Consider the following 50,329-nt stretch of genomic DNA (forward strand, 5'->3'; position numbering starts at 1 on the left):
GAGGACGTGTTCTCGATCTCCGGCCGTGGTACAGTTGTGACCGGTCGTGTCGAGCGTGGCGTGATCAATGTCGGCGACGAGATCGAGATCGTGGGTATCCGCGACACCAAGAAGACGACCTGCACAGGCGTTGAAATGTTCCGCAAGCTGCTGGACAGCGGTGAAGCCGGCGACAACATCGGCGCCCTGCTGCGTGGTGTCGACCGTGAAGGTGTCGAGCGTGGCCAGGTGCTGTGCAAGCCCGGTTCGGTCAAGCCGCACACCAAGTTCGAGGCCGAAGCCTACATCCTGACCAAGGAAGAGGGCGGTCGTCACACGCCGTTCTTTGCCAACTACCGTCCGCAGTTCTATTTCCGGACCACAGACGTGACCGGCACGGTTGAGCTGCCCGCTGGCACCGAAATGGTGATGCCGGGCGACAACCTGAAGTTCAACGTTGAACTGATCGCGCCGATCGCCATGGAAGACGGCCTGCGCTTCGCCATCCGCGAAGGCGGCCGCACCGTCGGCGCCGGGGTCGTGTCGAAGATCGTCGAATAACCCGTAGGGTGGGTGCTTGCACCCTTCTCACAGAAACAAACAAAGGCCGCTCCAACAGGGGCGGCCTTTTTACGAATATAGGTAGGTTATGCGGAACATAACCTACGTTGAGTATCCTAGGCCATGTACATTATACTGTTTGAAAAGCTTCCTTTCCAAATGAGCAAAGCGCCAAAATGTCCTTTCGCAGGCTTCAGTCGATTATTGATCTACGCAGAACGGCAGTTCAACTCATGGAACAATCGTCGCAGGGCTTATCTAAACTAGAGTTTCAGATGCTAGATCAACTTAGGAGTTCAATGGCTGGGCGAGCACCAACGTGGACGTTAGACTTTGATGCCGAAATGTTACGAGAAATCCATCTAAAAGCCGCCTCACCCAGTGACCAAAACACACAATTCCTCGCTGCTACTTGTCTCCTACTACTTGTTCGATTTGAAAATCCAAACCGCGGTAGTGACTTCCAGTGGGAGTGGGATACGTTTGCACCTATTTACAGAAATGCAGACAATACGGTTCGCGCTGCGATAATGAACGGTTTTGAGCAAGCGAGAAGATACTCGCTCGTATCGGAAGATGTGCGCCCAAAACCCTCTGACCGCGTTACGAACCTAAGAGAAGACGTTCTGGCTCCTTTGGTCCATTTGGCAAAGTCGCTTACCAACGAAGAACGAGAGCGGATTGCCACCGCTGACTACGGTCATGATATCAAAAAACACTTTGATGCCCTCAATGCCTTGCTTGAAAGCGAAACATGCCTCTATCCATTTGGGGAGGTTTGGTACCCGGCCGAGGTGATCGAATTGGTTTCTCACAGCGAAGACAGTCCCGGCTTTGCAGGCTGCACCGCGATCATGCTCGTCAATGCAATCTATGATAACGACAGCAGGGGCAACGCAGACTATCGATGGACGGCACATAGGCTTTCTTATGATGTGTTGGAGGGGCGCCAAAGAAAGGTCATTCATGGTGGGTTTCGTTATGTTTACGAAGCAAACCAAGACTGGGACCCATACTGGGAAGAGTTTGCTCCAGAGCGTTTACCAACAAACAGTTTCCTGCCGCTCTAAAATGCTGAAGTTATTGGCTGCTGCAGGTCATGGCACTTAACCCGAGTGCCGATTGGGAAACGCGTTGTGAACGAAATACAAACCCCCTTTACACCACCCCCGACTCCCCCTATACGCCCGCTATCCAGCAAGGGTGCGGTCCGCCGTGCCCTTTATACGTTGGACAAAAGACGCGATGAGGGTGCCGGATGAGCCGGTATCGTCCAATCCGATCTTCACCCCAGTATAAGGGGATGAAATATGGCCGTTCAAAGCCAAAACATCCGTATCCGCCTCAAGGCGTTTGATTACCGGGTGCTTGATGCAAGCACACAGGAAATCGTCAGCACAGCCAAGCGCACAGGCGCTTCTGTCCGTGGCCCGATCCCACTTCCCAACAAGATCGAAAAATTCACCGTTCTGCGTGGCCCCCACGTGGACAAGAAATCCCGCGATCAGTTCGAGATCCGGACGCATAAGCGCCTTCTCGACATCGTGGACCCGACACCGCAGACCGTGGACGCGCTGATGAAGCTCGACCTGGCCGCCGGTGTCGACGTTCAGATTTCCGTATAAGGAGTTAACAGCATGCTCCGTACCGGACTTATTGCAAAGAAAGTCGGGATGACCCGGCTGTTCATGGAAGACGGCAAGCAGATTCCTGTGACCGTTCTTTCGCTCGAAAACCTGCAGGTCGTCGCACAGCGCACCGCTGACAAGGACGGCTATGTCGCCGTTCAGCTGGGTGCTGGCAATGCCAAGGCAAAGCGGACCTCCAAGGCGATGCGCGGTCATTTTGCCGCCGCCAAGGTGGAACCCAAGCGCAAGGTCGCTGAGTTCCGCGTGGCCCCTGAGAACCTGATCAATGTGGGCGAAGAAATACTCGCCAACCATTACTTCGAAGGTCAGTATGTGGACGTGTCCGGCACATCCATCGGTAAAGGTTTTGCCGGTGCGATGAAGCGGCACAACTTTGGTGGTCTGCGCGCGACACACGGTGTGTCGATCTCTCACCGTTCGCATGGCTCCACCGGCCAGTGTCAGGACCCCGGCAAGGTGTTCAAAGGCAAGAAGATGGCCGGTCATATGGGGGCGGCGAAAGTCACCACCCAGAACCTGCAAGTGGTCAAGACCGATGCCGACCGTGGCGTGATCATGGTCAAAGGTGCTGTTCCCGGATCAAAAGGTGGCTGGGTCACAATCAAGGATGCGGTGAAAAAGCCGACACCTGAAAACGTGATCTATCCTGCCGGTCTGAAATCCATGAAGGAAGAAGCCGAAAAGCTGGCCGCCGAAGCCGCAGCCGCAGCCGCCGCTGAAGAGGAGGCCGCCGCCAAGGCCGCAGCCGAGGCAGAACAGGCCGCACTGGAAGCCGCTGAAGCCGAGGCCGCAGCCGAAACAGATGCCCCAGAAGAAGGAGGCGACAAAAATGAAGGCTGATGCAATCAAACTGGACGGCAAGAAAGCCGGATCCGTTGATCTGAACGACGACATCTTTGGTCTGGAGCCCCGCAAGGACATCCTGCACCGCGTCGTCCGCTGGCAGCGTAACAAGGCAATGGCAGGCACACATGACACGCTTGGCCGGTCCGAAGTGTCCTATTCCACCAAGAAGATCTATCGCCAGAAGGGCACCGGCGGCGCACGTCACGGCTCGCGCGGCGCGCCGATCTTCCGCTCGGGCGGTGTCTACAAGGGGCCAACCCCCCGCAGCCACGCCCACGACCTGCCCAAGAAGTTCCGTAAGCTGGGTCTGAAGCACGCACTGTCCGCGAAAGTGGCCGCAGGCGAGCTGGTGATCGTCGACACGATCGAAGTGAAGGACGCCAAGACCGGCGCGCTGGCCAAAATGGTCGGCAACCTGGGCTGGAAACGCGCACTGGTCATCGACGGGGCCGAAGTGAACGAAAACTTCAAAAAGGCCGCGGCCAATATCTCAACCATTGACGTGCTGCCCAGCCAGGGTGCCAACGTCTATGACATCCTGCGGTCGGACACGCTTGTGCTGACCAAGGCAGGCGTCGAAGCACTGGAGGCTCGTTTGTCATGAGCGCGAAAGCAGAACATTACGACGTGATCCGCAAGCCGATCATCACCGAAAAGGCAACCATGGCGTCCGAACAGAACGCGGTTGTGTTTGAAGTGGCCATCGACGCCAACAAGCCGATGATCAAAGAGGCCGTCGAAAGCCTGTTCGGGGTCAAGGTGAAAGCGGTCAACACATCAATCACCAAAGGCAAGGTCAAGCGGTTCCGCGGCTCACTCGGCACCCGCAAGGATGTCAAGAAAGCCTACGTGACGCTCGAAGAGGGCAACACGATCGACGTCTCCACCGGTCTTTGATCCGGGTCTGATAAGAATGAAAAGCCCTCGGCGATTGCCGGGGGCTTTTTCGTTGTAGGGTGGGTACAACCCACCATCCCGACATTAGCGTAAGCCGAGCGCGCGCCTGCCCGTGGGATGGCGCAGCTGCCCTTGATGTCTGGCACTTTATGGCAGCCACACATACGCCAAGGTTGCGATGCGCGTGACGGCACCAAAGCGCCAGCCCGCTGGGACGGGCAGGCGCTCGCCCGGCGCCTTCGGCTTGTTCCGGGCTGTTCAGATACCTTAGTGATCTCTCAATAGCAACCAAACTGGCAGTTCAACCAACTGTTGTGTTTCAGATAGCGCCAAGCAAAGACTATATCTGCGATGTCCCTCAACTAGAATGAATCCTTCAGGAATCTCTTCAGCAGATGCCTCTGAGTATTCTCTGACGAGATGGCCGTCTCTATTGTCAACGACCACAATGGGAATAGGTGGTTTACGATGAGACACCATGTACTGAGCAGTGCTATAATTTGATTGGCTCAAAAGATATTTGCCGGCTTTGAGGCAGTCTCGTCCGCCGACTTCATATTCACTTAGACGGGAACGAATACTTCCTACATCGTCTACTGCCCACTGAACGCGCCTATATGAGTAGTTCTGGCTCTTTAGGAATCCAAAGGGCGAGTAGTTCCAGTGTTCATGGATCCAGTATTGCGCGACTTCTTCTGGTACTTTGTCAAAGTATTCGCTCGCTGACTTCCACCATGACTTGAAGGACGTTGCGACTCCTCCAGTGTCGTGAAATGCCGGTGCTAAATTCTCGGGATAGTTATTCACGTAGCTAAGTCGAACCTCATCGTTGGAAGGTTGGAATTGTTGGGTTGAAACTTTTGTGTGGATCTTAGGTGTCTGGTTAGTTTTGATGATACCACGGGTTGAAAGCGAGTCACCAACACCCCCTTGCCACCCCACCCATCCCCCGCTATACGCCCCTCATTCACTCCACCCCGGATTCGTCCGGGGTGCTGTGCTTTTGACCATCGGGCACCTACGGGGGCCTTAACCACATAGGCCCCACACGGGGCCGCCAAGCAAACGGAAGAAGCTAACATGGCACTCAAGTCGTACAAACCGACGACGCCGGGCCAGCGTGGGCTGGTGCTGATCGACCGTTCGGAGCTTTGGAAAGGACGTCCTGTCAAGGCCCTCACAGAGGGTCTGACCAAGTCAGGCGGCCGGAACAACACCGGACGGATCACCATGCGTCGCATTGGTGGGGGCGCAAAACGCCTTTACCGTATCGTCGATTTCAAGCGCAACAAACTGGACATGTCCGCCGTTGTCGCCCGCATCGAATATGACCCGAACCGGACCGCTTTCATCGCACTGATCCAGTACGAAGACGGCACCCAGAATTACATCCTTGCCCCGCAGCGTCTGGCTGTCGGTGACAAGGTGATTGCCTCGGCCAAGGCCGATATCAAACCCGGCAACGCAATGCCCTTCAGCGGCATGCCAATCGGGACGATCGTTCACAACATCGAACTGAAAGCAGGCAAAGGCGGCCAGATCGCCCGTGCTGCTGGCACCTATGCGCAGTTCGTCGGTCGTGACGGGGGCTATGCCCAGATCCGCCTGTCCTCTGGCGAATTGCGCCTGGTCCGCCAGGAATGCATGGCCACTGTTGGCGCGGTCTCGAACCCCGACAACTCCAACCAGAACTTCGGCAAGGCTGGCCGCAACCGCCACAAGGGCATCCGCCCAAGTGTCCGTGGTGTTGCCATGAACCCGATCGACCACCCCCATGGTGGTGGTGAAGGCCGGACATCTGGTGGTCGTACGCCTGTGACGCCTTGGGGCAAAGACACCAAGGGCAAGCGTACCCGTAACAAAAACAAAGCGTCGCAGCGGCTTATCGTCCGTTCGCGTCACGCCAAGAAGAAGGGTCGTTAATTATGGCTCGTTCCGTCTGGAAAGGTCCGTTCGTCGATGCCTACGTGCTGAAGAAAGCCGAAGCATCCCGCGAAAGTGGCCGCAACGAAGTGATCAAGATCTGGTCGCGTCGTTCTACCATCCTGCCTCAGTTCGTTGGCCTGACCTTCGGGGTCTACAACGGCAAGAAGCATATCCCCGTCAACGTCAGCGAAGACATGATTGGTCAGAAGTTTGGTGAATATTCACCGACCCGCACCTATTACGGTCACGCCGCCGACAAAAAAGCGAAGCGGAAATAAGTCATGGGCAAGGAAAAGAACCCCCGCCGCGTGGCCGACAACGAAGCCATGGCAAAACTGCGCATGCTTCGCACGTCCCCGCAGAAACTGAACCTTGTGGCTGGCCTGATCCGCGGCAAGAAAGTCGAACAGGCACTGACCGACCTGACTTTCTCCAAAAAGCGGATCGCTGGTGACGTGAAGAAATGTCTTCAGTCCGCCATCGCAAACGCAGAAAACAACCACAACCTGGACGTCGACGAACTTGTCGTCGCCGAGGCTTATGTGGGTAAAAACCTGATCATGAAGCGCGGTCGCCCCCGGGCCCGTGGCCGGTTTGGCAAGATCATCAAGCCGTTTTCGGAAATCACCATCAAGGTGCGTCAGGTTGAGGAGCAATCATAATGGGTAATAAAGTAAACCCGATCGGCATGCGCCTCCAGGTCAACCGCACCTGGGACAGTCGCTGGTACGCCGATACCAAAGACTACGGTGACCTTCTTCTCGAAGACCTCAAGATCAAGGACTTCATCAAGAAAGAATGCGCTCAGGCTGGCGTCAGCCGCGTGATCATCGAACGCCCGCACAAGAAGTGCCGGGTGACCATTCACGCCGCTCGTCCCGGTGTTATCATCGGTAAAAAGGGTGCGGATATCGAAGGTTTGCGCAAGAAGCTGGCAAATCTGACATCGTCCGAGTTGCACCTGAACATTGTCGAGGTCCGCAAGCCCGAGCTGGACGCAGCCTTGGTCGCCGAATCCATCGGTCAGCAGCTGGAACGCCGGGTGTCCTTCCGTCGCGCGATGAAGCGTGCCGTGCAGAACGCCATGCGTATGGGTGCCTTGGGTATCCGGGTGAACCTCGCCGGTCGTTTGGGTGGCGCTGAAATCGCACGTACCGAATGGTACCGCGAAGGTCGCGTGCCGCTGCACACCCTGCGCGCCGACATCGACTATGCACTGTACGAGGCGATGACGCCCTACGGGATCATCGGCATCAAGGTCTTCATCTACAAAGGTGAAATCATGGAGCATGATCCGTCAGCGCACGACCGCAAACATGCCGAGCTGCAAGAGGGTGCCATCCCTCGCGGCCCCGGCCGCCGCTAAGGAGTAGATGATATGCTGCAACCAAAGCGCACCAAACACCGCAAGCTGCACAAGGGCCGCATTCGTGGCGAAGCCAAGGGCGGGTCTGACCTGAACTTTGGCACTTACGGCCTGAAGGCCATCGAACCGGAGCGTATCACAGCGCGCCAGATCGAAGCCGCCCGTCGTGCCATGACGCGCCACATGAAGCGTCAGGGCCGCGTCTGGATCCGTATCTTCCCCGATACGCCCGTGACGTCCAAGCCCGTCGAAGTTCGTATGGGTAAGGGTAAAGGCTCCATCGATTTTTGGGCATGCAAGGTCAAACCCGGCCGCGTGATGTTCGAAATCGACGGCGTGAACGAAACAATCGCCCGCGAAGCTTTGCGTCTGGCTGCCATGAAGCTGCCAATCAAGACACGTACAGTGGTTCGGGAAGACTGGTAACTCGTCAAGTCCCACTGATATGACATCGAAGCTTACATCTTTGGAAAACAAGATGTTGCTCGAACGGTTTGAGAATATCCCCCGCTGAGAACTCAGCGGGGGATATTTTTTTAAGGTCGCCGGTCCGTGTCAGATTTTACACACTGATGACAAAGCTGGGATGGATGAGGTCTGCGCACGCAGCAACAGTAGTCCTGATTTCACATTAGCCAAATTACGAAGCTGAGAAGCATAAGGCCTATTCTTTCAGGCTTTTTAGTTAGCTCCGCCGGAACTAAAGGGCTATTGGTCTGTTATCGTTCTGAAGCAAAGCAGAGGTTTTTTTATGTCAGCACCTGAAACAAACGTCGAAACGCAAAAGAAACGTCACCGGGGGCCGTTGGTTGGCATTCTCGCTGCGGTCTTGTTGGTTGCGGCCGTTTTTGTCGCCTTTCTTGCATGGACCGCTGATGATGTTGACACCACGGTACAGGATGGCGGCGCTTCGGCTGTTTCGGGCAACTGACGCCGTGTTGATCGGCGGCATAAAGTACTTATATCAGAAATAAGAGTAATAATGACAGGTATCGTTCACGCGACGCCATGACTTGCGAGTAGTTGCCCAAAGCTGACTGATGCTCATAGAACTTGGGTTGTGACACGCTCGATTCGAGATAGCGAAGATGTCATGCCCACCCCTGTCATACGCTCTCGTCCACAACTCAGCCGCGCGGGTCAAAGCATCACCTGCCAAGTTGGTGACATAAAAAGCCGGGATGCTCTTTGGGCGCTAACGGCGAAATCCTTTCCCCAAAGTTAACAGACAAAAATGCTGGTATTGCCTGTAGTTGAGGTCGCCAAGCGGTAGAATTTTACAAGCTCTTCACAGGTATGAAAAAAAATTTGCAAAAAAAATGATTTAAGCCAATGGTTTAGTTTATGTGTGGCCCAGATGTCTCTATTACTCCTTTACAGGGCGTGGGGACGAACGGCTATCTTTATGAAAGGGTGTCCCTTCGCCATCAGTTTGAGGAGGCTGACATGGACACCATCGAACAACCCGATAACGAAATGGCCCAGAGCTCCGGTGACGCAAAGGATGCGGCGCGGACACCGCACGTGAATGCAGCACAGTATCAATCCATGTATCAGGCTTCGATTGCCGATCCTGATGCCTTTTGGGCAGAGCAGGGCAAGCGTCTGGATTGGATCAAGCCGTTCACGAAGGTCAGGAATGTCAATTTCGATCTCGGTAATGTTTCGATCAAATGGTTCGAAGATGGTGTGTTGAATGTGTCCGCCAACTGCATTGATCGCCACCTTGAAACGCGGGGCGATCAGACAGCGATTATCTGGGAACCTGACGATCCAAACGACAAGGCCCTGCACATCACCTACAAGGATTTGCACCGCAGCGTGTGCAAGATGGCCAATATCCTTGAAACGCTGGGCGTCAAGAAAAGCGACCGGGTCGTGATCTATCTGCCGATGATCCCCGAAGCCGCCTATGCCATGCTGGCCTGCGCCCGGATTGGCGCGATCCACTCCATTGTCTTCGCCGGCTTCTCGCCTGATGCGCTGGGTGCGCGGATTAATGGCTGCGATGCGAAGGTCGTGATCACGGCAGATGAGGCGCCGCGCGGCGGGCGCAAAACAGCGCTGAAGTCGAACACCGATGCGGCCCTTTTGCATTGTAGCGACAAGGTCAAATGTCTTGTCGTCAAGCGCACCGGTGGTCAGACCACATGGACCGACCGCGACTATGACTACAACGAAATGGCGCTTGAGGCGGATGATCACGCAGCCCCCGCCGAAATGAATGCCGAGGATCCGCTATTTATTCTGTACACTTCGGGTTCGACTGGGCAGCCGAAAGGCGTCGTCCATACATCGGGCGGATACCTGACCTACGCGGCGATGACCCATGAACTGGTCTTCGACTATCACGAGAGCGATGTCTTTTGGTGCACAGCTGATGTGGGTTGGGTCACGGGCCACAGCTATATTGTCTATGGTCCGCTGGCCAATGGCGCGACCACAATCATGTTCGAAGGCGTTCCGACCTATCCAGATGCGGGCCGGTTCTGGGCTGTGTGTGAAAAGTACAAGGTGAACCAGTTCTACACCGCGCCTACCGCGATCCGCGCCTTGATGGCGGCCGGTAACGATCCCGTGGAAGCTTACGATCTGTCTGACCTTCGTGTGCTCGGTACCGTCGGCGAGCCGATCAACCCCGAAGCTTGGAATTGGTACAACGATGTCGTGGGCAAAGGGAACTGCCCTATCGTCGATACCTGGTGGCAGACAGAGACTGGTGGTCATCTGCTGACACCGCTGCCTGGCGCGACAGAGTTGAAACCGGGTTCTGCGCAGCAACCGTTCTTTGGTATTGTGCCCAAGGTGCTGGACCCGCAATCAGGCGAAGAAATCACGACGACCGAAGCAGAGGGCGTGCTGGTGTTGGCCGATAGCTGGCCGGGTCAGATGCGCACCGTCTGGGGTGATCACGAGCGGTTCGAGAAGACCTATTTCAGCGACTACAAGGGCTACTACTTCACTGGTGACGGCTGCCGCCGCGATGCGGATGGCGATTACTGGATCACAGGCCGCGTCGACGATGTTATCAACGTCTCTGGTCACCGGATGGGCACGGCAGAGGTCGAAAGCGCGCTGGTCGCCCATGCCAAGGTGGCCGAGGCTGCAGTCGTCGGTTACCCCCATCCCGTCAAGGGGCAGGGCATCTATGCCTATGTCACCCTGATGAACGGGCAGGAACCGTCTGAGGAACTGCGCAAGGAACTTGAAACTTGGGTGCGGTCGGAAATCGGGCCGATTGCCAAGCCTGACCTGATCCAGTGGGCACCCGGTTTGCCAAAGACCCGTTCGGGCAAGATCATGCGGCGCATTCTGCGCAAGATTGCCGAAGATGATTTTGGATCGCTTGGTGACACATCTACGCTGGCTGAACCCGCCGTCGTGGATGACCTGATCGAAAATCGCATGAACCGGGAGGACGCGTAATGGACGGCTCCCGGCAACCACAAACGCCGCCTGTTCTTATCCTGTTGGGGCCTCCGGGTGCTGGAAAAGGCACCCAGGCGCGGATGCTGGAAGAACAGTTCGGGCTGGTGCAATTGTCCACCGGGGACTTGCTGCGCGCCGCAGTCGCTTCAGGCTCCGATGCGGGCAAGGCCGCCAAGGCCGTCATGGAAGCCGGTGATCTTGTCAGCGATGACATTGTCATATCCATCTTGCGTGACAGACTGTCGGCGCCTGACTGCACCAAAGGTGTGATCCTGGACGGGTTCCCGCGCACCACTGCACAAGCAGAAGCCTTGGACGAGATGCTGTCTGAGACTGATCAACTGATCGACGCGGCGATCCTGCTGGAAGTGGACGACGTGAAAATGGTTGTCCGCATCGCCGGGCGGTTCACCTGTGGGGCCTGTGGTGAGGGGTATCACGACACCTTCAAGACGCCCAAAGTTGCAGACACCTGCGACAGCTGTGGTGCACAGCAGATGACACGTCGGGCGGATGACAATGCAAAAACGGTGATGTCACGTCTTGATGCATATCATGAGCAGACAGCCCCACTGATCGCATACTATAAGGACAAGGGCGTGCTGCGTCGCGTGGATGCAATGGGGGAGATTGCCGCGATAAAGGATGCCATTGGCGCACTCACCAAGAGTGTCGTGGCCTGAGGAGACGGGCCGGACGGTCACCGTCCGTTCCCAAATTAGCCAATAAACAAGGAGGAGCGCCATATGGCGGATCAAACATCACAAACACGAGCGGCCCGGGACGGGGTAGGCTATTGGAAGGCCAATCTCAGGCTTATCATCATCAGTCTTGTCATATGGGCGCTGGTGTCCTTTGGGTTCGGCATTCTGCTGCGTCCGATGCTGGCGGGGATTGAGGTCGGCGGCACCGATCTTGGTTTCTGGTTTGCCCAGCAGGGGTCAATCCTCGTCTTTCTGGCTCTGATCTTTTTCTACGCCTGGCGGATGAACAAGCTCGACCGTGAATACGGTGTAGAGGAGTAACCAATGGACCAGTTTACAATAAACCTGTTGTTTGTAGGCGGTTCATTCGCGCTCTACATCGGCATTGCGATCTGGGCCCGTGCTGGGTCCACGTCAGAGTTTTATGCAGCCGGTCGCGGCGTGCATCCCGTCACCAACGGGATGGCTACGGCGGCTGACTGGATGTCGGCGGCCTCATTCATCTCGATGGCGGGTCTGATTGCCTTTACGGGATATGACAACTCGACCTTCCTGATGGGCTGGACTGGCGGCTATGTGCTGCTGGCGCTGCTTCTTGCGCCTTACCTGCGCAAGTTCGGCAAATTTACCGTGTCTGAATTCATCGGTGACCGGTTCTATTCCCAAACCGCGCGGCTTGTGGCGGTGATCTGTCTGATCGTGGCCTCGGTCACATATGTGATCGGGCAGATGACCGGTGTGGGCGTGGCCTTTGGGCGGTTCCTTGAGGTGTCGAACACCACAGGCCTGCTCATCGGTGCTTGCGTGGTCTTTGCCTATGCCGTTTTTGGCGGGATGAAGGGTGTGACCTATACCCAGGTGGCACAGTACTGCGTGTTGATTACGGCCTATACGATCCCGGCTGTGTTCATCTCGCTGCAGCTGACTGGTACGCCGATCCCGGCGCTGGGTCTGTTCAGCGAAACGGCCGCGACAGGTGGTGAGGGCAGCGTGTATCTGTTGACCAAGCTCGACCAGATCGTGACCGATCTTGGCTTCGCCAGCTACACCGAGGCGCATAAAGACAACCTGAACATGGTTTTGTTCACGTTGTCACTGATGATCGGTACGGCTGGTTTGCCTCATGTGATCATGCGCTTCTTCACCGTGCCAAAGGTGTCTGACGCGCGCTGGTCTGCAGGCTGGACGCTGATTTTCATCGCGCTTTTGTACCTCACAGCCCCGGCTGTTGGTGCAATGGCTCGCCTGAACATCACCGAACTGATGTGGCCGAATGGGACGAACGGCGATGCTGTGTCCGTTGAGACCATCGAAACTGATCCGACCTATGACTGGATGCTGACATGGCAGAAAACCGGTCTTCTTGATTGGGAAGACAAGAACGGTGACGGCCTGATCCAGTACTATAATGACGGTTCAGAAGCGATGGCTGAAAAGGCTGCGGCAAACGGCTGGGAAGGGAACGAGTTGACAAACTTCAACCGTGATATCCTGGTGCTGGCGAACCCGGAGATTGCCAACCTGCCAGGTTGGGTAATCGGTCTGGTTGCTGCCGGTGGTCTGGCCGCTGCCCTGTCCACTGCGGCGGGTCTGCTTCTGGCCATCTCGTCAGCAGTGTCGCATGACCTCGTCAAAGGGGCGATCAATCCCAACATCTCCGAAAAGGGCGAGCTTTTGTCAGCCCGGATTGCGATGGCGGTGGCGATTGTCGTGGCGACGTGGCTGGGTCTCAACCCGCCTGGATTTGCGGCGCAAACCGTAGCACTGGCCTTTGGTCTGGCTGCAGCGTCAATCTTCCCGGCTTTGATGATGGGCATCTTCTCAACGCGCGTGAATAATGTCGGCGCTGTGTGTGGGATGCTGGCAGGTCTGATCTTCACCCTGCTTTACATCTTCCTGCACAAGGGTTGGTTCTTTGTTGCTGGCACCAATTCCTTCCCGGATACGGTTGACGGATCCCTCTTCGGTATCCAGTCCACTGCAATCGGGGCGGTGGGTGCGCTGATCAACTTCGGTGTGGCCTATGCTGTGTCGATGTCGACCAAAGACACACCGCAAGAGATCAAGGACCTGGTCGAAAGCGTACGTGTGCCATCCGGCGCAGGTGCAGCAGTCGATCACTAAACAAAATCGGGGCCAGCGGCATATATGTCGCTGGCCCCGCCCTTTGGGTTGATGCAAGCTGGGGCCTTGCGAACCTTCTGACCGCGGGACATCTGAATGACCGACGACGCCCTTTCTTTACTGAAAAACCTGCATCCTTATGACGCGCTGCCCGAAGTGGCGCTTCTTGCGCTGATTGACGCCGCCAAGCTGGTCAAGCTGCACAAGGGTGAAGATGTCTATCGCTTTGGCGAGCCTCTTGAGGGGCTTTACATCATTGAAAGCGGGCGTGTGTCTGTGCGCGATGAAGGCGGCACGCAAATCTCTGTCCTGCAACGTGAAAACTCCTTTGGTGAGCGTGGTCTTCTGAAAGAGGGGCTGGCCGCGACGTCTGCGTCAGCCGAAGAAGACAGCCGCCTGATCTGCATTCCACCTGATATGTTCCATAAACTGCGCGCGGATCATGAACCGGTGCGTCAGTTTTTTGACCGCCATCCATCTGATGCGGTGAAACAGTCACTCAACCGTTTTGATCTGGCCAGCGTGCAAGTCGAAACGCTGATGGTACGCGATCCCCTGACATGCACCCCAGCTGAGACCATTCAGAAGGCTGCCCAACAGATGCAGGCCCATCGTATCTCGTGCCTGTGCGTGGTGGAACAGGACAAGCTGGTCGGCATCGTCACCCTGCGCGACCTGTCGGGAAAGGCGCTGGCGCAAGGGCTGGCTCATGACACCGCCGTCAGCGCGGTCATGACACCCAATCCCCGTGTGTTGCCGCCATCGGCCATCGGTTCAGATGTGCTGCATCTGATGATGGAACATAAGCTGGGCCATCTGCCTATTGTCTTGGCGGGCAAGCTGGTTGGCATCGTCACGCAAACCGATTTGACCCGGTTTCAGGCGTCAAATACGGCCGTTTTCGTGGGTGACGCGGCCAAGGCTGATACCGTGGCCGGGCTTGCGGCGGTGACACAACGTATCCCGAACCTGCTGGTCCAACTGGTGGCAGCGGGCAATCGCCATGATGTCGTGACCCGGATGATCACGGACATCGCCGATGTGGTGACACGTCGCCTGTTAGGTCTGGCCGAAGAGAAGTTTGGCCCGCCACCGGCGCGCTATGTCTGGCTGGCCTGTGGTTCTCAGGGACGGCAGGAACAAACCGGCGTATCGGATCAGGACAATTGCCTGATCCTCGAAGACGACCTGAGCGAGGCGGCACTGGCCTATTTCGAACCTTTCGCCCAGTTTGTCAGTGATGGGCTGAATGCCTGCGGCTATGTCTATTGCCCTGGGGATATGATGGCCACCAACCCCCGCTGGCGGCAGCCCCTATCAGTGTGGCGGGAATATTTCGACTGGTGGATCAAAAACCCAAGCAAAGAGGCGCAGATGCTGGCCTCTGTCATGTTTGACCTGCGGCCAATCGGTGGAGATTTTTCGCTGTTCGATGGATTGCAGGCCGAAACGTTGGCTGCGGCATCGGCCAATTCAATCTTTACCGCACATATGGCCACAAACGCGCTGACCCACGCAACACCGCTGGGGTTGCTGAAGGGATTGGCGACCATCCGGTCCGGTGAAAATCGCAATACCATTGACATGAAACTTAACGGGGTGGTGCCGGTCGTTGATCTGGGCCGGATGTACGCGCTTATGGGCAATCTTGATGCGGTGAATACACAGGCGCGGCTGCGGGCCGCGATTGATACCAGAATTATTAGCCAAAGCGGCGGGCGCGATCTGCTCGACGCTTATGATCTGGTGGCCCAGACCCGGTTGGAACATCAGGCCGGACTGATCAAGGATGGCAAATCACCGGATAACTTTCTGCCCCCTGCCAAACTGTCTGCCTTTGAACGCAGCCATCTGCGCGACGCCTTTGTGGTCATCAAGACAATGCAATCTGCCTTGATGCAAGGACGGGGTGTTTTGGGCTAGACTGAACGAAAGAAGAAGGAAGCCTGATGATATTTGAACTGATCGGCACAATCGTTGCCGGCGCGGCTGTGGCGCTACTTGTCTGGGCGCTGAACCGGACTTTGAAGGGCCGGTTGCCCAAATGGCTGATACCTGCCTCAGCCGGGGCCGCGATGCTGCTTGCCACGATCTCCAGCGAATATAGCTGGTTTGATCGCACCGCAGCGACGATGCCCGAGGGGATGGTTGTCGCACAGGCAATCGAGGAAAAGGCGTTCTATCGCCCCTGGACCTATGCCGCACCGTTTGTATCGCGCTTTGTCGCCGTCGATCAGGCCACCACACGCACGCACCCCAACCAGCCTGACCAGCGGCTCGTCGACCTGGTCTTTTACGGCCGCTGGGCGCGGACAGCCAAGGTACCGATGCTCTTTGATTGCGCAAATGCCAGACGCGCGGATGTGCTTGACGGGATAGACTTTGGCGCGGATGGCACCGTCTTGAATGCGGATTGGCGGAATGTGGATGCGACCGATCCGATCCTGATCAAGGCGTGCGAGGATTTGTGACATGAAAGACCTTAGCCTCAGACTCAGGGTATTCCTGTTCTTCTGTCTGATCGGCTTTGGCGGGCTGCTGGTCGTTGTCCTGGCGTTATGGCTGGGATTTCGACAACTGGATGATCCTGACGCTATGTCGGCATTCGTGACTATTGGTATCGTGTCAGCCTTTGGTCTGATCGCGCTTGCGGCCTTTGTCTGGCTGCTCTTCGATGAAAACGTCAGCAAACCGATCGAGGCGTTGGCGGCGCAGTTCCGTGTCCGCGCCGATGCCGATATCGACACTGCCATTGACGCGCAAACGGCAAAATATCTTGGCGATCTGGCCCCGGCGGCAACAGCGATCAATCGCAAGCTGGGCAAGATGTCCCAGACCATCACAGAAACTGTCGCGCAAAAAACGGCCCGGCTGGAACGGCAGCGGCAGCAACTTTTACGGATACTGTCCGACGTGCCCATCGCGGTAATCGTGGCGTCGCATGACCATCAGATCGTGCTTTATGATGGGCAAGCCGCCGATCTGATGGAGCGCGAGGCACCCGCCCGGCTCAACTGTTCGGTCTTTGATTATCTTGATGAAGCGACCGTGCGCGAACTGCTGTCAAAGATGAGCGAAAAGAAACAGGTGCGGCGCGAGGCCACGATCAAGGGCAAATCCGGGGCGGTCTATACAGGTCACATTCGCCTGTTTGACAAAGACGGCGGTTACACCTTGATGCTTGAACCACTCGCCCCTGATGCTTCACGTCCGCTGGTCTATGATTTCGACCTCCTAGACAAAGAACGCCCGGGCGACCCAAATGATGCCGCGTTGCGTGACCTGACTTTTGTTGTGTTCGACAGCGAAACTACCGGGCTAAACCCGGCAAAGGACGAGGTCGTGCAACTGGGCGCAGTCCGGATCGTAAACGGCAAGATCATCCATTCAGAGATTTTCGACGCATTGGTCAATCCCGGCATGCCGATTCCGCCAGGGTCAACCAAAGTTCACAGGATCACCGACAAGATGGTGGCGGATGCGCCACGGTTTCCACTTGTGCGGGCGGATTTTCATGCATTTGCAAAAGATGCAGTGATCGTGGCGCATAACGCCCCTTTCGACATGGCGTTTCTGCATCGTTATGCCAAACAAACAGGCCTGCATTTCGAAAACCCGATCCTCGACACCGTGCATCTGTCGGCCATCGTTTTCGGCGGGTCTGCCGAGCATACGCTGGACGCGCTTTGCGACCGGCTGGAGGTAGAGGTCCCTGTCGCATTGCGCCACACGGCGCTTGGCGATGCGATGGCCACGGCCGAGGCCTTTGTGGCCATGCTGCCCATACTCGAAGGGCGGGGCTTGCGGACCTTTGGCGAAATCAAGGCCGAGATGCACAAACACGCCCGCATCCTCGCTGTTCAGGACTGATCTTGCGGGAAAAAGCGCTTTGAAGACGCGAGGCTTCTTTAACAACAATAGTAAAGAATCCGACTGACAATCCGTTGGGGTCCGCCCCTTATCTCCGCAAAGCCGGGACCACCGATCACTCCCAGCTATAGTTGAAACTGACGGATATCCGTTCGTCATCTTCGGCCATATTCATGGGCACTTCGTGTCGCAGCCAGCTTTCCCACAGCAGCACGTCGCCGACTGCGGGGTCGATGTAGATGAACGGGCGCAACTCGTCCCGCGCCTCTTTTGTCCGTGTCGGGGCGGCCATCATCATGGGCAGGCGCGGGTCTTCGAGTTTCAGCGCGCTGGCCCCGTCGGGCATCGCCACATAAGTCGTGCCGCTGATCACTGAATGGGGGTGGATATGGCCGGTATGGATACCGCCGGGGGGGAGGATGTTGATCCAGATATCTTCCAGCTTCAGGGACTTATCGCCCAGATCGAACTGCAAATCCCTTGCAAATTCAGCCACATGGGCGTCCAGTGCCTTGATCAGATCGGCAAAGATCGGGAACCGCCAGGGCAGGTCCGTCAGGGACGCATAGGAGGTGTAGCCGGGATAGCCATTCGCCTCGCACCAGTCCTGCCCGGCCTCGTCATCATCGGCGATGACAAGGCAGGAGGTCTGCAGCTCGGTCGGGTCAACAGCACCGCCACGCTCGGACAGTTTGGCGTGGTAAAGACGGGTTGCGAAAAGGGATCTGATATCAGCCATGGCCCGTCTTAACCCAGGCCATAGCGATGCGCGAGAGGGTGTTTACCCCGCTGCCTGTTTGGTCAGGTAGGCATAGATCTGATCCTTGAGCATCACGCGTTCCTTGCGCAGGTCAATCAGATGATCGTCGGAGGTGGGTTCGACATTTGTCTCGGCCCGGTGCACCGCCCGATTGGTCACGTGATACGCGTCGAACATCTTGGCGAAATGAGCGTCGGACTGGCGCAGATCGTGTATGCGATCGACATGTTCTGGAAACTCTTCGGCCAGTTCGTGCGGGGTGTGGGACATTTGTCTCTCCTGTTTTGTGTTGGGCCCAGATTATCCGGCGCGCGGGTGGCGTCGTTGATGCAAATCAAGAAATGGATTCTGCCCAAATGGCGGCAAATTAACCGGTGTTCTGCCAAATTCCCGCCACATCCGCTGTCTACGCACAGGCATCAAACGGGCCTAGCCCGTCATAAAATGCAAAAAGGCGAAACGATATGCGTTTACTCAAATCTTTTCTTCTGACATCCGGCCTGTGCTTCGCGGCGGCGTCCGCTTCGGCGCAAAACATCGCGTGCGGGCAGGATTATGTTGTTGAATCAGGCGATTATCTGTCCAGCATTGCCAGGCGGGTCTATGGCGATACGGCCAATTATACCCTGATCTACAGCGCCAATGTGGATGTCATCGGTGGCGATCCCGGTGCGATCAATGTGGGTGACCGGCTGTTTATTCCCTGCCTTGACGGGGCGGTGCAGGCATCGACCGCTGATGCCTCTGCGATCCGTCAGCGCACGATCGAGGCGCTGCCCGGCCCATCGGGTGACCGCCCCATTCGCGTGTTGACCGCGACCGGCTGGGCGCCGTTCATGGATGAAGATCAGGCGCAGGGCGGATTGTTGACTGAGATCATCAACCTGGCGCTGGAGAATGCCGACAGCAAGCCGGAGTACCAGATTGATTTCATCAATGATGATGGCGCGCATCTGCAGCCGCTGATCACCGACCACGCCTATGATATCAGCATTGGCTGGAGCCAGCCGAACTGTGAATTGTTCGACAAGCTGGAAGATGAATCCAAGTTCCGTTGCAACAATCTGGCGTTCAGTGATCCGCTTTATGAGGAAGTGCTGGGCTACTACAGCCCGTCCGCCGATCCTGCATTTGCAGAGCATTCCGCGCTGCATGGCAAGCGCATCTGCCGGGCCGAGGCCTATACGCTCGCGCCGATGGAAGAGGTTGATCTGGTCGCCCCGGTGATCGAAGTTGTCCGGGCGCCGACCGCGGCCGACTGCGTGAATTTTATCCTTGAAAACAAGGCTGATGCGGCGCTGATCGCTGTCGATGTGGCCGAAGGCCGGATCGCTGAACTGGGTGCACAGGACCGCGTCCAGATGCATGAGGCGCTGACATTTGTGGACGTGCTGCATGCGGTGATCGCCAAGACCCATCCACAGGCGGATGAGATTCTGGCGGTGGTCAATAACGGGCTGGGCAACATCAAGGAAACTGGATTGTGGTTCCAGACTGTGCGCCGCCACATGACCGCCTTTCGTGAGTTGAGCCAAGGTTAAACGGCTTTCTTTGACGCTGTTGAAACACCCGCCCGGTTACCTCGGGCGGGTGTTTTGCGTGCGGGGGTCCGCAACGTTCGGTGGGGGGCAGACGGGCGCGCAACACCCCGACAGGGCCGTTTTTGCGAATCATCAGTTAATACTGGGGTTTTGGCGAAAATGAGCGGTCGGCATCGCGTCGGCAAAACGTCGGACTTGCGTCGGACCCTTTTGGGCGATTTTGCCGGTTTAACGCGGCGCACGGTGCAAGTGTGAATGCGGCGTTAAGACATACAGCTGATTGATCCGCTCGGGGAACAACCTGAAGGCCGCACAGCTTTTCATGCGGCCTTCGGCTATATGGGACGATGCCGGATGTCGGAACACCCGGCATGACGATATCACCGCAGGGTGAAAATCTGATAGGCCAGTTCCTGACCATCCTTATTGATCACGGCCAGCACTTCGCTTGGTGCGCCAAGGCCGACATCCATGCGCACGTTTTCATTCACGCCGGGCAATAGCGATTCTGTCGCCAGCAATTCGCCCTTGGTGCCGCAGTGGAAGGAATAAAGCTCCAGCGTGCCACCATCATCGGCCCGAACGGTGCCCAGATCAATCTGGTCGCCCGCTTCAATGGTGTGGTCGAGTTGGAAATAAGAAGTGTCTGCGAAAGCGAAACCGGCCGAGCCAATAGCCACGAGACATGCCAGCGTAGTTTTAATTCTAAACATCGTTTTCTCCTATATAGACGTGTCTGGCCCAGGCTATTGATATGACGCTTATCTGCATCATGGTTGCCGCCAATACGGGACAGTGAATAAGGCATGGCGGTGCCTGGGCCTTTCAAGCGTAATGCGGCGCGGGCCGGGCAGATTGATGTTTGTCAATTAGAAGGAAAGGGTGGGGTGGCGTTTCCCCGCGAGCTGTTTCCTATGCCCCGGACGGGCGTGGGGTTGGTAGGGGCAACGTTTGGTATGAGGTCCCGGATCAAGTCCGGGACTGCGTTGCGTAATAGTGCTGAGGGCAGCGCCCGACCTACCGTCCGGGCAAGACGGCTGGACCGGTCGCCTTTGCCAAACGGGCATTCACGATTTCAACCACAAACGGGTTCTCCTCATCAATCCTGACTTCGGCCAGGCGGCGACGGCCAAACCGGCTATCCGCAGTCGCGAGTCCTCTTAGGAGTGGATTGGGCTTCGATGCAAACTCGTCTATCGACCAACTGAGGGACTGGTGAAGATCATCGTATGCCCTGAATTCCGTCGTGATGCCGTGCGCATCAAAGTCTTCAGGCTGGCGGTAGTATTGTCCGGCGCTGTCTCTGTACGCTGCATATTCGGACGCTGAAAAGATCTTCTTGTTGTCCAGCAAGACAAAGAACTCGCCATTCTCGCTGCGCGTCGGCTTGGAATACTTCGTGAGTTCAACAGAAAGGCGACCCTGTAATGCATGCGCGAAGCGGACTTCTAACTGTTGTTTTAGCTTGGACCAGCGCAATTGCATCGCCTCCTGTGATCTGTTCTTCACGGATACCGCGTCGCGGTCGATTTTCAACAGTAATAACTCTTGCCAACCCAACCATCCCCCCCTATACGGCCCACTTCTACACCCACTCCACCGGGAATCGGGTCACGCTTGCGTAGCGGCCTGCCGGTGATGTTGAAAGGACAAGGCAATGAATGCCAAAGAACTGCGGGAGAAAACTCCCGATCAGCTCCGTGAAGAGTTGACCAATCTGAAGAAAGAAGCCTTTAACCTGCGCTTCCAGCAGGCCACCGGCCAGCTTGAAAACACTGCCGCGATGCGTGCCGCCCGCCGGAACGCCGCGAAAGTCAAAACCATTCTGAACGAAAAGGCCGCAGCGGCCGCATCGGAGGCTTGAGAGTATGCCTAAGCGTATCCTGCAAGGGGTTGTGACAAGCAACCAGAACGCCCAGACCGTCACTGTTCAGGTCGAGCGCCGTTTCAAGCACCCGCTGCTGCAAAAGACCGTCCGTAAGTCCAAGAAATACCGGGCCCACGACGAAAACAACGCTTTCAACGTTGGTGACACCGTCCGTATCCAGGAATGTGCGCCGAAATCGAAAACCAAACGCTGGGAGGTTATTGCTTCTTAAGCAGTAACAGCCTGGTTCAACGAAACCCTGGGGGTCCGGTCGGAAATCGGACATATCCCCAAAGGTCGGGAGAAACCAAATGATCCAGATGCAGACCAATCTGGATGTAGCTGATAACAGCGGCGCCCGCCGTGTTCAGTGCATCAAGGTTCTGGGTGGTTCCCACCGTCGTTACGCGAGTGTCGGTGACATTATCGTCGTATCGGTGAAGGAAGCCATTCCACGTGGTCGCGTAAAGAAAGGTGACGTCCGCAAGGCCGTCGTCGTACGCACCGCCAAAGAAGTTCGCCGCGAAGATGGCACCGCCATCCGCTTTGACAGCAACGCTGCTGTCATCCTCAACAACAATAATGAGCCGATCGGTACACGTATCTTTGGCCCGGTTGTTCGCGAGTTGCGCGCCAAGAACTTCATGAAAATTATCTCGCTTGCTCCGGAGGTGCTGTGATGGCTGCCAAACTCCGCAAAGGTGACAAGGTCATCGTGCTGGCCGGCAAGGACAAGGGCAAGACAGGCGAGATTTCGTCGGTTGACCCGAAATCCGGCAAGGCCATCGTGGACGGGATCAACATCTCGATCCGTCATGTGAAACAGTCTGCGCAATCTCAGGGTGGCCGCACGCCGAAGGCGATGCCGATCCAGCTGAGCAACCTCGCGATTGTTGATGCAAATGGCAAGGCGTCTCGCGTCGGCTTCCGTATGGATGGCGACAACAAGGTCCGTTTCGCCAAGACAACAGGGGATGCGATCTGATGCTTGACGCTGCAAACTATACCCCCCGCCTGAAGGCTCTTTATGCGTCGACCGTTCGTGCGTCGATGAAGGAAGAGTTCGGCTATAAGAATGACATGCAGATCCCACGTTTGGACAAGATCGTTCTGAACATTGGCTGCGGTGCCGAAGCTGTCCGTGACAGCAAGAAAGCCAAGTCAGCCCAGGAAGACCTGACCACCATCGCCGGTCAGAAAGCCATGACAACCAAGGCCAAGAAATCGATCGCCGGTTTCCGCGTCCGCGAGGACATGCCTCTGGGTGCCAAGGTCACATTGCGCGGCGACCGGATGTATGAATTCCTGGATCGTCTGATCACAGTGGCCATGCCCCGTATCCGCGACTTCCGCGGCGTGTCGGGCAAGTCTTTTGATGGCCGCGGCAACTATGCCACCGGCCTGAAAGAGCACATCGTGTTCCCCGAAATCAACTTTGATAAAGTTGATGAGATGTGGGGAATGGACATCGTCATCTGCACCACAGCGAACACTGACGCTGAAGCAAAAGCATTGTTGAAAGCCTTCAACATGCCATTCAACAGCTAAGCGCCAGGGAGAGATTAGATATGGCTAAGAAATCCATGATCGAGCGCGAGAAGAAGCGCGAAAAGCTGGTGGCCCAGTACGCTGAAAAGCGCGCCGCGCTGAAGGCGATCATCAACGACCGCGACAAGCCCGTCGAAGAGCGGTTCAAGGCATCCCTTGAATTGGCAAAACTGCCCCGCAACTCTTCGGCAACCCGTCTGCACAACCGTTGCCAGCTCACCGGGCGTCCACACGCCTATTACCGTAAACTGAAGATCAGCCGGATCGCGCTGCGGGACCTTGGGTCCAATGGCGAAATCCCCGGCATGGTCAAGTCAAGCTGGTAAGGAGCATATGATATGAACGATCCTATCGGTGATATGCTGACCCGTATCCGCAACGGCCAGATGCGCGGCAAAAGCACGGTGGAAACACCTGCCTCCAAGCTGCGCGCTTGGGTCCTGGATGTGCTGTCCGACGAAGGCTACATCCGCGGCTACGAAAAGAAGGACGGCAAAGACGGCCATCCTGCTTTCGAAATCAGCCTGAAGTATTACGAGGGCGCCCCTGTCATTCGCGAAGTCAAGCGGGTCTCAAAACCCGGTCGTCGCGTGTATCTGGGTGCCAATGACCTGCCTTCCGTCCGTCAGGGCCTGGGTGTGTCGATTGTCTCCACCTCCAAGGGTGTGATGTCGGATGCAAATGCACGGGCGGCCAATATTGGCGGCGAAGTGCTCTGCACTGTATTCTAAGGGGAAATCATGTCTCGTATTGGTAAAAAACCGATTGAGCTGCCCTCTGGCGTCACCGCCAGCGTGTCAGGTCAGACCGTTGAAGTGAAAGGCCCCAAGGGGACCCGCAGCTTCAAGGCCACTGACGATGTGACCATCAGCGTTGATGGCAATGTCGTCACTGTCGAACCTCGCGGCAAATCCAAGCGCGCGCGCCAGCAGTGGGGCATGAGCCGCACAATGGTCGCCAACCTGGCCACCGGCGTATCCGAAGGCTTCAAGAAAGAGCTGGAGCTGTCGGGCGTGGGTTACCGGGCGCAGATGCAGGGCAACACCCTGAAACTGTCGCTGGGCTATAGCCACGATGTCGATTTCGAAGTGCCTGCAGGCGTCACAGTGACCGCCCCCAAGCAGACCGAAATCACCGTGGAAGGTATCGACGAGCAGCTTGTGGGCCAGGTCGCGGCGAATATCCGTGAATGGCGCAAGCCCGAGCCCTACAAGGGCAAGGGTATCAAGTACAAAGGCGAATATATCTTCCGCAAAGAAGGTAAGAAGAAGTAAGGACCGCAAAAATGGCAAACAGCAAGAGACAACTGTTTCTGAAGCGCCGTATGCGCGTTCGGAACAAGCTGCGCGGTGTGACCGCCAATCAGGGCCGCGCCCGTCTGTCGGTACATCGCAGCAACAAGAACATCAGCGTCCAGCTGATCGACGATGTGAACGGGGTCACGTTGGCCTCGGCTTCATCGCTCGAAAAGGATCTGGGCGTGGTTGGCAAGAACAACGTCGAAGCCGCTTCGAAAGTGGGTGCCGCAATCGCGGAACGCGCCAAGAAAGCCGGTGTCGAGGTTGCGTATTTCGACCGCGGTGGGTTCCTCTTTCACGGCAAGATCAAGGCTTTGGCCGATGCAGCCCGTGAAGGTGGTTTGAAAATCTAAACGGTGCGGTGGGTTTCACCCACCCTACCAACATCCTGTAGGGTGGGTGAAACCCACCCTCGATGATCTGGGGCTTCGGCCACTTGGATCGGACAACCGGGCGGGAGCCCATCGAAACAAAGGACGCCATCAATGGCAGAACGTGACAACCGCGGCCGTGGCCGCAACCGTGAAGAACAGACCCCAGAGTTTGCCGACCGTCTGGTCGCCATCAACCGGGTGTCCAAGACCGTCAAAGGTGGTAAGCGCTTTGGCTTTGCCGCTCTCGTCGTTGTTGGCGATCAGAAAGGCCGCGTCGGTTTCGGCAAGGGCAAGGCGAAAGAAGTCCCCGAGGCGATCCGCAAGGCCACGGAGCAGGCCAAGCGCCAGATGATCCGCGTCGCCCTGCGCGACGGCCGGACCCTGCACCACGATATCGAAGGCCGTCATGGCGCCGGTAAAGTGGTTATGCGTCAGGCGCCGGTTGGTACCGGGATCATCGCCGGTGGTCCAATGCGTGCCGTGTTCGAAATGTTGGGTGTACAGGACGTTGTGTCCAAATCCATCGGGTCGCAGAACCCCTACAACATGATCCGTGCCACCATGAACGGCTTGAGCAAAGAGCAATCCCCACGCAACGTCGCCCAGCGTCGTGGCAAGAAGGTTGCCGACATTCTGCCCAAGCGGGACGTTGTCGACCAGCAAAGCGATGTGGCCCACAACACCACCGCCGCTGAAGCCACCGCAGACGCGTAAGGAGACACTGACATGGCAAAAACTATCGTCGTCAAGCAGATCGGCTCCCCGATCCGTCGCCCCGAAAAGCAGCGTGCCACGCTGATCGGTCTGGGCCTGAACAAGATGAACCGCACTCGCGAGCTGGAAGACACACCTTCCGTGCGCGGTATGGTCAACTCCATCTCTCACCTCGTCGAGATCATCGAAGAGCGCGGGTAACGGTAAGGTGCGCTGAGGCGCGCAATTCAGAATGATAAAACGTCCTTGGGAAACCAGGGGCGTTTTAATTTTGAGCATGGCGTGTTCATCTGCAGTCCAAAATCGCGCGGTATATCAAAATTGGTTGGACGATTTGTAGCATGAAAGCCAGAAACACAATCCCGAGTGAACAGTCGCTCCGTTACTCTGTTTGGTCTGACATCAAAAGGCTCAGATTGGGCCCAGCGTTGAACTATCTTTGGTATGGTAGAACGTACGGCAGCGGATCAATGGGTTCGAAGAGATCAGTTTTTGCTGACATTGTCCCACGTGACGTTCCAACACTGGAAATTGCGCCTTGGCATAATCCATTCTTGACCGGCCCAAATGTGAAAACATTCGACGTGTTGGACACCGAGGCGCTTCGAGCGCGAGCACGTAAGCTGGGCGTATCCGAGAAACGGATTGGTCATATCGACTACGTTTCGCCGATCGGCGACCTGTCAATTATTTCCGAGCGTTTCGACGTCGTTTATAGCAGCCATTGCGCTGAGCATACGCCAGATATCATCAGGCACTTTAACCAAGTGTTCGATATCCTTAACGATGGGGGACACTACTATCTGTTCCTGCCGGACAAACGCTTTTGTTTCGATCACTTTTTGCCCGAAACATCAATCGCAGACGTATTGCGGGCTTACGTCGAAAAACACACCTTTCATTCCAGTCGTAGTCTGCTGCACGCCAACTTGCTGTTGACCCATAATGAGCCTCGTCGACATTGGGCAGGCGATCATGGCAAGCCTCGCTATTATACAGAAGAATTACAACTGAAGGATATCCTGGAGCAGATCGATGACTCAAAAGGCACCTATGTCGATTGCCACGCTTGGCAATTCACGCCAGAAGGTTTCCGGATGATTTTCAATTACATGGCGGACAATGGATACTGCAAACTACGCCCGATGCGGGTCTTCGGAACGCGGGTCAACTCCCATGAATTTGCCGTGGTTCTCGAAAAGGTCGAACAGTAGAAATTGGTGGAGACGTCGAAAGATCGAGACATTCCCTCGGCATCTTCACTATGCCCTCTAGCAACTATACCTTGGTGCTTGCCTGACCCACTACAACGGTCTATACGCCGCAGGTCGGCTGGCCTCTGCCCCGACTCAGTCTGAAACGCCGTGTTTGCCCGCTCCCGTCGCTGGGGGGTAGTTCCGGCCAAAGGAGAAGCGACATGAAACTGAATGAACTGTCTGACAACCCGGGCGCCACACAGCGCAAGAAGCGTATTGGTCGCGGTCCCGGTTCCGGCATGGGTAAGACCGGTGGCCGTGGTATCAAAGGTCAGAAATCGCGCTCGGGCGTGGCGATCAAGGGTTATGAAGGCGGCCAGATGCCGCTCTACCAGCGCCTGCCAAAGCGCGGCTTCAACAACATCAACCGCAAGACATTTGCCGTCGTCAACCTGGGCCTGATCCAGAAATTCATCGACGAAGGCAAACTGGACGCCAAGGCCGACATCACCGAAGACGCGCTGATCGCGTCCGGTCTGGTGCGCCGCAAAAAGGACGGCATCCGCGTGCTGGCCAAGGGTGAGTTCAAGGCCAAGGCCAAGATCACGGTGACCGGTGCCTCCAAGGGCGCCATCGAAGCTGTCGAAAAGGCCGGCGGCTCACTCACCGTCACAACCCCGGCAGCGGCTGAGTAAAACCTTGTGGGTGACCGCCCGGTCGCCTACATAACCACTCAAGTTTTCCCAAACGCCGCCAATCGGGGGACCCGCTGGCGGCGTTTTTTATAAAAAGAGACCCATATGGCTTCTGCAGCAGAGCAAATGGCCGCCAACATCAGTTGGAGCGCCTTCGGCAAAGCAACTGAACTGCGGCAACGCATCTTGTTTACCATCGGGCTGCTGATGGTTTACCGCCTTGGTACCTATATCCCGATCCCTGGCATCGACGGTCTGGCTTTGCGCCAGTTTATGGAAGAGGCGGCGACCGGAATTGGTGGCATCCTGTCGATGTTCACCGGTGGCGCCTTGTCCCGTATGGGGATCTTTGCGCTTGGCATTATGCCGTATATTTCTGCGTCGATCGTAGTGCAGCTGCTGGGCTCCATGTGGGAGCCATTGAAGAACCTCAAGAAAGAGGGTGAGCAGGGACGGCGGAAGCTGAACCAGTATACCCGCTATGGCACCGTCGCGCTGGCCACAGCGCAGGCTTACGGTCTCGCCGTCAGTCTTGAGGCAGGCGGTTTGGCGTCTGATCCGGGCATGTTCTTTCGTGCGGCCTGTGTGATCACCATCGTCGGTGGCTGTATGTTCCTGATGTGGCTGGGTGAACAGATCACTGCGCGTGGCATCGGCAATGGTATTTCGCTGATCATCTTTGTGGGCATCATTGCCGAAATTCCAGCGGCCATGGCGCAGTTTCTGTCCCAGGGCCGGTCGGGTGCGATCAGCCCTGTGGTGATTGTCGGCATCATTGTGATGGTGCTGGTGGTGCTGACCTTTGTGGTCTTCATGGAGCGGTCCCTGCGCAAGATACACATCCAGTACCCGCGCCAGCAGCGTGGCCAGAAGATTTATGACGGATCGTCCAGCCACCTGCCGATCAAGGTGAACCCGGCGGGTGTGATCCCGGCGATCTTTGCATCGGCCCTGTTGCTGTTGCCGACCACGATCAGCACATTCAGCGGCGGATCGGCCAGCCCGATCATGTCGACCATTCTGGCCTATTTCGGCCCCGGCCAGCCGCTTTACCTGATCTTCTTTGGCGGCATGATCATCTTCTTCACGTATTTCTATACCCGCGAAGTGGCGTTCAAGACCGAGGATGTGGCCGAGAACCTGAAAAACCAGAACGGGTTCGTGCCTGGTATTCGCCCCGGCAAGAAGACCCAGGAATATCTTGACTACGTGGTCACCCGCATCCTTGTTCTTGGCTCCGGCTATCTGGCGCTGGTGGCATTGCTGCCCGAAATTATCCGCGCGCAATTGGCCATTCCGTTTTACTTTGGCGGCACATCGGTGCTGATTATCGTGTCTGTCGGGATGGATACCATCCAGCAGATCCAGTCCCATCTGGTGGCCCACCAGTACGAAGGTCTGATTGAGAAGTCGCAACTGCGTGGTAAGCGCGGTGCAGGGAAACGCAAAGGACCATCGCGTAAATGAATATCATACTGCTGGGGCCGCCGGGGGCGGGTAAGGGTACACAGGCGCGCAGGCTGGTGGACGAACGCAACATGGTGCAGCTGAGCACCGGTGACATGTTGCGGGCCGCCCGGACCAGCGGGACCGAAATGGGTAAGATGGTTGCCGATGTCATGGACCGGGGCGAACTGGTGACCGATGATATCGTGATCGGTCTGATCCGCGAGCAGTTGGAAAACGATCAGGGCGGCGGCGGCTATATCTTTGATGGCTTCCCGCGCACTTTGGCGCAGGCAGATGCGCTGGGCCGGTTGCTGGTCGATATGGGCGAAAACCTTGATGCCGTGATCGAGATGCAGGTTGACGATGATGCGCTTGTGGACCGGATCACGGCCCGGGCGACCTGCAAGGATTGCGGTGAAGTCTATAATGACAAAACCAAACCGATCCCGGATGACGGCAAATGTGTGAACTGCGGGTCGACCCGGATTGAGCGCCGTGCAGATGATAATGAAGAGAGCCTGCGCACCCGTTTGATGGCCTATTATAAGCAGACCAGCCCGTTGGTGGGCTATTATTACGCCAAGGGCGATCTGAAATCGGTGGATGGTCTGGCCAGCATGGATGAGGTTGCGGCGAGTATTGCGGCTGCATTGCGCTGAGGCGGCAAAATTTTCGCGAAAATTTTGTCTGACAGATGGATTTTCTCGAAAATCCATCGCCCCTGCAGGCACCTATTGACCATCAGGGCGATGCCCCCTAAACAGCGCCATCTCGCAAGAGAATCAATTTGCGGTCAAGGGTCGCGCCCACCACCGCAGACTACCTGGATATGACGCAGCCCGGCGCCCAAACGCTCCGGGCTTACGTTGTGAAAAAAGGGTCTGGAATGACGGACCCGCAACGAAAAGGAAATGCACACGTGGCACGTATTGCCGGCGTAAACATACCCACTGGAAAGCGGGTTCCAATCGCCCTCACTTACATCACCGGTATTGGCAACGCTAAGGCCGAAGAAATCTGCGAAGCGGTCAAGATCGACCGGTCCCGTCGCGTGAACGAATTGTCCGATGCCGAAGTGCTGGCCATTCGTGAATATATCGACGGCAACCTGACCGTCGAAGGTGACCTGCGTCGCGAGACACAGATGAACATCAAGCGTCTGATGGACCTTGGCTGCTACCGTGGCTTGCGCCACCGCCGCAACCTGCCGGTTCGCGGTCAGCGGACCCACACCAACGCACGCACCCGCAAAGGCCCCGCAAAGGCCATTGCCGGCAAGAAGAAATAAGGAGGCTGATCGATGGCACGCGATACAAAACGCACCAAAAAGAAGGTCTCCAAGAACATCGCCGCTGGCGTTGCTCATGTGAATTCTTCGTTTAACAACACCAAGATCCTGATCTCTGACGTGCAGGGCAACGCGATCGCATGGTCGTCCGCTGGCACGATGGGTTTCAAGGGATCGCGGAAATCCACACCTTATGCGGCCCAGATGGCTGCAGAAGATGCGGGCAAGAAAGCACAGGACCACGGCGTAAAAACGCTGGAAGTCGAAGTGCAGGGCCCCGGTTCCGGCCGTGAAAGCGCGTTGCGTGCGCTGGCTGCTGTTGGTTTCAACATCACATCGATCCGTGACGTGACCCCAATGGCCCATAACGGCTGCCGCCCGCCAAAGCGTCGCCGCGTCTAATTACCCAAACGCTTTGGGGTCGTGCCAATGCGCATGGCCCCAATCCGTCATTTTGAAACCTCGGGCGTTTGCCTTTTTGGACATGAAGGCAGACTGGTATGGAGGGACATATGATCCACAAGAACTGGGCTGAGTTGATCAAGCCAACTCAATTGGAAGTCAAACCGGGCAATGATCCGATGCGTCAGGCGACTGTTGTCGCTGAACCGCTGGAGCGTGGCTTTGGTCTGACGCTGGGCAATGCCCTGCGCCGTATCCTGATGTCGTCGCTGCAGGGCGCCGCGATCACCGCTGTGCAGATCGACAATGTGCTGCATGAGTTTTCATCTGTTTCGGGTGTGCGTGAAGACGTCACCGACATCGTGCTGAACCTCAAAGGTGTCGCGATCCGCATGGAAGTCGAAGGCCCCAAGCGTCTGAGCGTTCAGGCCAAGGGCCCTGGCGTTGTGACGGCGGCTGATATCTCCGAGACCGCCGGTATCGAGATCCTTAACAAGGACCACGTGATCTGCCACCTTGACGATGGCGCCGATCTTTACATGGAACTGACCGTCAACACCGGTAAGGGCTATGTCGCCGCTGACAAGAACAAGCCGGAAGATGCGCCCATCGGCATGATGTCGATCGATGCGATCTATTCGCCGGTCAAAAAGGTGTCTTATGACGTGCAGCCGACCCGCGAAGGTCAGGTGCTGGATTATGACAAGCTGACCATGAAGGTGGAAACCGACGGGTCGCTGACCCCTGACGATGCGGTGGCTTATGCCGCCCGCATCCTGCAGGATCAGTTGTCGATCTTCGTCAACTTCGATGAGCCTGAAAGCGCATCTGCCGGTGCCGATGATGACGGTCTGGAGTTCAACCCGCTTTTGCTGAAGAAAGTGGACGAGCTGGAACTGTCTGTGCGTTCGGCCAACTGCCTGAAGAACGACAATATCGTGTATATTGGCGATCTGATCCAGAAGACCGAAGCAGAAATGCTGCGCACCCCGAACTTCGGCCGCAAATCCCTGAACGAAATCAAGGAAGTGCTGTCGGGTATGGGTCTGCACCTTGGCATGGATGTCGAGGACTGGCCGCCGGACAATATCGAGGATCTGGCCAAGAAGTTCGAAGACCAGTTTTAACAATCTAAGGTGGGGTTCAACCCCACCCTACCCAAATGCCCACGCTGGTGGGGAACATCTGGGCAATCCTGCCCCAATAATACGGCTGGCACGCATCAGACCGTTGGACAAAGTATAAATCTAAAGGAGACATCAAATGCGTCACGCAAGAGGTTACCGCCGCCTGAACCGCACCCATGAACACCGCAAGGCGCTGTTCGCGAATATGGCAGGCTCGCTCATCGAACATGAGCAGATCAAGACAACACTGCCCAAGGCCAAGGAACTGCGCCGGGTTGTGGAAAAGCTGGTCACACTTGGCAAGCGCGGCGATCTGCACGCGCGCCGTCAGGCCAACGCCCAGCTGAAACAGGACATGCATGTCGCCAAACTCTTCGACGTGATCGGCCCACGCTATGCCGAGCGTCAGGGCGGCTACATCCGCATCATGAAGGCCGGTTTCCGCTATGGCGACATGGCACCGATGGCGATCATCGAATTCGTCGACCGCGACGTTGACGCCAAAGGCGCTGCCGACAAGGCCCGCGAAGCCGAGATGGAAGCCGCTGACGAATAAGTCGCCGCTGCCACACGGATGACCGACAAGCCCCGCCAATCGTGCGGGGCTTTTCTTTTGTCCCATTGACTTGCCTTTCGCGCCCCGGCTGGCGCAGTCTGCCCTTTGAAACCAAAAGGTTGGCAACCGCAGAAAGGCATGTGATGTCCAAACCGTTGGACGGCGTTCGTGTCCTAGACCTGACCAATGTGCTGGCTGGCCCGTTCTGCTGCCATCATCTGGCCCATCTGGGTGCCGAGGTGATCAAGGTCGAAGCGGTCGGGCGGGGTGATCTGGCTCGCCAGTTGGGGGCCGACCCTGACCTGAGTGCCGCCAATATGGGGGTGTCTTTTCTGGCGCAGAATGCGGGCAAGAAATCGGTCACGCTGAACCTGAAGAAGGATGAAGGCAAGGCCCTGTTTCTGAAGCTGGTCGAAACCGCCGATGTGCTGGTCGAGAATTTCCGGCCCGGCGTCATGACGCGGCTGGGGTTGGATTATGCTGCCTTGCAAGCCGTGCAGCCAAGATTGATCTATTGCGCCATTTCCGGGTTTGGACAGGACGGCCCGTGGATGCATCGCCCGGCCTATGACCAGATCATTCAGGGCGCATCGGGTGTCATGTCCATCACCGGTGATCAGGACAGCGCGCCATTACGCGTGGGTTATCCCGTCGCTGATACCGTCGGCGGGATGACGGCAGCCTTTGCCATTGCCGCCGCGCTGAATGCGACCCCGCGGGGCAGTTTCATTGATGTCTCAATGCTGGAATCCGTGCTGGTGTCGATGGGCTGGGTAGTTTCGAACTATCTGATTGCCGGGGTCGCACCGACGCCGAACGGCAATGAAAACGTCACATCCGCACCCTCGGGGACTTTCCGGACCGGTGACGGGCTGATCAACATTGCCGCGAACAAGGACGAACAATGGCAGTTGCTGACGCAAGCGTTGGGGGTGGATGAGTTGCAGACACGCCCGGAATACGCGACGCGCGAGGCGCGCAAGGCGCATCGTGCCGCCCTGAAACTTGAACTGGAACAGGCATTGGCGACCCGGTCTGCCCGCGACTGGGCAAAGGAACTGAACCAGATCGGTGTTCCAGCGGGTGCCGTGCTGACAGTGCCCGAGATCTTGGGCATGCCGCAGGTGACCGAACGTGGATTTTTGCAAGAATACGGGGATGTTCCCGGTGTGGGACGTGACATCGCCTTGGCCACGACAGGCATCAAACTGGATGGCGATGCGCCGACCGTGCCGACCCCGCCGCCGGTTCTGGGCCAGCACAACGCAGAAATTTGGGGCGCACTTGGCCTGTCTGATGATGAAATTGCCCGGCTGAAGAAGGATGGGGTGTTATGAGTGGCAAACGCAGTGATGTGTCAGATTGGTGGACAACCAGCATTATCGATATGGCGCCGGGTCAGATCAGAATGCGGGGAAGACCGATTGAAGAGCTGATCGGAACGGTGACATTTCCGCAGATGATCTGGCTGATGACCCGCGGTGACCTGCCGACGGCGCAGCAGGCGGACCTGCTGGAATGCGCGCTGGTGGCTGCGGTCGATCATGGCCCGCAGGCCCCGTCGATTGCGGCGGCCCGTATGGCAGTGACCTGTGGCGTGCCGTTGAACGGGGCCATGGCATCAGCTGTGAACATGCTGGACGACGTGCATGGCGGGGCGGGCGAACAGGCGGTGGAGCTTTACGGCTGGATTGACCATGCGATGCGGAATGGTCTTGAGATCAACGCAGCCACCGCACAGATGATTGACCGCTGGCAGGTCGAGCGTTCGAAATATCTGCCAGGTTTCGGGCACCGGTTTCACACGCCAGAGGACCCGCGCGCCCCGCGCTTGCTGGCGCTTGTGGCTCAAGCTGCCACTGACGGAACGGTCAGCGGACGTTTTGGCCAGATCGGGCAGGCGTTGCAGGATGTGTTGAACGAGCGCGCGGGCAAGCCTGTGCCGATGAATATAGACGGGGCGACGGCGGTGATTTATGCCGAACTTGGGTTTTCGGGTCCGCTGGCCCGGGGTCTCTTTTGCCTGTCCCGCTCTGTCGGCATTCTGGCCCATGCGTGGGAGCAGATGCAGCAAGGCGGGCGGAACAAGGGGCCGACCCCGCCTGACTATCGCTGGACCTATGACGGACCAAACCCGATCAGCGAGGTCTAATCGATCCCGCAATGGCGTATCCGCGCCCTTGCAATCGACCCGCTGGCCGAACATATCCTGACGGGCGATGATCATGAACCTGTTCACCTTGCGCGAGACGGAGGTCACCTGATGGCCGATCTGTTCGACAGCGCACCCGTGCCTGATAATGCGCCACGCCCGTTGGCGGACCGGTTGCGTCCGGCGAAACTAGCGGAGGTGATCGGGCAGGATCAGGTGCTGGGGCCTGATGCGCCCTTGGGTGCGATGCTGGCCTCCGGGTCGCTGTCGTCGCTGATTTTCTGGGGCCCGCCGGGTGTGGGCAAGACCACGATTGCCCGGTTGCTGGCGGATGAAACCGATCTGCATTTCGTCCAGATCAGCGCGATTTTCACTGGTGTCCCGGAACTGCGCAAAGTGTTCGAAGCAGCCAAGATGCGGCGTCAGAATGGCAAGGGCACATTGCTATTCGTGGATGAAATCCACCGCTTCAACAACGCGCAGCAGGATGGGTTTTTGCCGCATATGGAGGATGGCACGATCTTGCTGGTGGGCGCGACCACCGAGAATCCGAGCTTTGAGTTGAACGCCGCTGTACTGAGCCGGGCGCAGGTTTTTATCCTCAAACGGCTGGATCTAAAGGACCTCGAATTGCTTGCTCAGCGGGCGGAGAAGGAGTTGGGCAAGCCCTTGCCGCTGGACGGCCCGGCGCGCGAGGCGCTGTTGGAAATGGCCGACGGGGATGGGCGTGCCTTGCTCAATTTGATTGAACAGGTTGCGGCCTGGAAGACCGATGCCAAGCTGACAACCGATGATCTGACCAAACGGCTGATGAAGCGGGCGACGAAGTACGACAAGTCGGGCGACGAGCATTACAATCTGATCAGCGCATTGCATAAGTCGGTGCGCGGGTCGGACCCGGATGCGGCGCTTTACTGGTTTGCCCGGATGTTGGCGGGGGGCGAGGACCCACGGTTTCTGGCCCGCCGGATCACGCGCATGGCGGTTGAGGATATCGGGCTGGCTGATCCGCAGGCGCAGGCGGTTTGCCTGCAATCTTGGGAGACGTATGAACGGCTGGGGTCGCCGGAGGGCGAACTCGCCTTGGCGCAAGCACTGGTTTATCTGGCTCTCGCCCCCAAATCGAACGCCACTTATGTGGCTTACAAGGGCGCAGTGAAGGCGGCCAAGCAGACCGGGTCAGAGCCGCCGCCGGCCCATATCCTCAATGCCCCTACCAGCCTGATGAAGGAACAGGGGTTTGGCGCGGGCTATGCCTATGACCATGATGCAGAGGATGGGTTTTCCGGGCAGAACTATTTTCCGGAAGGCATGAAGCGCGGCGTTTATTATACGCCGGTTGACCGGGGCTTTGAGCGCGAGTTGAAAAAGCGCGTTGATTACTTTGCGGGCCTGCGTGCCAAGCGCGGCAAGAATTGACATTCGGCCCCGAACCGGCGAAGGCACCCGCATGATGGCTCCTGTAATCTCTGTCGCCCTTGGCGGCGCAATTGGATCGGTTCTGCGATATCTCGTGGGGCTGGTTGTGGCGTTTCCATTGGGCACGCTGGCGGTCAATGTGATCGGGTCATTTGCGATTGGTGTGATCTGGGTGCATCTGGCGGACCGAGGGTTGCAGCACTGGTTGCCGTTTCTAATGACAGGTGTTCTGGGCGGGTTCACGACCTTTTCGGCCTTCACATTGGATGCGCTGCGTCTGGTTGAGGAAGGCCGGGTGACGGCGGCGGGCGGCTATGTGCTGGGATCGGTGGTTGCTTCGATTTTGGCCTGCGGTCTGGGTTTGTGGATTGCGCGGGGGATGGCGACATGAGTGGCGTGCAGACCCGTGTGATCGGCGCTGATGATGGTGATCAGCGGGTTGATCGGTATCTGCGTCGGCTGTTTCCGCATCTGACGCAAGGCCGCATTGAAAAGATGTGCCGCAAGGGCGAATTGCGTGTCGATGGCGGCCGGGTCAAGACGAACACGCGGCTTGAGGTCGGGCAGACCGTGCGGATTCCGCCCCTGCCAACGGAAGCAGAGGCAGACGCCGTCCGCGCGCTGGCCAAGCAGGGTGTGACCAAGGCGGATGCCAAGCTGATTCAGTCATGCGTGATCTACCGCGACGACCATATCATCGCGATCAACAAACCAGCCGGGCTGGCCACGCAAGGCGGGTCAAAGACGACGCGCCATGTGGATGGCATGGCCGAGGCGCTGACCTTTGGTTACGATGAAAAGCCGCGTCTGGTGCATCGGTTGGACAAGGATACTTCCGGCGTGTTGCTGCTGGCCCGGACGCGGACCATGGCAAAGCAATTGACCGAGAACCTGAAGCATCGCGAGACGCGCAAGATTTACTGGGCAGCGATTGCCGGTGTCCCGCATCCGCGCGCGGGGACAATCAAATACGGACTGGTCAAGGCACCCGGCCATGGCCGTGGGGGCGAGAATGAAAAGATGCGCTGCGTGCATCCGCGTGATGTGGAGACAACTGAAGGTGCGAAACGAGCGACGACTGACTATGCGGTTATGGATACGCTGGCCAGCCGGGCGTCCTGGTGCGCGCTGGTGCCGATTACGGGTCGGACCCATCAGTTGCGTGCGCATATGGCCGAGATTGGGCATCCGATCATTGGTGATGGCAAATATGGCGGCTCCGGCCAGGAAAACCTTGGCGATGGCTGGGGTGCTGGCATGGGATCAGAGATTGGGCGCAAGATGCATTTGCATGCACGCAGTCTGACGATTGAGCATCCTGCGACGGGGGCGAGCCTGCATCTGACCGCGCCGCTGCCGGATCATATGCAGAAAACATGGGATTTCGTCGGTTGGGTCGTCGGCCACGCCCCGGTCGATCCGTTCAATATGCCTGATGAGTGATTTGCGACTGGTGATTTTCGATGTCGACGGCACACTGATCGACAGTCAGGCCGAAATCGTGGCGGCCATGACCCTTGCCTTTGCGGGTGAGGGGATCGCGATGCCGGACAGGAATGCCGTACTCTCCATCGTGGGCTTGTCACTGGATGAGGCATTCATGCGCCTTTGCCCGGATGCGGATGCAGCGGGCCGTGGCAGGCTGGTGGCGGGGTACAAGGATGCCTTTGCCGGGTTGCGGACGCAGGACAAGGAGCTTGGCCCGCTTTTCCCCGGTGCGCGCGCGGCATTGGAGGTTTTGCAGGCGCAGGATCATACGCTTTTGGCGGTTGCGACGGGCAAATCCCGGCGGGGTCTGGATAAGGCGCTGGAGCGCCACGGGCTGACGGGGGTGTTTCACAGCGAACAGGTGTCTGATCACCATCCATCCAAGCCGAACCCGTCGATGATCCTGACGGCGCTGAATGAGACCGGCGTATCGCCGCAAGCGGCGGTCATGCTGGGCGATACGACATTCGATATGGATATGGGCCGTGCCGCAGGCGTGCGCACGATTGGCGTCAGCTGGGGGTATCATCCAGCAGATGATCTGCGTCCCGATATCCTGATCCACGATTTTGCGGCGTTGCCGGATGCGGTTGATCAACTGACGGGGTCATCATCATGAGCGACTGGAAGGCCAAGCGTTTCTGGAACGAGGCTACAACCGCCCCTGTCACGGGCGGTTTTGCGGTGCATTTGGACAACCGCGTGGTCAAGACCCCGGCCAAGGCTGATCTGGTCCTGCCCACGCTGGCCATGGCCGAGGCCGTTGCCACCGAATGGGATGCGCAGGAAGGTCAGATTGATCCGCGCACCATGCCAGTGACGCGCGGGGCCAATGCGGCCATCGACAAGGTGCGCCCCCAGCGCGATGAAGTGATCGCGATGCTGGCGGAATATGGTGACAGTGATCTGCTATGTTACCGCGCCGCAGGACCGGCGCGGCTGATCGCGTTGCAGTCGGAAAGCTGGGACCCGCTGCTGGATTGGGCGGCAGAGACATTGAATGCCCGGCTTTGGGTCGGCGAAGGGGTCATGCATGTGGCACAGGATTCCGATGTGCTGCAGCGATTGACCGATGAAGTGGCCGCGTTTGACAATTTCGCGCTCGCCGCGGCGCATGATCTGATCAGCCTTTCGGGATCCCTGATTCTGGCGCTTGCCGTCACGCGTGGTCGGTTAACACCGCAGGAGGCCTGGACGCTGTCGCGTGTTGACGAAGACTGGCAGATCACCCAATGGGGCGAGGATGAAGAGGCCACAGCGCATGCGCTGATCAAGCAAACGGCGTTTTCCGACGCGGCCAGATTTTACCGGCTTTCGCTTGACTCATCCAAAACGGGTGCGTGATTGCGCGCCGCCCGAATTCTCGCCGAATTATTAGGCGTTTTGTCCCGGATTCCCGTTGCTCACCCTTGACCTCATCAGCAGTTTCCGCACACTCTACGGACGCTGAGACGGGTGACCGTTCTCATTCATCATGACTGTCTAAATGGGACGGGACAAAAATTGGCTGCCTCCGAATGGGGGCAGAAACTCAGGAAGAGGTAAAAATGAAAAGAACCGTATTTTTCGGCGCGCTGACTGTTGCTGGTCTGGCTGCCAGCATGGCTTCGGCGGCAACGCTTGATGATGTCAAGGCCCGCGGCTCGCTGAACTGCGGCGTCACAACTGGTCTGGTTGGCTTTGCCGCCCCCGACGCGAACGGCGTCTGGACTGGTTTCGACGTGGGTATGTGCCGTGCCGTTGCTGCTGCGATCTTTGGTGATCCAAGCGCGGTTGAGTTTGTGCCGACCACCGGTCAGACACGTTTCACAGCGCTTGCGTCTGGTGAAATCGATATGCTGGCGCGTAACACAACATGGACCTTCAGCCGTGACGTTGACCTGAAGTTCGAATTCAATGGCGTGAACTACTATGACGGTCAGGGCTTCATGGTTCCCAAGGAACTGGGCGTGAACTCGGCCAAGGATCTGGATGGCGCGACTGTCTGCATCCAGACCGGCACCACGACCGAGCTGAACCTGGCGGATTTCTTCCGCACCAACAACATCAGCTACGAGCCTGTGCCGATTGAAACCAACGCAGAAGCACAGCAGCAGTATCTGGCTGGCGCTTGCGACGTCTATACCACTGACGCATCCGGTCTGGCTGCGACACGTGCCACATTCGAAAACCCTGCAGATCACGTGCTTCTGCCGGAAATCATTTCCAAAGAGCCACTTGGCCCGCTTGTCCGCCACGGCGACAGCGAATGGGGTGATGTGGTCCGTTGGACGCTGAACGCGCTGATCACAGCCGAAGAACTGGGCGTGACATCGACCAATGTCAACGATCTGGCCGCTGCACCCACCGACAACCCCGAAGTGAACCGTCTGCTGGGCACCGAAGGTGAGCTGGGCGCGATGCTGGGTCTGGACGCCAACTGGGCACAGAACGCCATCGCTGCTGGTGGTAACTATGGCGAACTGTTCGAAAAGAACATCGGTGAGAACACACCAATCGGTCTGGCGCGTGGTCTGAACGCACAGTGGACCGAAGGTGGTCTGATCTATTCGCCACCTTTCCGCTAAGTTCTGATAATGGTGAAGGGCCCGGCAATGCCGGGCCCTTTTCCCAATAGCTAGTGTGCTGATAAAAGCGCATCCCGCGTGCAGTGACATTCGGATCAACTGAAGCCTGCACGACAATATCGGGAGCCACCGGGAGATATATATGTCGACGTTGACCGACCCGCCGAAAGCTGCCTTTCGGCCAAGCCAACTCATCTATGATACACGCTATCGTTCGATCACTATTCAGGTGGTTGCCCTGATCCTGCTGTGCATCGCGTTTTATTGGCTGATCAACAACACTGTTCAGAACCTTGCCAATCTTGGCAAGGAATTCAATTTCAGCTTTCTGGGGTCGCGGGCCGGTTACGATATCAATCAACGGCCGATCGCTTACGACAACTCCATGACACATGCCCGTGCCGCGCTGGTCGGCATGACCAACACCATATTGGTGTCGGCGCTGGGCTGCATTATGGCGACAATCATTGGCGTGATCATCGGCGTTCTGCGGTTGTCCAATAACTGGGTCGTGTCGCGCCTGGCGGCTGTTTATGTCGAGGGCTTCCGGAATGTCCCGCTTTTGCTGTGGATTATCGCCATTTTCGCCTTGTTCACGGAAGGCATGGATCCCCCGAATACTTTCCGCCCCAACGCGGATGGCATCGCCCAGAATGAGATGTTTCTGGGTTCAGTCGCCGTCACAAATCAGGGAACGTTCATGCCGGGCCTCGCCTGGTCAAGCCTGGCCTGGATCCTGTCGCTGGTCCTGATTGCCTGCATTGCCGGCATCGTGTTCCTGCGCCGCCGCGCCCGGGCCATTCAGGCCGAAACTGGACGTATCGTGCCGGTGTTCCTGCCCGCGCTGGGCGTGCTGATCGTGCCGATGGTGCTGGGCTATTTCGCGCTGAGCGCTGTGTCGCAGCGCAATGATCAGGTCTTTGTGGCCTTGGGTGCACAAAGCGGTATGGACCTGGCCAGCTATGCCGAAGCAAGTGGCCGGATCAATTTCTGCAGCATCCCGAGCGAGGCTTCAACGATCAACGCCGAACGCTATATGCAAAGCACCGACGTGAACTTTCGCCGCGGTGACTTTTTCGGCGACGATGACGCCCGCAAGGCGCTGGCTGCGGGCAATTGCAGCTTAATCATCGTCGATGCATCCGAAGCGGATGCCCTGATCGCCGAGATTGAGGCGACACCACTGTTCAATGAACCCATCGCCGTGCTGAGTGACCAACTGGTCGAAGGCCGCGTGGTTGAGGTGCATTACCCCGTTATGACGGAACGCGGCATCCCGCGTTTCGAGGGCGGTTTTCAGGTCCGTAATCCGCTGATTGCCCTATGGCTTGCGCTGTCACTCTATACCGGCGCCTTCATTGCCGAGATTGTACGCGCCGGTATTCTGGCCGTCAGCCGGGGACAGTCCGAAGCTGCATTTGCCCTGGGTCTGCGCCCGAACCGGACGATGCGGCTGGTGATCCTGCCGCAGGCGCTCAGAGTGATTGTGCCGCCGCTGATTTCGCAGTTCCTGAACCTGACGAAGAACTCATCGCTTGCCATTGCGGTCGGCTATATGGATGTGCGCGCCACGCTGGGCGGCATCACCATCAACCAGACCGGGCGAGAGCTGGAAGGTATCTTGCTGATGGGGATGTTCTATCTCGCCCTTAGTATCGCGATTTCGGCCGTGATGAACTTCTACAACAACCGCAACACTCTGAAGGAGCGCTAGGATGTCTGATACACACGCACAATCCAGCACCTTTGTTCGCACACAGATGTTGTCGGAAGCTGAACCGCCGCTTCGCGAAAAGGGTGCTGTGAAATGGTTGCGGGAAAACCTGTTTTCAAGCTGGTTGAACGCTATCCTGACTATTCTTTCGCTGTTGATCGTTTACTGGGCCTTGTCGGGGTTGATCCCGTGGCTGGCCAATAGCGTCTGGACAGCAGGGTCCTTGACCGAATGTCGGCAGGTGTTGTCGGTTGACGGTTTGGGGAGCCATGACGGGGCATGTTTTGCGGTGATCACTGACCGATGGGTGCAGCTGATCTTTGGCTTCTATCCATCTGATCTGTACTGGCGTCCGGTGCTGGCCTTTGCCCTGTTCTTCGTGGCACTTGCACCGGTCCTGTTTTCGGCACAATTGCCGAGACAGATGATGTGGTTCTCGCTCGTCTATCCGTTTCTGGCTGTCTGGCTGATCTGGGGTGGTTCGATCTGGAGCCCATTGCTGGTCCTGTTGGGCTTTGTTGTGGGGTACCTGGCGCTGCGCGAATTGTCGAAGATTGGCGGTGCGATTGTCGGGGTGATCAGTGCTATTGTGGTGGCGGTCATATGGTGGGGCCTGATTACCCCATGGGCGACCAATACGCTGCACCGCGTCGTCGGCGAAGCACGGATCGAAAGCGAAACCGCCGCACTGAGTGCGATGGTCGATGAAATGACCCCCCGTCTTGAAGCGCTTGAGGCGGAGCGCGATGGGCTGATTGCCCGCGTCAATGAAGAAGTGGCGACAAAGGATGCCTTGCTGGAAGAGGCATTGGCGCAGCGCTTGAACAACCCCGGAACACCCGCGTTTGAGACAGCGCGCAGTGCATTGCTCGCCCAGATGGATGTTTTGATGGCAGCGCGCCGCGAGGCATCCGAACTGGCGGTAGAAACCTTCTTGCTGGATGAGGATCTGTCGGAGGCGCGCGGCCTGCTGACCAGAACCCGGCTGTTGGAAGCCCAGAACGCGCAGTTGCCTGGACTGACCGAAAAGGCAGCCGAGTTGCGTGCCAACCTGCCGGATGCGGTGGCCAAACTGCTGTCGCTTGACGGCGCGGGTGAAGCAACCCCAGAGGAGCGTCAGGCGCTGGAAGAGACACTGGCCGCAGAGGAACAGGCTGCCACCCTGCGGGATGCGCTTGAAAGCACCTATGCCACGCTTGGCCGTGTCGGGCTTGAACCGGTGCAAAGCCGCGAAATCGGTGGCTTTACGCTGGGGATGATCATTGGTGTGTCCGGTATCGTGCTGTCGCTGCCGCTGGGCATTCTGTTGGCGTTGGGTCGCCAGTCGCCGTTGCTGATCATCAACAAGTCCAGTGTCGCCTTTATCGAGGTGATCCGCGGTGTTCCGTTGATCGTCTGGCTGATCACGGCATCACTGCTGCTGAACTACTTTCTGCCGCCCGGGACAAATTTTGACCTGATGCTGCGGGTGATCATCATGGTGACCCTGTTTTCGGCGGCCTATATTGCCGAGGTGATCCGGGGTGGTCTGGCCGCATTGCCAAAGGGCCAGTACGAAGGTGCAGACAGTCTGGGACTTGATTACTGGCAATCGATGCGGCTGATCATCCTGCCGCAGGCCTTGAAAATCTCGATCCCGGGGATCGTCAATACCTTCATCGGTCTGTTCAAGGATACGGTTCTGGTGGTGTTTATCGGCCTGCTGGACCCGATTGGCCTGACCAACGCGATCCGTGCCTCGACCGACTGGAACGGCATCTATTGGGAGCTGTTCATCTTCATCGGTCTGCTGTTCTTTATCTTCTGCTACAGCATGGGCCGCTATTCACTTTACCTGGAGAAAAAACTCCAGCGTGAAAACCGCTAAGGAGACCTGACAATGGTTGAAATGACAAAAGAACGCGAGATTGATCGCAGCCAAATGCAGGTCTCTGACGAGGTGGCGATCGAGATCACGAATATGAACAAGTGGTACGGGACGTTCCATGTGCTGCGCGACATCAACTTGACCGTGCAGCGCGGCGAGCGGATCGTGATCTGCGGCCCGTCGGGGTCCGGCAAATCGACCCTAATCCGCTGCATCAACCGGCTTGAGGAACATCAGGCCGGTCAGATCATCGTGGACGGCACCGAGCTTTCGTCGGATCTGAAAAATATCGACAAGATCCGATCAGAGGTCGGCATGTGCTTTCAGCACTTCAACCTGTTCCCGCATCTGACGATCCTAGAAAACTGCACCCTTGCCCCGATCTGGGTTCGCAAGACCCCCAAGAAAGAGGCCGAGGAAATCGCGATGCATTTCCTCGAAAAGGTCAAGATCCCCGAACAGGCCGACAAATATCCCGGCCAGTTGTCCGGTGGTCAGCAGCAACGTGTGGCCATCGCCCGGTCGCTCTGCATGAAGCCGCGCATCATGCTGTTTGATGAGCCCACATCGGCCCTTGACCCAGAGATGATCAAGGAAGTGCTGGATACGATGATCGAACTGGCCGAGGAAGGCATGACCATGCTCTGCGTGACCCACGAGATGGGCTTTGCCCGTCAGGTCGCCAACCGCGTCATCTTCATGGACCAGGGCCAGATCGTGGAACAGAACGAGCCGGAGGAATTCTTCCTCAACCCGCAATCAGAACGGACACAGCTGTTCCTGAGCCAGATCCTCGGCCACTAAGCACAACGTCGCCCCGGCCTTGCGCCGGGGCCTCGTGGCGCTAGTCGATGTCGGTGCGGCTGGTCCCGATCAGATCGCGTGGCACAGTGAAATCGACGCATGTGCCACCCCGCTGGCCAGCGTCAGCCCAACCATCAATCTCGAAATCGATAACGGCTGTGGCACAGGTTGGATAGTCGCTGTACCGAGTGTGATCGGGCGCTGACTTGACCAGCAGGTTGGCCAGCATCCCGATCCCCGGATTGTGCCCGATCAGGGCAACATTGTCCGCCGTCTGGCGTTGGATCAGTTCCAGCAATGTCAGCGGGGCTGCGTGGTAGATCTGGGGCGACAGATGCAGTTCGGGCTTGGGGTCCAGTTTCTGCAGGATCAGATCCGCGGTTTCGCGTGTTCGGGCCGCGTCTGAACACAAAATGATGTCGGGCATATACCCATGCTCGGCCATCCACGACCCAATTGCCGGGGCAGAGGCCCGCCCGCGATCGTTCAGCACCCTTGCGTGATCATCGGCAAACGGATCGCTCCAACTGGATTTGGCGTGGCGGATCAGGATCAGGCGTTTGGTCATAGGAAGGCTTTCATATGGAATGCGGCTTGATCGGGCAGGCGGTTCGCTTGACCCACAGGGCAGGCGCGGCGGGCGGCACAGCCGCGTGTCATGCAACTGGCCCCGTTTGGGCTGCGCAGATAGGTCTTGCACCTGCCCACGTCGTAACCATCGGCAAACGCATCGACAGGGCAGGCGGCTTTGCAGGGTTGGTCTTCGCAGGACTCGCAAGGACACGGCCAGGTGCCGATCACCGCGCGTCCCGGCTGCCGGATGGCGCCCCTGAACGACACGAAAAGCCCCGCATCTTCATGCACAAGAAACCCAATGGGCGAGGTCCAGCAGCGCCCGCTTTTCAGCGCCCAGTTTTGAAACGGGGCATATGGCGGCCCGCCGAAGGGAAAGATGGCCGTGCCGTTGTGTTCGGCCGCGATGGTGCTGACCACCCGGGCCGACCAGCGATCCAGCGGGTTGGGAGCGCCATCGCCATACTCCGGGCTGGCACGAAAAATGGGCCAGAAATGTGGTTCGTCCGGCCCGATCAGCGTGATGACATCGGCGCCGTCCTGGCATTCGCCCAATGGGCGCAGGCCAACCCGGCGCAGCCTGTCATTCAGCCTCATTCAGCGCACGCGGGTCCATGACGGGGGTATTGATCCGGGGGCGTCTGGTACGAAGGTCAGCACATCGTCGCTACACCTGAAATTGCCGCGCGACTGGCCCCAGCCGCCGCCATCGGCTGTGGTGATCGGGATGTCCATGCGTGTGCCCATGACGTCGGCTGAACCGACAAGCGCATAGTCCGTCACATCCGCAATATAGTCGTTATCATCTGCACTCAGCGTTCCTTGCGATGCGCCGCTGATGGTGATCGCCATGGGTGGCACATCGGGCATCTGTGCGGTGATGACCAGATCATCGATGGTCATCGACATGTCGCCCGCATCCGAGATCTGCAGATTGGCCGACCCGCCATCATGGCGCGCACTGCCGCCCATCTGGGCGCCCATGGCATCGGCCAGGCTCTGACCGTCGACCTCCCATTGTCCGACCAGGCAGGGGTCGATGGCCAAGGCGGATGTGGTGGAAAGTGTCAGGGCAAAAGCAGCGCAGGAAAGCAGTTTCATCGTCATCTCCCTTAAAGAACGGATGTCACATAGCACAGTTTCGACCGTGGCGCAGGTCCTTCAATCGCGCGGTTCGCGAATGATCGACCCGGCCCCGTGTTCGGTAAACAACTCCAGCAGGCAGGCATTGGGCAATCGCCCGTCCAGAATGACGACGGCGCGCACGCCCTGTTCCAGTGCGGCAAGCGCGGTTTCGGTCTTGGGGATCATCCCGCCTGCAATCGTGCCATCAGCAATCATCGCGCCGACCTGATCGGTGGTCAGCTGCGTCACAACCTCGCCACTTGCGTCCTTGACGCCGGGGACGTCGGTCAGCAACAGCAGCCGGTCCGCCTTGAGCGCGCCAGCAATGGCACCGGCGGCAGTGTCACCGTTGACGTTGAAGGTTTCCAGCATGTCCATGCCGGTCGCCACGGGGGCCACCACCGGAATGATCCCGGCACTGTAAAGATCGCGCAGCACCTGCACGTTCATTTCCACCGGTTTGCCGACAAAGCCCAGTTCGGGGTCATCCGCCTCGGCCACCATCAGGTCGTCATCCTTGCCCGACAGACCGACGGCGCGCCCGCCTTCGTCCATGATCGCCTGCACGATGCGTTTGTTGACCAGCCCGGTCAGCACCATTTCGACGACTTCGACAGTGTCCTTATCGGTCACTCTCTTGCCGCGCACGAATTCCGATTTGATCCCCAGCTTGTCCAGCATCTCGTTGATCATCGGGCCACCGCCATGCACCACGACGGGGTTCATGCCGACCTGACGCATCAGCACGATATCGCGGGCGAATTCGGCCATCGCGTCGGCGTCGCCCATGGCGTTGCCACCGAATTTCACAACGACGATTGCCCCCGAATAGCGCTGCAGATAGGGCAGGGCCTCGGACAGTGTGCGTGCGGTCGCGATCCAGTCACGGTTCATGTCTTCGGTCCTTTTCTTCATTCCACGCCCGCGATGACGGCGCGCAGCGTCGCGATCCCGTCGCCTTTTTCGGAAGAGGTCAGGATGATCTCGGGAAAGGCAGCAGGGTGTTTGACCAGTGCGGCGCGTGTTTTAGCCAACGCTTCGTCCAGTGCCTTGCCCTTGATTTTGTCCGTCTTGGTCATGACCACCTGAAACGTCACCGCGGCGCTGTCGAGAAGGGACATGATTTCCTCATCCACCGCCTTGGCCCCGTGCCGTGCGTCGATCAGGACAAAGACGCGGCGCAGCGTCTGGCGGCCCTGCAGATACTGTTTCAGAAGCCGCTGCCATTTCTCCACCACCGCGACCGGCGCGTTGGCAAAGCCGTAGCCGGGCAGGTCGACCACATAGATGTCGCCAGCGGTGAAAAAGTTGATTTCCTGCGTGCGCCCCGGTGTATTGGATGCCCGCGCCAGCCCCTTGCGCCCGGTCAGCGCATTGATCAGAGAGGATTTGCCCACGTTGGACCGCCCGGCAAAGCAAACCTCGACCCGGTCCGCAGGGGGCAGCCCGTCCATGGCGACCACGCCTTTGAGGAATTCGGTTTCGCCTGCAAACAACCGCCGCCCTTTTTCAAGCGCGGCGTCGTCGGGGGTTTCGACCTCGGGAAAGCGTAATTCCATCTTAGCCCACCTTGACCGTGTCATTCAGACCAACCTTACCGCCCTTGATCACGGTGGCATAGACGCCGAAATTCTGGTGGTCCCAGCCATCGCGCAAAACCGCCAGCGTGTCGGTGTCGCGTTGCCCGGTGCGGGGGTTCGCCTTTGTGTGGGCGCAGCGTTCGATGGGTTCATGGATCTGCAGAACCGCATCGCCCACTTGGATTTCGCGGTCGATCCATTCGAACTCTTCCCACGGGGCGGTACCGTCCAGCCAGATATTCCCGCGCCAACGCTCCATCTCGAGCCTGCGGCCCAGACGGCCCTGCACCGCCTTGTGGCTGGCATAGGTCATGATCGATACAGTGGGGTAATTACTGTCGGTCATGCCCCGGTCGGGGGCGGCAACCAGCCCGGTGGGCTGAAACCGGTCAGGCGGGCATAAGGGCGCGACCCAGGCCAGAAACCGGGCCTGATCCGCTGGATCGTCGGGGGCAAATTGCAACTCGCCCAGATCCTGATGGGTCAGGGTCAGGCTGCGTGCATCCTCGTCCAGCTTGGCCCAGATGCCAGCCAGACCGGGGGTGGTCACACCGATCATGAAGTTCCGGCAAGACACCCATTCGGGGTTTGCGGCATCAAACTTGGTCCGGTCATGGGTGACGGCCCACTGCCTGTCCCACGGCATGGTCTGGCCGGTGACCAGCGTGACCTCATCCAATGCCTCGCGCCCGTGGCTTTTGATCGGATGCCGCCACAGCGCGGCGACAGTGATCATCTACTTGCCCTCTTTCTTGTCGAGGTCGACGGTTTTCTTCCGCTTGATGCTGGACTTGATATTGCCGAACACATCCGGCTTGGCGCCGTGGCTGCGCATGATGGCGTATTGCTGGATGAAGGTGATGATGTTGTTGGCGATCCAGTAGATCACCAGACCGGAGGCGAACGACCCCAGCATGAACATGAAGACCCATGGCATCCAGGCAAAGATCATCTGTTGGGTTGGGTCTGTCGGGGCCGGGTTCAGCTTTTGCTGCAGCCACATCGACACACCCAGCAGGATCGGCAGGATCCCGATAAAGAGCAAGGCGAGGATCGAACCGGGCTCTGGCCCGGCAAATGGCAACAGGCCGAACAGGTTCAGGATAGAGGATGGATCAGGCGCGCTGAGGTCATCGATCCAGCCGAACCACGGGGCATGGCGCAATTCGATGGTGACAAAGATCACCTTGTAGAGTGAGAAGAAGATCGGAATTTGCAGCAGGATCGGCAGACAGCCCGCGGCCGGGTTGACCTTGTTATCCTTGTAAAGCTTCATCATGCCTTGCTGCATGGCCTGCCGGTCGTCGCCGGCTTTTTCCTTCAGCTTCTCCATCTCCGGCTGCAATTCTTTCATGCGCGCCATGGAGACGTAGGATTTATAGGCCAGCGGCAGCACCAGCGCCTTGAGGAACACTGTCAGCGCAATAATGGCCCAGCCCATATTGCCGATCACGGCGTTCAGATAGTGCAGCACGGCAAAGATCGGCTTGGTCAGGAAGAAAAACCAGCCCCAGTCAATGCTGTCCAGAAAGCCGCCAACGCCACCCTCGTTTTCGTAATGGCGGATTGCTTCCCATTCCTTGGCCCCGGCAAAGAACCGGGTGGTGACGGTAGTGGATGCACCGGCCGCAACGCTTTCCGCAGGCATGATCGCTTCGGCCTGATAGATGTCGCGATTGTCGAAATGGCGGACAGTGGCGCGGAAGGGTGCGCCCTGTTCGGGTATCAGGGTTGTCATCCAGTAGTGATCGGTCCAGCCGATCCAGCCGTTCTGCTGCACCTCGACCCGCGCGTCTTCGTCGCTGGGCACCAGATCGACCACTTCGTCATAGTCAATCTCTGACAATTCACCATCGGCCATCCGCACAAGGCCTTCGTGCAGGATAAAGAAGTTCTTGAGGTCATCCGGTTCCGAATAGCGCCGGATCAGACCGTAAGGGCGGGAGTTGAAGACGCCACCGCCATTGTTGATCAGCGTCTGTTCAAAGCTGAACATAAACTCATCATCAATCGAGATCTTGGTCTGGAACACCTGCCCCTGCCCATTGTCCCATTGCAGGGTGATGGGTGTTGTAGGCGTCAGTGTTTCCCCTTCGATCAGGGTCCAGACAGTATCATCATTCGGGGCAACATCGCGGTCGCCGGTCCAGCCGAAAAGGGCAAGGTAGGCATCAGCTTCGCCCGCGGGGCGCATCAGACGAACGGTTTCAGCATCTTCATCCAGCGTTTCGCGGTAATTGGTCAGGGCCAGATCGTCGATCCGCCCGCCACGCAAGGAAAGTGAACCGGAGACAGAGCTGTTTTCAATGGCGATGCGCGGGGCTTCCGCCTCGGCGGTCGGTTCCTGATCGGGGGTTGTGACGGCCCCGGTGGTTGTCGGGGCCTCGGCGGCGGGCACGGCACCGCCATCGGTACTGACGCTTTGCTCGACGGTCGGCTCGACAGGAATCTCCTCGGGCGGGAACAACAACGTCCATGTCATGATGACGGCAAAGCTCAGCACCGTCGCCAGGATCAGGTTCCTATTCTGCTCGTCCATCTGAAAGTCGCCCATTTCCACATAAAATTCTGAAGGCCGTTCAACCTGCCGGGGGCCGAAAGGTCAAGCGGTTTTGCCTTATTTGCGACCAAACAGGGCAGTTGTGATCATCGTCAGGCCTATTCGTGCGGCGCAGTGTCCGCCGCAAGCGTCAGCCCCGCGAAATCGAACAGTTTCGGGTCGAGCAGATGGGATGGCCGCGCGTTCATGAGGGCGCGGAACATGACCTGCCTGCGTCCGGGGCTGTTCTTTTCCCAGCCATCCAGGATCTGTTTGACCTGCTGGCGCTGCAACCCATCCTGCGACCCGCACAGATCACAGGGAATGATCGGATA

Annotated in this window: 59 protein-coding genes and 2 pseudogenes; 49 read left to right on the forward strand and 12 right to left on the reverse strand. The window is 57.8% G+C overall.

Features of this window, described 5'->3' with window-relative positions:
• From ACFWW4_RS19650 to ACFWW4_RS19735, 18 genes are all read left to right on the forward strand, one after another.
• Window positions 1–540, forward strand: a 540-nt coding sequence (locus tag ACFWW4_RS19650; RefSeq protein WP_411892416.1) for an EF-Tu/IF-2/RF-3 family GTPase, incomplete at its 5' end; no start/stop codon positions are given.
• A gap of 344 nt (window positions 541–884) precedes the next feature.
• Window positions 885–1,610, forward strand: coding sequence for a hypothetical protein (locus tag ACFWW4_RS19655; protein WP_411892417.1), 726 nt, complete (start codon window positions 885–887; stop codon window positions 1,608–1,610).
• 240 nt (window positions 1,611–1,850) lie between these two features.
• Entirely contained in the window at window positions 1,851–2,165 is a 315-nt protein-coding gene (gene rpsJ, locus ACFWW4_RS19660) for a 30S ribosomal protein S10 (RefSeq protein WP_339954202.1), read from the forward strand.
• Window positions 2,166–2,177: 12 nt separating this feature from the next.
• Window positions 2,178–3,029, forward strand: a complete 852-nt coding sequence (gene rplC / locus ACFWW4_RS19665) for a 50S ribosomal protein L3 (RefSeq protein ID WP_393927431.1) — start codon at window positions 2,178–2,180, stop codon at window positions 3,027–3,029.
• Window positions 3,019–3,639: a 50S ribosomal protein L4 gene (rplD, locus tag ACFWW4_RS19670; RefSeq protein WP_393927429.1), complete on the forward strand. Its 621-nt coding sequence runs from the start codon at window positions 3,019–3,021 to the stop codon at window positions 3,637–3,639. The genes rplC and rplD overlap by 11 nt, the downstream gene beginning before the upstream one ends.
• A complete protein-coding gene (locus ACFWW4_RS19675; RefSeq protein ID WP_393927426.1) occupies window positions 3,636–3,932 on the forward strand; it encodes a 50S ribosomal protein L23 in 297 nt (98 codons plus the stop codon). Before rplD ends, ACFWW4_RS19675 begins: the two co-directional genes overlap by 4 nt.
• Before the next feature lie 1,080 nt (window positions 3,933–5,012).
• Window positions 5,013–5,855 carry a 50S ribosomal protein L2 gene (gene rplB / locus ACFWW4_RS19680; RefSeq protein WP_393927421.1) on the forward strand — a complete coding sequence of 281 codons (843 nt, stop codon included), beginning with the start codon at window positions 5,013–5,015 and terminating at the stop codon, window positions 5,853–5,855.
• A gap of 2 nt (window positions 5,856–5,857) precedes the next feature.
• On the forward strand, window positions 5,858–6,136 hold the full coding sequence (gene rpsS / locus ACFWW4_RS19685; RefSeq protein WP_008236480.1) for a 30S ribosomal protein S19: 279 nt from the start codon (window positions 5,858–5,860) through the stop codon (window positions 6,134–6,136).
• A 3-nt stretch (window positions 6,137–6,139) separates the two neighbouring features.
• Window positions 6,140–6,520 carry a 50S ribosomal protein L22 gene (gene rplV / locus ACFWW4_RS19690; protein ID WP_411892418.1) on the forward strand — a complete coding sequence of 127 codons (381 nt, stop codon included), beginning with the start codon at window positions 6,140–6,142 and terminating at the stop codon, window positions 6,518–6,520.
• Entirely contained in the window at window positions 6,520–7,224 is a 705-nt protein-coding gene (gene rpsC / locus ACFWW4_RS19695; RefSeq protein WP_393927418.1) for a 30S ribosomal protein S3, read from the forward strand. Before rplV ends, rpsC begins: the two co-directional genes overlap by 1 nt.
• 12 nt (window positions 7,225–7,236) lie before the next feature.
• The gene (rplP, locus tag ACFWW4_RS19700; protein WP_100367924.1) at window positions 7,237–7,650 is read left to right on the forward strand and encodes a 50S ribosomal protein L16; all 414 of its coding nucleotides are present in this window, start codon (window positions 7,237–7,239) and stop codon (window positions 7,648–7,650) included.
• A 1,050-nt stretch (window positions 7,651–8,700) separates the two neighbouring features.
• Complete coding sequence (gene acs / locus ACFWW4_RS19705; protein WP_411892446.1) at window positions 8,701–10,650, forward strand: acetate--CoA ligase; 1,950 nt, start codon at window positions 8,701–8,703, stop codon at window positions 10,648–10,650.
• On the forward strand, window positions 10,650–11,336 hold the full coding sequence (locus tag ACFWW4_RS19710) for an adenylate kinase (protein ID WP_411892419.1): 687 nt from the start codon (window positions 10,650–10,652) through the stop codon (window positions 11,334–11,336). Before acs ends, ACFWW4_RS19710 begins: the two co-directional genes overlap by 1 nt.
• Window positions 11,337–11,399: 63 nt before the next feature.
• A complete protein-coding gene (locus ACFWW4_RS19715) occupies window positions 11,400–11,678 on the forward strand; it encodes a DUF4212 domain-containing protein (protein ID WP_393927601.1) in 279 nt (92 codons plus the stop codon).
• Window positions 11,679–11,681: 3 nt separating this feature from the next.
• A complete protein-coding gene (locus ACFWW4_RS19720; protein ID WP_393927602.1) occupies window positions 11,682–13,481 on the forward strand; it encodes a sodium:solute symporter family protein in 1,800 nt (599 codons plus the stop codon).
• A 96-nt stretch (window positions 13,482–13,577) separates the two neighbouring features.
• Window positions 13,578–15,404 carry a DUF294 nucleotidyltransferase-like domain-containing protein gene (locus tag ACFWW4_RS19725; RefSeq protein ID WP_411892420.1) on the forward strand — a complete coding sequence of 609 codons (1,827 nt, stop codon included), beginning with the start codon at window positions 13,578–13,580 and terminating at the stop codon, window positions 15,402–15,404.
• 26 nt (window positions 15,405–15,430) lie between these two features.
• A complete protein-coding gene (locus ACFWW4_RS19730; RefSeq protein ID WP_411892421.1) occupies window positions 15,431–15,952 on the forward strand; it encodes a hypothetical protein in 522 nt (173 codons plus the stop codon).
• A 1-nt stretch (window position 15,953) separates the two neighbouring features.
• Window positions 15,954–17,351, forward strand: a complete 1,398-nt coding sequence (locus ACFWW4_RS19735) for an exonuclease domain-containing protein (RefSeq protein ID WP_411892422.1) — start codon at window positions 15,954–15,956, stop codon at window positions 17,349–17,351.
• A 115-nt stretch (window positions 17,352–17,466) separates the two neighbouring features.
• On the opposite strand, the gene ACFWW4_RS19740 is transcribed toward ACFWW4_RS19735, so the two are convergent.
• Entirely contained in the window at window positions 17,467–18,090 is a 624-nt protein-coding gene (locus ACFWW4_RS19740; RefSeq protein ID WP_411892423.1) for a TIGR02466 family protein, read from the reverse strand.
• A 42-nt stretch (window positions 18,091–18,132) separates the two neighbouring features.
• Window positions 18,133–18,381, reverse strand: a complete 249-nt coding sequence (locus ACFWW4_RS19745; RefSeq protein ID WP_393927411.1) for a YdcH family protein — start codon at window positions 18,379–18,381, stop codon at window positions 18,133–18,135.
• A gap of 194 nt (window positions 18,382–18,575) precedes the next feature.
• Between ACFWW4_RS19745 and ACFWW4_RS19750 the strand changes: the two genes are divergently transcribed.
• The gene (locus ACFWW4_RS19750) at window positions 18,576–19,652 is read left to right on the forward strand and encodes a LysM peptidoglycan-binding domain-containing protein (RefSeq protein WP_411892424.1); all 1,077 of its coding nucleotides are present in this window, start codon (window positions 18,576–18,578) and stop codon (window positions 19,650–19,652) included.
• Between the two features lie 380 nt (window positions 19,653–20,032).
• On the opposite strand, the gene ACFWW4_RS19755 is transcribed toward ACFWW4_RS19750, so the two are convergent.
• Both ACFWW4_RS19755 and ACFWW4_RS19760 read right to left on the reverse strand, forming a co-directional pair.
• Complete coding sequence (locus ACFWW4_RS19755) at window positions 20,033–20,365, reverse strand: hypothetical protein (RefSeq protein WP_393927407.1); 333 nt, start codon at window positions 20,363–20,365, stop codon at window positions 20,033–20,035.
• Window positions 20,366–20,669: 304 nt separating this feature from the next.
• Window positions 20,670–21,212: a hypothetical protein gene (locus tag ACFWW4_RS19760; protein WP_411892425.1), complete on the reverse strand. Its 543-nt coding sequence runs from the start codon at window positions 21,210–21,212 to the stop codon at window positions 20,670–20,672.
• Window positions 21,213–21,309: 97 nt separating this feature from the next.
• On the opposite strand from ACFWW4_RS19760, the gene rpmC reads away from it, so the two are divergent.
• The 30 genes and pseudogenes from rpmC (at window position 21,310) to ACFWW4_RS19910 (ending at window position 44,177) form a co-directional block, all read left to right on the forward strand.
• On the forward strand, window positions 21,310–21,516 hold the full coding sequence (gene rpmC / locus ACFWW4_RS19765) for a 50S ribosomal protein L29 (protein WP_393927403.1): 207 nt from the start codon (window positions 21,310–21,312) through the stop codon (window positions 21,514–21,516).
• A gap of 4 nt (window positions 21,517–21,520) precedes the next feature.
• The gene (gene rpsQ, locus ACFWW4_RS19770) at window positions 21,521–21,751 is read left to right on the forward strand and encodes a 30S ribosomal protein S17 (protein ID WP_019953317.1); all 231 of its coding nucleotides are present in this window, start codon (window positions 21,521–21,523) and stop codon (window positions 21,749–21,751) included.
• Window positions 21,752–21,830: 79 nt separating this feature from the next.
• Complete coding sequence (gene rplN, locus ACFWW4_RS19775; RefSeq protein WP_108813549.1) at window positions 21,831–22,199, forward strand: 50S ribosomal protein L14; 369 nt, start codon at window positions 21,831–21,833, stop codon at window positions 22,197–22,199.
• Window positions 22,199–22,504, forward strand: a complete 306-nt coding sequence (gene rplX, locus ACFWW4_RS19780; protein ID WP_411892426.1) for a 50S ribosomal protein L24 — start codon at window positions 22,199–22,201, stop codon at window positions 22,502–22,504. The genes rplN and rplX overlap by 1 nt, the downstream gene beginning before the upstream one ends.
• Window positions 22,504–23,067, forward strand: a complete 564-nt coding sequence (rplE, locus tag ACFWW4_RS19785) for a 50S ribosomal protein L5 (protein ID WP_393927398.1) — start codon at window positions 22,504–22,506, stop codon at window positions 23,065–23,067. Before rplX ends, rplE begins: the two co-directional genes overlap by 1 nt.
• Window positions 23,068–23,087: 20 nt before the next feature.
• Complete coding sequence (rpsN, locus tag ACFWW4_RS19790; protein WP_339955412.1) at window positions 23,088–23,393, forward strand: 30S ribosomal protein S14; 306 nt, start codon at window positions 23,088–23,090, stop codon at window positions 23,391–23,393.
• A gap of 12 nt (window positions 23,394–23,405) precedes the next feature.
• The gene (gene rpsH / locus ACFWW4_RS19795; protein ID WP_393927394.1) at window positions 23,406–23,798 is read left to right on the forward strand and encodes a 30S ribosomal protein S8; all 393 of its coding nucleotides are present in this window, start codon (window positions 23,406–23,408) and stop codon (window positions 23,796–23,798) included.
• A gap of 9 nt (window positions 23,799–23,807) precedes the next feature.
• Window positions 23,808–24,341, forward strand: a complete 534-nt coding sequence (gene rplF / locus ACFWW4_RS19800) for a 50S ribosomal protein L6 (protein ID WP_393927392.1) — start codon at window positions 23,808–23,810, stop codon at window positions 24,339–24,341.
• 11 nt (window positions 24,342–24,352) lie between these two features.
• On the forward strand, window positions 24,353–24,718 hold the full coding sequence (rplR, locus tag ACFWW4_RS19805) for a 50S ribosomal protein L18 (RefSeq protein ID WP_411892427.1): 366 nt from the start codon (window positions 24,353–24,355) through the stop codon (window positions 24,716–24,718).
• A 132-nt stretch (window positions 24,719–24,850) separates the two neighbouring features.
• Entirely contained in the window at window positions 24,851–25,453 is a 603-nt protein-coding gene (gene rpsE, locus ACFWW4_RS19810; RefSeq protein WP_393927388.1) for a 30S ribosomal protein S5, read from the forward strand.
• 12 nt (window positions 25,454–25,465) lie between these two features.
• The gene (gene rpmD, locus ACFWW4_RS19815; RefSeq protein WP_393927386.1) at window positions 25,466–25,654 is read left to right on the forward strand and encodes a 50S ribosomal protein L30; all 189 of its coding nucleotides are present in this window, start codon (window positions 25,466–25,468) and stop codon (window positions 25,652–25,654) included.
• Between the two features lie 227 nt (window positions 25,655–25,881).
• Window positions 25,882–26,667, forward strand: coding sequence for a class I SAM-dependent methyltransferase (locus ACFWW4_RS19820; RefSeq protein ID WP_411892428.1), 786 nt, complete (start codon window positions 25,882–25,884; stop codon window positions 26,665–26,667).
• 203 nt (window positions 26,668–26,870) lie between these two features.
• Window positions 26,871–27,344, forward strand: a complete 474-nt coding sequence (rplO, locus tag ACFWW4_RS19825; protein WP_411892429.1) for a 50S ribosomal protein L15 — start codon at window positions 26,871–26,873, stop codon at window positions 27,342–27,344.
• Between the two features lie 105 nt (window positions 27,345–27,449).
• The gene (gene secY, locus ACFWW4_RS19830; RefSeq protein ID WP_411892430.1) at window positions 27,450–28,811 is read left to right on the forward strand and encodes a preprotein translocase subunit SecY; all 1,362 of its coding nucleotides are present in this window, start codon (window positions 27,450–27,452) and stop codon (window positions 28,809–28,811) included.
• Complete coding sequence (locus ACFWW4_RS19835; RefSeq protein WP_393927376.1) at window positions 28,808–29,452, forward strand: adenylate kinase; 645 nt, start codon at window positions 28,808–28,810, stop codon at window positions 29,450–29,452. The genes secY and ACFWW4_RS19835 overlap by 4 nt, the downstream gene beginning before the upstream one ends.
• A 260-nt stretch (window positions 29,453–29,712) precedes the next feature.
• Window positions 29,713–30,081: a 30S ribosomal protein S13 gene (gene rpsM, locus ACFWW4_RS19840; protein WP_393927374.1), complete on the forward strand. Its 369-nt coding sequence runs from the start codon at window positions 29,713–29,715 to the stop codon at window positions 30,079–30,081.
• Between the two features lie 12 nt (window positions 30,082–30,093).
• Window positions 30,094–30,483, forward strand: a complete 390-nt coding sequence (gene rpsK, locus ACFWW4_RS19845; protein WP_019953332.1) for a 30S ribosomal protein S11 — start codon at window positions 30,094–30,096, stop codon at window positions 30,481–30,483.
• Between the two features lie 110 nt (window positions 30,484–30,593).
• A complete protein-coding gene (locus ACFWW4_RS19850; protein ID WP_393927371.1) occupies window positions 30,594–31,610 on the forward strand; it encodes a DNA-directed RNA polymerase subunit alpha in 1,017 nt (338 codons plus the stop codon).
• A 136-nt stretch (window positions 31,611–31,746) separates the two neighbouring features.
• Window positions 31,747–32,166: a 50S ribosomal protein L17 gene (rplQ, locus tag ACFWW4_RS19855; protein WP_393927369.1), complete on the forward strand. Its 420-nt coding sequence runs from the start codon at window positions 31,747–31,749 to the stop codon at window positions 32,164–32,166.
• A 143-nt stretch (window positions 32,167–32,309) separates the two neighbouring features.
• Window positions 32,310–33,503 carry a CaiB/BaiF CoA transferase family protein gene (locus tag ACFWW4_RS19860; RefSeq protein ID WP_411892431.1) on the forward strand — a complete coding sequence of 398 codons (1,194 nt, stop codon included), beginning with the start codon at window positions 32,310–32,312 and terminating at the stop codon, window positions 33,501–33,503.
• Complete coding sequence (locus ACFWW4_RS19865; RefSeq protein ID WP_411892432.1) at window positions 33,500–34,318, forward strand: citryl-CoA lyase; 819 nt, start codon at window positions 33,500–33,502, stop codon at window positions 34,316–34,318. Before ACFWW4_RS19860 ends, ACFWW4_RS19865 begins: the two co-directional genes overlap by 4 nt.
• 111 nt (window positions 34,319–34,429) lie before the next feature.
• Complete coding sequence (locus ACFWW4_RS19870; RefSeq protein WP_411892433.1) at window positions 34,430–35,737, forward strand: replication-associated recombination protein A; 1,308 nt, start codon at window positions 34,430–34,432, stop codon at window positions 35,735–35,737.
• A 31-nt stretch (window positions 35,738–35,768) separates the two neighbouring features.
• Entirely contained in the window at window positions 35,769–36,128 is a 360-nt protein-coding gene (gene crcB / locus ACFWW4_RS19875; RefSeq protein ID WP_411892434.1) for a fluoride efflux transporter CrcB, read from the forward strand.
• On the forward strand, window positions 36,125–37,180 hold the full coding sequence (locus ACFWW4_RS19880) for an RluA family pseudouridine synthase (protein ID WP_411892435.1): 1,056 nt from the start codon (window positions 36,125–36,127) through the stop codon (window positions 37,178–37,180). The genes crcB and ACFWW4_RS19880 overlap by 4 nt, the downstream gene beginning before the upstream one ends.
• A complete protein-coding gene (locus ACFWW4_RS19885) occupies window positions 37,173–37,844 on the forward strand; it encodes an HAD-IA family hydrolase (RefSeq protein WP_411892436.1) in 672 nt (223 codons plus the stop codon). The genes ACFWW4_RS19880 and ACFWW4_RS19885 overlap by 8 nt, the downstream gene beginning before the upstream one ends.
• Window positions 37,841–38,569 (forward strand): ATP12 family chaperone protein, encoded by a 729-nt coding sequence (locus ACFWW4_RS19890; protein ID WP_411892437.1) that lies wholly within the window; start codon window positions 37,841–37,843, stop codon window positions 38,567–38,569. Before ACFWW4_RS19885 ends, ACFWW4_RS19890 begins: the two co-directional genes overlap by 4 nt.
• A 203-nt stretch (window positions 38,570–38,772) precedes the next feature.
• Window positions 38,773–39,792: an amino acid ABC transporter substrate-binding protein gene (locus ACFWW4_RS19895; RefSeq protein WP_393927281.1), complete on the forward strand. Its 1,020-nt coding sequence runs from the start codon at window positions 38,773–38,775 to the stop codon at window positions 39,790–39,792.
• A 142-nt stretch (window positions 39,793–39,934) separates the two neighbouring features.
• Window positions 39,935–41,506: an amino acid ABC transporter permease gene (locus tag ACFWW4_RS19900; protein WP_411892438.1), complete on the forward strand. Its 1,572-nt coding sequence runs from the start codon at window positions 39,935–39,937 to the stop codon at window positions 41,504–41,506.
• 1,210 nt (window positions 41,507–42,716) lie between these two features.
• Window positions 42,717–43,373 (forward strand): annotated as a pseudogene (locus ACFWW4_RS19905) (amino acid ABC transporter permease); the annotation flags it as partial.
• A 12-nt stretch (window positions 43,374–43,385) separates the two neighbouring features.
• Window positions 43,386–44,177, forward strand: coding sequence for an amino acid ABC transporter ATP-binding protein (locus tag ACFWW4_RS19910; protein ID WP_393927277.1), 792 nt, complete (start codon window positions 43,386–43,388; stop codon window positions 44,175–44,177).
• 40 nt (window positions 44,178–44,217) lie between these two features.
• Here the strand turns inward: ACFWW4_RS19910 and ACFWW4_RS19915 are convergent, their stop codons facing one another.
• From ACFWW4_RS19915 to ACFWW4_RS19950, 8 genes and pseudogenes are all read right to left on the reverse strand, one after another.
• Window positions 44,218–44,745: a SixA phosphatase family protein gene (locus ACFWW4_RS19915; RefSeq protein ID WP_411892439.1), complete on the reverse strand. Its 528-nt coding sequence runs from the start codon at window positions 44,743–44,745 to the stop codon at window positions 44,218–44,220.
• Entirely contained in the window at window positions 44,742–45,347 is a 606-nt protein-coding gene (locus tag ACFWW4_RS19920; RefSeq protein ID WP_411892440.1) for a ferredoxin, read from the reverse strand. The genes ACFWW4_RS19915 and ACFWW4_RS19920 overlap by 4 nt, the downstream gene beginning before the upstream one ends.
• Window positions 45,348–45,851, reverse strand: coding sequence for a hypothetical protein (locus ACFWW4_RS19925; protein WP_411892441.1), 504 nt, complete (start codon window positions 45,849–45,851; stop codon window positions 45,348–45,350).
• Between the two features lie 60 nt (window positions 45,852–45,911).
• Window positions 45,912–46,769: an acetylglutamate kinase gene (gene argB, locus ACFWW4_RS19930; RefSeq protein ID WP_411892442.1), complete on the reverse strand. Its 858-nt coding sequence runs from the start codon at window positions 46,767–46,769 to the stop codon at window positions 45,912–45,914.
• Between the two features lie 17 nt (window positions 46,770–46,786).
• Window positions 46,787–47,434 carry a ribosome biogenesis GTP-binding protein YihA/YsxC gene (gene yihA, locus ACFWW4_RS19935; RefSeq protein WP_411892443.1) on the reverse strand — a complete coding sequence of 216 codons (648 nt, stop codon included), beginning with the start codon at window positions 47,432–47,434 and terminating at the stop codon, window positions 46,787–46,789.
• Window position 47,435: 1 nt separating this feature from the next.
• Window positions 47,436–48,191, reverse strand: coding sequence for an MOSC domain-containing protein (locus ACFWW4_RS19940; RefSeq protein ID WP_411892444.1), 756 nt, complete (start codon window positions 48,189–48,191; stop codon window positions 47,436–47,438).
• The gene (gene yidC, locus ACFWW4_RS19945) at window positions 48,192–49,994 is read right to left on the reverse strand and encodes a membrane protein insertase YidC (protein ID WP_411892445.1); all 1,803 of its coding nucleotides are present in this window, start codon (window positions 49,992–49,994) and stop codon (window positions 48,192–48,194) included.
• Between the two features lie 119 nt (window positions 49,995–50,113).
• Window positions 50,114–50,329, reverse strand: a pseudogene (locus ACFWW4_RS19950) (tRNA 2-thiocytidine(32) synthetase TtcA); the annotation flags it as partial.

Source organism: Yoonia sp. SDW83-1, from assembly GCF_046762885.1.
Classification (GTDB): Bacteria; Pseudomonadota; Alphaproteobacteria; order Rhodobacterales; family Rhodobacteraceae; genus Yoonia.

Excerpts from the sequence above, each read along its gene's own strand:
- ACFWW4_RS19655 (WP_411892417.1), top strand. The coding sequence starts at position 885 with ATGTTACGAGAAATCCATCTAAAAGCCGCCTCACCCAGTGACCAAAAC.
- rpsJ (WP_339954202.1), top strand. The coding sequence starts at position 1,851 with ATGGCCGTTCAAAGCCAAAACATCCGTATCCGCCTCAAGGCGTTTGAT.
- rplC (WP_393927431.1), top strand. The coding sequence starts at position 2,178 with ATGCTCCGTACCGGACTTATTGCAAAGAAAGTCGGGATGACCCGGCTG.
- rplD (WP_393927429.1), top strand. The coding sequence starts at position 3,019 with ATGAAGGCTGATGCAATCAAACTGGACGGCAAGAAAGCCGGATCCGTT.
- ACFWW4_RS19675 (WP_393927426.1), top strand. The coding sequence starts at position 3,636 with ATGAGCGCGAAAGCAGAACATTACGACGTGATCCGCAAGCCGATCATC.
- rplB (WP_393927421.1), top strand. The coding sequence starts at position 5,013 with ATGGCACTCAAGTCGTACAAACCGACGACGCCGGGCCAGCGTGGGCTG.
- rpsS (WP_008236480.1), top strand. The coding sequence starts at position 5,858 with ATGGCTCGTTCCGTCTGGAAAGGTCCGTTCGTCGATGCCTACGTGCTG.
- rplV (WP_411892418.1), top strand. The coding sequence starts at position 6,140 with ATGGGCAAGGAAAAGAACCCCCGCCGCGTGGCCGACAACGAAGCCATG.
- rpsC (WP_393927418.1), top strand. The coding sequence starts at position 6,520 with ATGGGTAATAAAGTAAACCCGATCGGCATGCGCCTCCAGGTCAACCGC.
- rplP (WP_100367924.1), top strand. The coding sequence starts at position 7,237 with ATGCTGCAACCAAAGCGCACCAAACACCGCAAGCTGCACAAGGGCCGC.
- acs (WP_411892446.1), top strand. The coding sequence starts at position 8,701 with ATGGCCCAGAGCTCCGGTGACGCAAAGGATGCGGCGCGGACACCGCAC.
- ACFWW4_RS19710 (WP_411892419.1), top strand. The coding sequence starts at position 10,650 with ATGGACGGCTCCCGGCAACCACAAACGCCGCCTGTTCTTATCCTGTTG.
- ACFWW4_RS19715 (WP_393927601.1), top strand. The coding sequence starts at position 11,400 with ATGGCGGATCAAACATCACAAACACGAGCGGCCCGGGACGGGGTAGGC.
- ACFWW4_RS19720 (WP_393927602.1), top strand. The coding sequence starts at position 11,682 with ATGGACCAGTTTACAATAAACCTGTTGTTTGTAGGCGGTTCATTCGCG.
- ACFWW4_RS19725 (WP_411892420.1), top strand. The coding sequence starts at position 13,578 with ATGACCGACGACGCCCTTTCTTTACTGAAAAACCTGCATCCTTATGAC.
- ACFWW4_RS19730 (WP_411892421.1), top strand. The coding sequence starts at position 15,431 with ATGATATTTGAACTGATCGGCACAATCGTTGCCGGCGCGGCTGTGGCG.
- ACFWW4_RS19735 (WP_411892422.1), top strand. The coding sequence starts at position 15,954 with ATGAAAGACCTTAGCCTCAGACTCAGGGTATTCCTGTTCTTCTGTCTG.
- ACFWW4_RS19740 (WP_411892423.1), bottom strand. The coding sequence starts at position 18,090 with ATGGCTGATATCAGATCCCTTTTCGCAACCCGTCTTTACCACGCCAAA.
- ACFWW4_RS19745 (WP_393927411.1), bottom strand. The coding sequence starts at position 18,381 with ATGTCCCACACCCCGCACGAACTGGCCGAAGAGTTTCCAGAACATGTC.
- ACFWW4_RS19750 (WP_411892424.1), top strand. The coding sequence starts at position 18,576 with ATGCGTTTACTCAAATCTTTTCTTCTGACATCCGGCCTGTGCTTCGCG.
- ACFWW4_RS19755 (WP_393927407.1), bottom strand. The coding sequence starts at position 20,365 with ATGTTTAGAATTAAAACTACGCTGGCATGTCTCGTGGCTATTGGCTCG.
- rpmC (WP_393927403.1), top strand. The coding sequence starts at position 21,310 with ATGAATGCCAAAGAACTGCGGGAGAAAACTCCCGATCAGCTCCGTGAA.
- rpsQ (WP_019953317.1), top strand. The coding sequence starts at position 21,521 with ATGCCTAAGCGTATCCTGCAAGGGGTTGTGACAAGCAACCAGAACGCC.
- rplN (WP_108813549.1), top strand. The coding sequence starts at position 21,831 with ATGATCCAGATGCAGACCAATCTGGATGTAGCTGATAACAGCGGCGCC.
- rplX (WP_411892426.1), top strand. The coding sequence starts at position 22,199 with ATGGCTGCCAAACTCCGCAAAGGTGACAAGGTCATCGTGCTGGCCGGC.
- rplE (WP_393927398.1), top strand. The coding sequence starts at position 22,504 with ATGCTTGACGCTGCAAACTATACCCCCCGCCTGAAGGCTCTTTATGCG.
- rpsN (WP_339955412.1), top strand. The coding sequence starts at position 23,088 with ATGGCTAAGAAATCCATGATCGAGCGCGAGAAGAAGCGCGAAAAGCTG.
- rpsH (WP_393927394.1), top strand. The coding sequence starts at position 23,406 with ATGAACGATCCTATCGGTGATATGCTGACCCGTATCCGCAACGGCCAG.
- rplF (WP_393927392.1), top strand. The coding sequence starts at position 23,808 with ATGTCTCGTATTGGTAAAAAACCGATTGAGCTGCCCTCTGGCGTCACC.
- rplR (WP_411892427.1), top strand. The coding sequence starts at position 24,353 with ATGGCAAACAGCAAGAGACAACTGTTTCTGAAGCGCCGTATGCGCGTT.
- rpsE (WP_393927388.1), top strand. The coding sequence starts at position 24,851 with ATGGCAGAACGTGACAACCGCGGCCGTGGCCGCAACCGTGAAGAACAG.
- rpmD (WP_393927386.1), top strand. The coding sequence starts at position 25,466 with ATGGCAAAAACTATCGTCGTCAAGCAGATCGGCTCCCCGATCCGTCGC.
- rplO (WP_411892429.1), top strand. The coding sequence starts at position 26,871 with ATGAAACTGAATGAACTGTCTGACAACCCGGGCGCCACACAGCGCAAG.
- secY (WP_411892430.1), top strand. The coding sequence starts at position 27,450 with ATGGCTTCTGCAGCAGAGCAAATGGCCGCCAACATCAGTTGGAGCGCC.
- ACFWW4_RS19835 (WP_393927376.1), top strand. The coding sequence starts at position 28,808 with ATGAATATCATACTGCTGGGGCCGCCGGGGGCGGGTAAGGGTACACAG.
- rpsK (WP_019953332.1), top strand. The coding sequence starts at position 30,094 with ATGGCACGCGATACAAAACGCACCAAAAAGAAGGTCTCCAAGAACATC.
- ACFWW4_RS19850 (WP_393927371.1), top strand. The coding sequence starts at position 30,594 with ATGATCCACAAGAACTGGGCTGAGTTGATCAAGCCAACTCAATTGGAA.
- rplQ (WP_393927369.1), top strand. The coding sequence starts at position 31,747 with ATGCGTCACGCAAGAGGTTACCGCCGCCTGAACCGCACCCATGAACAC.
- ACFWW4_RS19860 (WP_411892431.1), top strand. The coding sequence starts at position 32,310 with ATGTCCAAACCGTTGGACGGCGTTCGTGTCCTAGACCTGACCAATGTG.
- ACFWW4_RS19865 (WP_411892432.1), top strand. The coding sequence starts at position 33,500 with ATGAGTGGCAAACGCAGTGATGTGTCAGATTGGTGGACAACCAGCATT.
- ACFWW4_RS19870 (WP_411892433.1), top strand. The coding sequence starts at position 34,430 with ATGGCCGATCTGTTCGACAGCGCACCCGTGCCTGATAATGCGCCACGC.
- crcB (WP_411892434.1), top strand. The coding sequence starts at position 35,769 with ATGATGGCTCCTGTAATCTCTGTCGCCCTTGGCGGCGCAATTGGATCG.
- ACFWW4_RS19880 (WP_411892435.1), top strand. The coding sequence starts at position 36,125 with ATGAGTGGCGTGCAGACCCGTGTGATCGGCGCTGATGATGGTGATCAG.
- ACFWW4_RS19885 (WP_411892436.1), top strand. The coding sequence starts at position 37,173 with ATGAGTGATTTGCGACTGGTGATTTTCGATGTCGACGGCACACTGATC.
- ACFWW4_RS19890 (WP_411892437.1), top strand. The coding sequence starts at position 37,841 with ATGAGCGACTGGAAGGCCAAGCGTTTCTGGAACGAGGCTACAACCGCC.
- ACFWW4_RS19895 (WP_393927281.1), top strand. The coding sequence starts at position 38,773 with ATGAAAAGAACCGTATTTTTCGGCGCGCTGACTGTTGCTGGTCTGGCT.
- ACFWW4_RS19900 (WP_411892438.1), top strand. The coding sequence starts at position 39,935 with ATGTCGACGTTGACCGACCCGCCGAAAGCTGCCTTTCGGCCAAGCCAA.
- ACFWW4_RS19910 (WP_393927277.1), top strand. The coding sequence starts at position 43,386 with ATGGTTGAAATGACAAAAGAACGCGAGATTGATCGCAGCCAAATGCAG.
- ACFWW4_RS19915 (WP_411892439.1), bottom strand. The coding sequence starts at position 44,745 with ATGACCAAACGCCTGATCCTGATCCGCCACGCCAAATCCAGTTGGAGC.
- ACFWW4_RS19920 (WP_411892440.1), bottom strand. The coding sequence starts at position 45,347 with ATGAGGCTGAATGACAGGCTGCGCCGGGTTGGCCTGCGCCCATTGGGC.
- ACFWW4_RS19925 (WP_411892441.1), bottom strand. The coding sequence starts at position 45,851 with ATGAAACTGCTTTCCTGCGCTGCTTTTGCCCTGACACTTTCCACCACA.
- argB (WP_411892442.1), bottom strand. The coding sequence starts at position 46,769 with ATGAACCGTGACTGGATCGCGACCGCACGCACACTGTCCGAGGCCCTG.
- yihA (WP_411892443.1), bottom strand. The coding sequence starts at position 47,434 with ATGGAATTACGCTTTCCCGAGGTCGAAACCCCCGACGACGCCGCGCTT.
- ACFWW4_RS19940 (WP_411892444.1), bottom strand. The coding sequence starts at position 48,191 with ATGATCACTGTCGCCGCGCTGTGGCGGCATCCGATCAAAAGCCACGGG.
- yidC (WP_411892445.1), bottom strand. The coding sequence starts at position 49,994 with ATGGACGAGCAGAATAGGAACCTGATCCTGGCGACGGTGCTGAGCTTT.